Genomic DNA, 43356 nt, shown 5'->3' with positions numbered 1-43356 from the left:
CCACGCCGGCGACCACGGCCTCGGCATAGGCGGCATCGAGCGCGCTCATGTTCTGCATGTGGCTAATGGCCGAGCAGATGGCGAAGTTCGACAGGGGCGGGTTCTGCGCCGCCGCCCGCGCCGCCTCGGCCTCCGACAGACGGCCTTCAGATGGACTCTCGCGGTTGAGGGCACCGTCACCGATGAATATCGGTGCATCACGCTGACCAGGATCTGGCCAGCAAAGACAGTGCTGAAGGTTCATCCGGCCAGTTGCCGACGCGCCGACATCCGCATGACCTCTTTCCGCACCTGCGGCGACAACGACCTGCCGGCACGTTCCTCGACGCATCTGCGCGGCAGAGGCACAGACGCGCCCCGGTGTAACAGGCGATCCGCGCCTGCTCTACCTTCACCCGCCGCTCTCACCCCTCGGTCGCATACTCCCGCTCCATCAAACCGGTGGGGGTAGGCGCCCCTTGCTGCATCGTTCCAAAGCCGCCACCTTCAACAATCACGCACAGGGATGGCCGCTTCGATCAAAGCAGAACGGGGGCTCGTCGCTGCGGTCCCGGACCGCCTGTCGCCCATGGAGGGCACGAGTTCAGGACTGGCAAACCTCCTGCTTGAGAGCGCCGTGTGCGCGCGCGGTCCCGTTCATTTTCACGATGCACGGCGGCCGCCTGATCATCACAACCCGCCTGCGCATCGCGCAGACGTTAAGGGCCCCGGACAGCGGCCAGCAGGAAAACGACTGAGAGTCCTGTTTTTCTGCCCGGCGCGTTCAGGCGCGGCCGGCCGCGCCGGACAGAAGCGACGGGTCGATCCCCTGCGCCTGCAGGGCTCGCTGCCACTTGTCGGCATGCGAATGGTCGAAGATCAGACCCTCCTCGCCCTCGCCGATCAGCCAGCCGTTGGCCAGCATCTCGCCTTCGAGCTGGCCCGGGCCCCAGCCCGCGTAACCCAGTACCAGGACCGCAGGCTCGGGGCCGCGCCCGTGGGCCAGGTCTTCCAGGATGTCGCGCGTCGTCGTCATCGCCAACGCCTGGCCGATGCGCATCCGACCCTCGGGGTCCCGGCCATGCTCTGCCACCTTGTGCAGCACGAAGCCGCGACCGGGTTCGACCGGGCCGCCGAAGCGGACCTCGATGCGGCGCGAGCTGTCGTCGGCCTCGATTCCCAGTTGCTCCAGCAGGTCGTCGAAGCCTATCTCGGGCAGCGGGTGGTTCAGCACCAGGCCCATGGCGCCGTCATCGGAATGTGCGCAAACCAGGACGATCGATCTGTCGAACCGCTGATCGCTCATGCCCGGCATGGCGATCAGGATCTTGCCGGTCAGGTTCCGGGGCTGCACCTCTTGCGGGACCGGACGGCCGCCAGAGGGGGTGGAGGGGGTCTTGCTCATCTGCTCTCCTTTTCAGCCAAGATCGGGATTGGCCGGGGACGATGCAAGGCTTGCGCGGATTTGTGACTTCGGTGGACAGGTGCAAGCGGTTAAGGCATGAGGCATGACCGGATTCGCAAAGCTTGTTCCCGCCCTGATCCTGTGCCTGGCCGGCTGGCCGGCCGCTGGCCAGATGTCACCGCCCCAAACGGGCGGCCTGCCGCCGGGGCTGACGTCGGCCCGGTTGCTGCCCGGCTGGACCGACAAGACCGGCAACCGCATCGCGGCGCTGGAGCTTCGGCTGGAGCCGGGCTGGAAGACCTATTGGCGCAGCCCCGGCGACACGGGCCTGCCGCCCCACTTCGACTGGCAGAATTCCCGCAACCTTGCGGAGGTGACGCTGCATTGGCCAGCCCCGCAGGCGATCCGATCCGGCGATGCGGTCGAGATGGGGTATCACGACCGGCTGGTCCTTCCGTTCACCGCACGCCCCGCCGTCGCCCGAGAGCCGGTGGACCTGCGCGTACAGGTGGATTTGGGGCTCTGCCGGGACATCTGCGTGCCGGGCCACCTCGACCTGACGGCGGCAGGGCCGGCGGTCGAGCCGGATCCGGTGATCGTCCGCGCCATCGCATCCGAGCCGCAAAGGCTGGACCTGCGCCCGGGCTGCACCGTGACCGAGATCGGTGACGGCTTGCGCGTTGCCGTCGACCTGCCGCGCACCGGTGCGGACCTTGCCGCAGTCGAACTGGCCAACCGGCCAGAGATCTGGGTCTCGGGCGCGCAGATCCTGACCGGGGGTGAACGCCCGCAAGCCGTGGTCGAGATGGTCGGCCCCAGCGGGCAACCCTTCGACCTGAACACGGACGGGGTCCGCCTGACGCTTGTCGCGCCAGAGGGCGCGGTCGAGACGATGGGCTGCGATCCGCGGGGCTAGGCCCGCGCGCGAAGGGCGGCGGCCATTGCCCCTGCGGTGACCAGCGCCAGAAGCGCCAGGTAGGCCAGCAGTGCCGTGCCTAGCGTTTCCGCCACCGGCCACCAGCCCGGCAGCGCGACGCCAAGCGCCGGCAGGATCGTTACGGGCGCGAAGGCCGCGATCAGACCCAAGGCCGCGGCAGCGCTGGCGACCCGGACCGGCCCCCGCAGCGGGCCGCCCCAAAGGCTGCGGCGGAACGCCTGCCGCGCCCGCGCAAGGTCGGCCCCGACCGCCAGGGCCGCCGGCACGACCAGCAGCACCAGCACCATGCCGAAAGCCAGTCCATAGGCCAGCGTCACCACCGTCGGCTTCAGAAACAGCGCCTGCGACGACCGCTCGTAAAGCAGCGGGGCCAGTCCCAAGACCGTCGTGGCGGTGGTCAGCAGCACCGGGCGCAGCCGGTCGGCGACCGCATCGACGATGGCAGGGCGAAGGCCACGGTCGCGGGCATAGTCGTCGATTGTCGAGATCAGCACGATCGAATCGTTGATGATGATGCCCGACATTCCGATCAGCCCGACGATGGAAAACATGCTCAGCGGCAACTGCCACGCAGCGTGACCCCAGACGGCGCCGATCAGGCCGAAGGGGATGACCGACATCACCACCATGGGACGCGTCCAGCTGGCGAAGATCCAGGCCAGCACCATGTAGATGCCCAGCATCGCCATGCCGAAGCCCGTCAGCGCCTCGCCCAGGAACTCGCGCTCTTGCTCGGCAAGGCCGGTGACCTCGTAGCTGACCCCGAACTCGGACGCGATGGCGGGCATCAGAACGGATTGAAGGTCCTCGGTGATCTGCGCCGCCCGCGCCGGATCGTCGCCCGAGATGTCGCCGGTCACCAGGATCATCCGCTCGCCGTTCTCGCGCCGCACGACGGAAAAGCCGGCCTCGCTGCGGGTGGTGACGATGTCGCCCAGGGGCACCCATTCGCCCGCCGCGCTGCGCATCAGCATCGTATCGAGGAAATCGCCGCGGCGGTCGTCCTCGGGCAGCTCGACCCTGATGGCGCCGGTGCGGGTGCCGACGGGGAAGGTCGCGGCCTCGATGCCGCCAAGGCGCTGGCGCAGCTCGCGGGCCAGCACCTCGGTCGTGAACCCCAGCGCCTCGCCCTGCGGCGTCAGTCGCAGGGCCAGCTCCGCCTTGTCGTAGTCCATGCTGTCTTCCAGCGCGGACACCTGGGGGAAGGATGCCAGCCGCGCCTTCAGCGCCTCGGCTGCGGCCTTCAGCTGCTGCGCCTCGGCGCCGGTCATGCGGACCGAGATCGCGTCGCCCCCCGGACCCGACCGGAAGCCCCGGAAGCTGATCGTTTCAAGCTGCGGGTCCTGCGGCATCGCCTCTTGCAGGGAGCCCACGAAGTGGAAGCTGGAATAGGGCCGCAGGTCGGGGTCGATCAGCTCGATCTGGACCGCGCCCAGCAGGTCGGCGTCCTTCGTTTCGGCCCCCGGCAGCGGGCGGCCCGAATTGCCGCCGATCTGTGTCATCGCGTGGATGATTGGGTTCGTGCCATATTCGTCGGCGTAATCCTGTGCCACCTGGTCGACGCCGGCCTGCACCAGGCCCATCACCCGCAGCGTGTCGTCGCGCGTGGCGCCCGGCAGCATGGCGAAATTGCCCGACACGCTGCCCTGTTCTGGCGCGTCGAAGAACCGCCAGGGCACCTTGCCGATTATCAGCGTCGCCACCGACCATGACAGCCCCACCATGACCAGCGCAAGCACAGGATATCGCGCCAGCAGCACCAGCCGCGTCGCCGGGCGAAGAACCCGCGCCACGAAGACGTCCAGCCCCCGGTTCACCACCATTGACGGGCGGTCGTACCAGCGGGTGCGCGCGCTGTGGGCCAGCGCGTGCGCCATGTGGTTCGGCAGCACCAGGAAGCATTCCACCAGCGAGGCGACCAGCACCAGAATCACCGTCAGCGGAATGTCGGCCACCAGGTGCCCGAACTGGCCACTGATCAGCACCAGCCCCGCAAAAGCGATGATTGTCGTGAGGGTCGAGGATACAACCGGCGCCGCCATGCGCTGCGCGGCGCGTTCGGCAGCAACCTGCGGCAGCTCGCCCAGCTTGCGGGCGCGGTAATCGGCATGTTCGCCCACCACGATCGCGTCGTCCACGATGATCCCCAGCGTCAGGATCAGCGCGAACAGCGAGATCATGTTGATCGTCATTCCCGCCGCATACATCAGCGCCACCGCCGCCAGCAGCGCCGCCGGAATGCCCGCCGCGACCCAGATCGCCGTGCGGGCGTTCAGGAACAGGAACAGCAGCCCCAGCACCAGCACCAGCCCCAGGATCGCGTTGTCCAAGAGCAGCGACAGCCGGGCTGAGATCAGCTCGGCCCGCGCGCGGACCAGATCGACCGTGACGCCTTCGGGCAAGGCCGGTGCCAGTTCGGCGACGGCCTCCTCGACCTCGGCCTGCATGCCGATGGCGTCGCCCGAGGCGCTGCGCTGAACCGACAGCGTCACCGCCGGCCGGCCGTCGACGAAATAGGCGACGTTGCGGTCGATGCCTGTGTCGCTGACCCGCGCCACGTCGCCCACGGTCAGCTGCGTGCCGTCGGGCAGCGCAGTCAGCACCAGGTCCGCCACGGCGCCAGGGCTTCGCGTCTCGTCCCCGGTGCGCACGCGCGACGTTCCCGAGGCGACGTCGCCCGCGGGCGTCGGCGCAGCGGCGGCGGCGATGGTGGCGGCCACCCGCTCCATCGTCAGGTCGTGGCGCACGAGGTCGGCCATGCTCAGTTCCACCAGCGTCTCGGGTGCCGAAACGCCGGTCACGCTCAGCCGCGTCACGCCGCGCTCGTAGAGCCGGTTGGTCAGGTCATCGGCGATGCGCCCCAGCTGGTCCAGCCCGACCGGACCCGAAATTACCACGTCCGCCACCTGGTCGCGCCAGGCTCGACGTGTCACCTCGGGGTCCTCTGCCCCGTCGGGTAGATCGCCGGCGGCGGCGATGGCGGTTTCCACCTCGGTCGTGGCGCGGGACATGTCCCAGCCGGGCTCGAATTCCAGCCGGACGCGGGCCTGGCCCTGGCTGGCCTGGCTTTCGGTTCCGGACACGCCCTCGACCGCCATCAGCGCCGGTTCCAGAACGCCGACGACGGATCGGTCGACATCGTCGGCCCCTGCCCCGTCCCAGCGAACGGTGACGTCGATCTGCTGCACCACCGTATCCGGGAAAAATTGTGCGCGAAGGCGGGGCGCCGCGTAAAGCCCCGCGACGACCATGACCGCCAGCAGCAGGTTGGCCAGCGTCGCGTGGCGAACGAACAGGCCCAGGATGCCAGGACGATCAGCCACGTCCGGACCCGCCGCGCTGCACGCGCCGGTCGACGCCGCCGCCATCCGGAGCCGTCCCCGAGGCATCACGGACAAGGATGCCGGTGCCCAGTTGCGGCGCGCGCTCGGCGACGATGCGGGCGCCGACCAGGGTGTCTGGGACCGAGATGACGACGTCGTCGCCCTGCCGGCGCAGAACCTCGACCGCGACCGCCGACAGCCGGTCGTCGGCACCCGCGACCAGCACCGTTCCGTCAGCGCCCAGCGCGGCGGCCGGGACAAGCGCGGCGGGACCAATGGGGGGTTCGGCGATTTGCACGCGGACGAAGTCGCCGGGACGCAAGGCCGCGCCGCCATCGGTGATGCGCGCAAAGACGACGCGCCCGGCCGATCCTTCGGCGACCGAGGCCGCCACCCGGTCAAGCCTCGCCGCGGCCGTCATCCGGCCCGCGCTCCCGTCCAGCATGATCGTCACGGCGTGGTCGCCCAGCCTGCCCGAGGGATCCCCGAGCCGCCCGAACTGGTCAAGCGACAGCGGGATCCGCGCCTCGAGCGCATCGGGATCGATGATCGTGGCCAGCTGCTCGTTCAGGGTGACAAGGCCGCCCTCGACCACGGTGACGTCGGTCACGCGGCCGTCGAAGCCGGCGCGGATCTCGGTATCGGCCAGGTCGCGGCGGGCTTCGGTCAGGGCGATCTCGGCTCGGCGGAGCGCGTTTTCCGCGGCCGTGACCGCGCTCTCAGCATCGGCCAGCGCCGCCCGACCAGAGATGACGGCCTGCTGCGCCGTCGACGCCGCCAGCAGCGCCGTCTCGCGGTCAAGGCTGGTGCCGAGGCCGCGTTCGGCCAGCTGGTCCTGGCGCGTGACGGCAGCTTCCCGCAGTTCGGCCTGACGCTCGGCGGCGGCCAGGTCCTCGGCCGCGATGGTGACGCGCCGCCGCGTGTCCGCCAGCGTCCCCTGCGCGTCGTCGCGTTCAGCCTGCCGGCTCTCCAGCGCCGCCTGCGCGGCCGAGGGGTCGATCCGCGCCAGAAGCTGGCCCGCGGTCACGGTCCCGCCTTCCTGCAGCGCCGGGTCCAGATGCACCAGCCGCCCCGACGCACCCGCCCGCAGCTGCAGCTCTCGCCGGGACAGCACCTGCCCGAAGGCCGCCATCCGCGGCGTCAGCGTTTCGGGCGTCACCTTCAGCAGCCGGGCCGCGTAGGCCTGTTCGACGGGCGGCCTCATCGGCCCCGCGTCGCCGTTCCGCACCGCCACCGCCTGCCACAGCTGGAAGCCCGCCAGGAACAGCAGGGCAAGCGTCAGGAAGAACAGGAACAGCCCCAGAAGGCTGCGGGAAAGGAAACGCATGGGTCGATGTCCATCTGCCGAGCGTTCGCATCTAGGACATGATGCGGAAACGGAACCTAAACGGAAAAGGAATCCAGCCGTTCCGCAAGGGACATAAGGTCGCCCCACGCCTCGCGCTTGGCTGCGGGATTGCGCAGCAGGTAGGCCGGGTGCGCCATCGGCAGCGCCGGACGCCCGAAGGCCTGCACCCACTGGCCGCGCAGCCGCAGGATGCCGCGTTTTTCCAGTGCCGCCTGGCAGGGAATGTTGCCCATCAGCACGATCAGATCGGGCGCGGCCAACTCGATATGGCGGCGCAGGAACGGCAGGCTCACGGCAATTTCATCGGGGCTGGGGTCGCGATTGCCCGGCGGGCGCCATGTCAGCACGTTCACGATGTAGATCGCGCGTTCCGCATCGACGGCGTCGCGCGCCAGGCCGACAGCGGCGAACATGCGGTCCAGCAACTGTCCCGCGCGGCCGACGAAGGGGCGGCCCTGCCGGTCCTCCTCGTCGCCCGGCGCCTCGCCCAGGATCAGGACGCGGGCCTTCGGGTTGCCGTCCGAAAAGCAGAAGTTCCGCGCGCCCTTCTTCAGTTCGATCCCGTCGAAGCCTTCCTGCGCGGCCGCCAGCGCATCCAGGCTGCCTGCGGCCTGCGCCAGCGCCTCGGCCTCGGCCACGCGGGCAGACAGATCGTCGCCCCCCGACAGTTCCAGCACCGGCGCGGGCTGGGGTGGGGCGGCGGCAGGCGCGGCCCGGGCGGACAGGTCGAATCGGTCGATGGGCGCGTCCATGACCGGCACGTCCACGCCCATCTCCAGCTGCCAGTCCAGCAGCGCCAGCGCCGTCTCGGCGTCCAGTTCGAATCCCTGATAGGTCGCGTCTTCCATCACCGGCGCAAGCTAGGCCCCGGCGCTGCCCTAGTCCACCACCAGCATGTAGCCCGTGCCGCGCACCGTCTGCAGAAAGCGCGGTTCGCGCGGGTCAGGCTCGATCTTGCGGCGCAGGCGGGTGATCTGGACGTCGATGGCGCGCTCGCTGTTGTCCTCGTCGGGACTGCCGCGCCCCAGGTCGTCGATCAGGTCAGCCCGGCTGACGGGCTGGCCCCGGCTGGCGGCCAGCCGCCGCAGCAGCGCCGATTCGGTCCCGGTCAGGCGCAGGGGCGTGTCGCCTGACCACAGCTCTCCCTTGTCGGTGTCGTATCGCAGCGCACCCAGCGTCAGGTACTTGGGCTGCGCGACCTCGACCGCCGGCACGCGGCGCAGGATGGCGGCGATGCGCAGCAGCAGTTCTCGCGGCTCGAAGGGCTTGGGCAGGTAATCGTCGGCGCCACTTTCCAACCCGCTGATCCGGTCCTCGGTCTCGCCCTTGGCGGTCAGCAGCAGGATCGGCGTGTCGATCCGGCGGCGCAGGTCGCGGGTCAGGGCCAGCCCGTCTTCCCCCGGCATCATCACGTCCATGACGATCAGGTCGAATTCCAGTCCGGCCAGCAGGCGGCGGGCCTGCGCCGCGTCGCGCGCCATGCTGACCATATAGCCGTTCTTGCGCAGGAACCGGCCCAGCAGCGCGCGAATGCGTTCGTCATCATCGACGATCAGCAGGTGGCAGTCGGGTACGGTCATGGGGGCCTCAGCGGTCGTCGGAAAGATCCTTCAGGGCCTGATACTGCGCCCGCGTCTCGGGGTCCATCATCGCTTCCAGCACCTGACGAAAGCCTGCCACCGCCTGCGGCCCCGCCCGGCGATAGGCGGCGCGCATGCGCGCCCGCTGCGCCTCGGACAGCCGGCGTTCCAGCGCCGTGCCGGTGGCGGTCAGGTGCAGCTGGCGTTCGCGGCGGTCGCGACGCCCGATGCGGCTGTCGACCAGACCATCCTCTATCAGGGTGCGCAGGACGCGGTTCAGCGACTGCTTGGTCACGCCCAGAACCGCCAGCAGAGAGGTCACCGTCAGCCCCGGATCGCGGTTGATGAAATGCAGCGCCCGGTGATGGGCCCGGCCATAGTCCATGTCGGCCAGAATCGCGTCGGGATCAGCGGTGAAGGCGCGATAGGCGAAGAACATCGCCTCGATGCCGCGGCGCAGCTGGTCGTCGGTCAGAAACAGCAGATCCTCGCCCACCATCGCCTGAATCCGCGCCTTGTCCTGCATCCCGTCCCCTTTTCAGTTCGCGCCTCGATACGGCAGCCTTGTTGACTTTCTAAGCCGCGATTGCTAGCCGTCAAGCACCTTGCGTAACAAACATGCCAAATCTGCCCTGACAGACGCAAGAATCGCAAATTTGGGCGGCGGATGGAGACACACATGACGGCGGCTTACGACGATCGCGACGGCAAGATCTGGATGGACGGGGAACTGGTCGACTGGCGCGACGCACAGGTGCATATCCTGACCCACGCGCTGCACTATGCCAGTTCGGTCTTCGAGGGTGAGCGGTGCTACAACGGCAAGATCTTCAAGAGCCACGAGCATTCGCTGCGCCTGATCGAATCGGGCCGCCTTCTGGACATGCCGATCCCCTATTCCGCCGAGGAGATCGACGCCGCCAAAGAGGCCGTGCTGAAGGCCAACGGGTTCGAGAACGCCTATGTGCGCGTGGTGGCATGGCGCGGATCGGGCCCCGACATGGGCGTGTCGGCCGCACGCAACCCGGTCCGCATGGCCGTCTGCGCCTGGGAATGGGGCAGCTATTACGGCGACGCAAAATGGCAGGGGGCCAAGCTGGACGTCGCCACGTGGAAGCGCCCGTCGCCCGAAACCATCCCCACCGCCGCCAAGGCCGCCGGTCTCTACATGATCTGCACCATGTCCAAGCACGCGGCCGAGGCCAAAGGCTGCTCGGACGCGTTGTTCATGGACTGGGAGGGGTATGTGGCCGAGGCGACCGGCGCCAACATCTTCTTCGTGAAGGACGGCGAGATCCACACGCCGCTGGCCGACAGGTTCCTGAACGGGATCACCCGCCAAACGATCATCCAGATGCTGAAGGACAAGGGCTATACCGTCCACGAGCGTCGGATCACGCCGGACGAACTGGAAAGCTTCCAGGAATGCTGGCTGACCGGCACCGCCGCCGAGGTGACGCCGGTGGGCCAGATCGGCGACTGGCACTTCCAGGTCGGGCAGATCACCCGCGACGTGGCCGAAAGCTACGAGGCGCTGGTCCGCGCATGACGGCACCTACCGCCCCGGTCCAAGCCGAGGCGGAACTGGAAGGGGGTGCCGCGGCGCCCCTTTTTCATGATGTCAGGCCTGAAGCCCGCGCGCGATTCGCAGGAACTCCGCCGTCTTGCGCGGCTGTTCGGTGCGCTGCTTCGGCCGGGCTTGCAGGCTCAGCGTGGCGGGATGCGGCGTTTCGGCACGTACCTGGCGCAGGAATTCGCGCAGGCGCGCGTTGCCGCGGATCCGAGGTTGATCGGCAAGATGTCTGGTCATTTCCGGGCCTCCTCTGGTCAACGACCCCAATATAGGACCGCCCCGGACGTATTTCAAACGCCAAGTCAGGCGGCACGGATGCCTTGCGCAGCCGACAGGACAGCGTGCAACGTGACCGGATCGCCATTGGCGCGCAGCTTGGCGCGCAGTTCCTGGTCGCGCAGCGTCCGCGATACCAGCGCCAGCGCCTTCAGATGGTCCACCCCGCTCGATTCCGGGGCCAACAGCGCAAAGATCAGGTCCACCGGCTGACGGTCCACGGCGTCGAAATCCAAGGGCTTTTCCAGCCGCAGGAACAGGCCCGTCACTTTGTCCAGCCCATGCAGCCGGGCATGCGGCAAGGCCACGCCCTGGCCCACGCCCGTCGGCCCCAGGCTTTCGCGTTCCTGCAGGGCATCCAGGACCTCGGAAGCGTTCAGACCGTATTCGGCATGCGCCAGTTCGGCCAGTTCCTGGAACAGGCGCTTTTTCGACGTCACCTGCCCCAACGAACGCACTGCCCCGGGCCGGAGAATTTCACTCAATAGCATTTCCGTCGCGTCTTTCCAAAGCTGTCCGCCCCGGACAGGCCCCGGATCGGGGCCCTCGGGGGCGGCGCATCAAGCGGGGCATCAGGCGCGGGCGGGTTCAGCCGTTTCCGCGCGGATCGATCCAGCCCACATTGCCGTCATCGCGGCGGTGGACGACATTGACGCCGCCATGTTTCTCGTTGCGGAACACCAGAAGCGGCGTTCCCGAAAGCTCCATCTGCATGACCGCGTCCCCCACCGACAGGGTCGGGACCCGGCTTGCCATTTCCGCGATGATGATCGGCTGCAGGCTGTCGTCCTGCGATTCCCAAGCATCCTCGTCAGCGGCCAGCACATAGCTGCCGGCTTCGCCGAAGACAACAGGCTCGGCGCGTTCCTTGTGGTGATCCTTGAGACGGCGCTTGTAGCGCCGCAGTTGCTTGTCCATCTTCTCGCGGCAGGCCTCGAACGAGGCATAGATGTCCGTCGCAGAGCCCCGCGCCTGCACGTTCAGGCCCGTGGACAGGTGCACCACCGCGTCGCACATGAACTGATGCGCGTCCTTGGAAAAGGTCACCGTCGCATCCGTGGGGCGCTGCGAGTACTTCTCGATCGTCTCGCCCAGGTCGGTCTTCACATGCGTGCTCAGCGCATCTCCGACGTCGATGTGTTTTCCGCTGATGGTATAGCGCATCGTCTTTCCTCTCCGGTTGCCCGTCCGACCGCGCCTGCCCGTCTTAAGGCCGGTCTGGGCGGAACGGGGTTCGCGGGGCCTGTCAGCGCCCGCATTTATCAATTTGGTGACAGGCGAACGGTTCTGTCAACGGGGCGCACGTCTGCGTGATGGGCGTGTTGTCACACCATCCGGAAGCCTTCGCCCAGATAGACCTCGCGGACCTTGGGATCGGCGACGATCTGCTCGGTCGTGCCGGACATGAGGACGTGCCCGTCATGCAGGATATAGGCGCGGTCGACGATGCCCAGGGTCTCGCGCACGTTGTGGTCGGTGATCAGGACGCCGATGCCGCGCGATTTCAGCGCGTGGACCAGCGTGCGGATTTCCCCCACGGCGATGGGATCGACGCCTGCGAAGGGCTCGTCCAAGAGCAGGAAGCCGGGGTCCGATGCCAGGCAGCGCGCGATCTCGGCCCGGCGGCGTTCGCCTCCCGACAACGCCAGCGCGGGCGCGCTGCGCAGATGCGTGATCGAGAAATCGCCCAGCAGCTCCTCCAGCCGGTCGCGGCGGTGGCGCGCGTCGTCCAACGCGACCTCCAGCACGGCCATGATGTTCTGTTCGACCGTCAGGCCGCGAAAGATCGACATCTCCTGCGGCAGATAGCCGATGCCCATGCGGGCACGGCGGAACATCGGCAGGCGCGTGGCGTCCTGCCCGTCGATCAGCACCTGCCCCGCATCGGGCGTGACCAGCCCGGCGATGCAGTAGAAGCAGGTCGTCTTGCCGGACCCGTTGGGCCCCAGCAGGGCCACGACCTCGCCTCGCTGCAGGCTGACCGAGACGTCGCGGATGACCGGCCGGTTGCGATAGGACTTGCGCAGCCCGCGGACGTCCAGACCCTGGCCGGCCATCAATTGCCGCCCGGCTGCAGCACCGACCGGACCCGCCCCTGCACCTGCGCCGACCCGCTGGCCAGATCGACCGTCACCCGGTCGCCCGACAGAACGTTCTGGCCCTGCGTCAGCAGCACGTCGCCGGTCAGCACGACGCTGCCCGCATCGACGTCATAGACCGCCTGCCCGGCCTCGGCCGCGTCCTCGCCCGAAACCAGCGTCACGCTGCCGACGGCCGTCAGCGACCTGATCCGTTCCTGCCCGCCGGCGGCGTATTCCACCGTGACCTCATCGGCGGACAGCCGCATCTCTCCCTGCCCGATCACCACATTGCCGGTGAACAGCGCGCTGCCGTCGGACTGGTTGACGGACAGGTTGTCGGCCGACACCTCGACCGGGGCCGAGGTGTCGGCGCGCATGCCCCCGAAGGCTACGCCCTGGGCCAGCGCAGGCCCGGCGGCAGTCAGCAGAAGGGCGATCATCAGGGGACGCAGCATGGTCGGGCCTCGGGTTCGGAAGGATGGGTCAGGGCTGGTATATCAGACGCACGCCGTCCGAGAAATTCAAGATCGCCGAATCCTCGGCCTCGGTCTCTGCGGGTTCCAGCCGCATCCGGCCCGCCTCGATCCGCCCGAAGGGGGCTTCCGCCTGGACGCCATCGTCGGCGGTGATGACCGAACGGTCGGTCGCGGCCTCGATTTGCGCCGAGCGGAGCGTCCACCCCGACGAGGTGGTCATCTCGACACCGCCCTCCAGGCGCACGCGGTCGTCGGCAATTGCTCCCGTCGGCGCGATCAGGTCGGCGGTCAGCCCGTCAGGCCGCCGCCAGTCCAGCCGCAGGTCGCCCGCCGTCCCCCCGCCGACAGCGGGAGTCGCCCGCGCCGCGCGCAAGGACAGCGTCGCGCCGTCATCGGTGACGGCGCTGTATTCGGGGGCCACGATCCGCCCTTCGCGCGCTGCGGCCTCGGCATCGACCTGGACATAGGGGATCTGCGATTCGGTCGTGGACCGGCGAGAGAACAGGAACATCGTCGACAGCATCGCCAGCGCCACCAGCGGCAGCAGCACCCTCAGCCAGCGGACGATGCGCGTGCGCGTCATGGCTCAGACCAGGCCGGCGCGCAGGCAGTCGTGGATATGCAGGATGCCCGACGGGCGCCCGTCTTCGACCGCAAACAGGCAGGTGATCTTGCGGTCCTGCATCTGCGCCAGGGCAGCCTCGGCCAGGGCGCCGGGGGCGATGGTCCGGGGCGCGCGGGTCATGACTTCGGCGGCCTTGTGTCCCAGCAGGCCTTCCATGTGGCGCCGAAGGTCGCCGTCGGTGATGATGCCGACCAGCGCGCCCGCGGCATCCACTACGCCCGTTACGCCATAGCCCTTCTGGCTGATGATCAGCAGCGCCTCGGACATGGGCGCGTCCTGGGGCACCAGCGGCATGTCGCGGTGCATCAGGTCGCCGACCTTGGCCAGCAGCGCGCCCAGCTTGCCGCCCGGATGGAAGGTGCGGAAATGTTCGGGCGTGAACTGGCGATGCTCCATCAGGGCGATGGCGAGGGCGTCGCCAAGCGCCAGCGTCATCGTGGTCGAGGTCGTGGGCACGATCCCGTTCCCGCAGGCCTCGGGCGCGGCAGGCAGCCGAAGCCCGAGGTCCGCCTGCCGCATCAGCGTCGACTGCGGCCGCGCGGCCACCCCGATCAGCGGAATGCGGAACCTGCGCGTATGGGCGATCAGGTCCGCCAGTTCCGGCGTCTCGCCGCTGTTGGACAGGACCAGCGCCAGGTCGGCCTCGGTCACCATGCCCAGGTCGCCGTGGCTGGCCTCGGCCGGGTGCACGAACTGCGCGGGCGTCCCCGTCGATGCCAGCGTCGCCGCGATCTTGCGGCCGACATGGCCGGACTTGCCCATGCCGGACACGATCACTCGGCCCCGCACGGCCAGGATCATCTCGATCGCGCGGGAAAACTCGTCACCCAAGGCCGCCGATAATGCCTGAAGCCCGGTCACCTCGTCGGCGATCACCCGCCGCGCCGTCTTGATGTAATCCGCCACGCCCTGCTCCTGCTCTGGTCTGCGTATTTCCCCTGGGGGGGGGCCGACCGGCCCCGGCTCAGTGCCGGAAGATGTCGTTGTCGTCGCCCCAGCCCAGCAGGTCCAGATGGGCACGCGCGGGCAGAAAGTCAAAGCAGGCCTGCGCCAGGCCCAGCCGGTTCTCGCGCTTGAGGCGTTCCTCCAGGGCGTCCTTCAGCTTGTGCAGGTGCAGCACGTCGGACGCCGCGTATTCCAGCTGCGCGTCCGTCAGGTCAGGCGCGCCCCAATCGCTGGTCTGCTGCTGCTTGCTGACATCGACGCCGACAAGCTCGTTCAGCAGGTACTTCAGCCCGTGCCGGTCGGTGAAGGTCCGCACCAGCTTCGACGCGATCTTGGTGCACCAGACCGGGGACGTCACGACGCCGAACGCGTTTTCCAGCGCGGCGACGTCGAAGCGGCCGAAATGGAACAGCTTCAGCACCTTGGGGTCGGTCAGCAGGCGTGTCAGGTTCGGCGCCTCGGTCTGGCCGCGGTCGATCTGGACCAGGTGCGCCTCTCCGTCGCCGCCCGACAGCTGCACCAGGCACAGCCGGTCGCGGCGCGGGTCGAGCCCCATCGTCTCGGTGTCGATGGCGACCACGGCGCCAAGCTCCAGGTCGTCGGGAAGATCGTTGGGATACAGATGGATGCTCATCGCCTGTCCTGCCATTGGGTGCCGCGCTGTCTGGCGTCTCTCTGACCAGAAACCGGCACGCCTATCCAGTGAAAATGACGCGATGCCGGGCTGACCCGGCACGCGGACAAAGAAAAACCCCCGAGCCTTGCGGCCGGGGGTGTTTCTTGGTGCCCAGGAGAGGACTCGAACCTCCACGCCTTGCGGCACACGGACCTGAACCGTGCGCGTCTACCAATTCCGCCACCTGGGCAGGTGGTGTGAGCGGCTGATTAAAGCGAGCGTCGGGGGCCGTCAATGGGGATCGTGCAAGTTTTTTGACAGATTTTGCATCGACCGGGGACAGCGTCGTGACAGCGCACCGCTGCGACCCCGCTGCGCCTTGCCGCAGGCGGGCGGCTTGGGTAAGGATCGCCCGGTATTCTGCGCATTCAAGGAGGCGAGACGCCCATGGCGAAACTGGTCACGATCTTCGGCGGATCGGGCTTTGTCGGCCGGCAGGTGGCCCGGCTGATGGCCAAGGAAGGCTGGCGCGTGCGGATCGCGGTGCGCCGCCCCGACGAGGCGCTGTTCACCCGGACCTATGGTGTCGTTGGCCAGGTCATGCCCGTCATGTGCAACATCCGCGACGAACTGTCGGTCCGAGCCGCCCTGTCGGGTGCCGATGCCGCCGTCAACTGCGTGAACATCCTGACGCCCCGGGGCAAGAGCACCTTCAAGACCGTCTTCGAGGATGGCGCCGAGAACATCGCGCGCCTGTCGGCCGAGATGGGCGTGACGCGGCTGGTCCACATCTCGGGCCTCGGGATCGACGTCAATTCCGCCAGCGCCTATATCGCGTCGAAGTCGCGCGGAGAGGCTGCGGTCCTGCAGCATCGCCCGGATGCGGTCATCCTGCGCCCCTCGGTGATCTTCGGACCGGGCGACAACTTCTACAACCGCCTTGCCGGCATGACCCGCCTCGGCCCGATCATGCCGATCCTGGGCGCGCGCACCCGCATGCAGCCCGTCCATGTCGAGGATGTGGCCAGCGCCGCCGCGATGGGTGCCGACGGGTCGGCCGCACCGGGCATCTACGAACTTGGCGGGCCGGACGTCCTGACGATGCGCCAGATCGTCGATCAGGTGCTGCACGCGACGAACCGGCGCAAGATCGTTGTCGGGGTTCCCTTTTCCGTCGCCAGCTTCGGTTCGCGGGCGCTGGGGGTGGTGCAGACGCTGACCGGCGGGCTGTTCACCAATCCGATCAGCAGCGACCAGCTGGCGCTTCTGCGCCGCGACAACGTCGTGGCCTCAGGTGCGCGGGGCTTCGATGACCTCGGCATTCAGCCCATCGCGACAGGGGCCGTCCTTGACAGCTATCTGTGGCGCTTCCGCAAGTCGGGGCAATACGACGCCATCAAGCAGTCCGCCAAGAACCTGCGCGAACACTGATGGAGCCGAACACGATCGTCGCCGCGGTCCTCGGGATTCTCGAGGGCCTGACCGAATTCATCCCTGTTTCCTCGACCGGCCACATCCTTCTGACCGGTCACTTCCTCGGCTTCGATTCGCCCGGCCGCTCGTTCGAGGTGCTGATCCAGCTGGGCGCGCTGCTGGCGATCCTCGGCGTCTATGCCACACGGATCATCCAGATCCTGAAGGACGCACCCCATGACCCGATCGCCCGCCGCTTCATCGGCGCGGTGCTGCTGGCCTTCCTGCCCGCCGTAGTCATCGGTGTGCTGGCGCATGACTTCATCAAGACGGTGCTCTTCGAAACGCCCATTCTGATCGCGGTCATGCTGATTCTGGGCGGGATCGTGCTGCTTCTGGTCGACCGGCGCACGACAGAGCCGAGTTTCCATCGGGTCGAGGAGTTTCCGCTGTCGATGGCGCTGAAGATCGGCCTCTTCCAGTGCATCGCGATGATTCCCGGCGTGTCCCGGTCGGGGGCCACCATCGTTGGCGCGCTTCTGATGGGGGCGGACAAGCGGTCAGCTGCCGAGTTCTCGTTCTTTCTGGCGATGCCGACGATGCTGGGCGCCTTTGCCTATGACCTGTTCAAGAATCGCGATATCTTGGATGCTGCGGCGGCGACGCAGATCGCCATCGGCTTCATTGCGGCCCTGATCAGTGGTGTCGTGGTCGTACGATGGCTGCTGGGCTTCGTGTCGCAGCACGGCTACGCGCCTTTCGCCTGGTGGCGCATTGGCTTCGGGACCGTGGTTTTGCTGGCGCTATTGGCAGGTTGGTAAGTGTCGCTGACCTAATATGGCGAAATTGCGGTGGCGCCGGCGAGGTAGCGCCTGTGAAAACTGTTTATTAGGTCAGCATAGCTGACTTTTCATCGCTGCAGTCGTGCTTTATGAGAGCGCTGACCGTTCTTTTCAGAAGAGGCAGCGCAGCCATGGCCACGCAGAAGATGCTCAAGTTCGTCTCGACCCCGCGCGAGATGCCCGAGAAACGCTCGGCCCAGGAACGGTCCGAGGACTTTCACGAGATCTATCGCGAGTTCGCCGCCCAGAAGGCGGCAGAGCAGTCGGGCCGCTGCAGTCAGTGCGGCGTCCCCTATTGCCAGAGCCACTGCCCGCTGCACAACAACATCCCCGACTGGCTGCGCCTGACCGCCGAAGGGCGCCTGCACGAGGCCTGGCAGGTCAGCCAGGCGACCAGCACCCTGCCCGAGATCTGCGGCCGCATCTGCCCGCAGGACCGCCTCTGCGAAGGCAACTGCGTGATCGAGCAGTCGGGCCACGGCACCGTCACCATCGGTGCCGTCGAGAAATACATCAACGACACCGCTTGGGACGAAGGCTGGATCACGCCCATCAAGCCGGCCCAGGAACGCACGGAATCGATCGGCATCATCGGGGCGGGACCCGGCGGGTTGTCGGCGGCGGATCTGCTGCGCCGGCAGGGCTACCAGGTCACGATCTATGACCGCTATGACCGCGCCGGCGGCCTGATGACCTATGGCATCCCAGGCTTCAAGCTGGAAAAGCACGTCGTCATGCGCCGCAACCAGTGGCTGGCCGACAGCGGCGTCGAATTCGTGCTTAACTGCAACGTGGGCGAGGATATCAGCTTCGACGCGATCCGCGGCAAGCATGACGCGGTGCTGATCGCAACCGGCGTCTACAAGACCCGCGACCTGGATGTGGACAATGCCGATGCCGGCGGCGTCGTGCGCGCCATCGATTTCCTGACCGCCAGCAACAAGGTCGATTTCGGCGACGAGGTTCCCGACTTCGAGGACGGAGAGCTGAACGCCAAGGGCAAGCGCGTCATCGTCATCGGCGGCGGCGACACCGCGATGGACTGCGTCCGCACCGCCATCCGGCAGGGCGCGCAGTCGGTGAAATGCCTCTATCGCCGCGACCGCGCGAACATGCCCGGTTCGCAGCGCGAGGTGCAGAACGCCGAGGAAGAGGGCGTCGAATTCGTCTGGCTGTCCGGCCCCGGCGCCTTCGTAGGCCATGTGACGGGCGATTTCGCCGCCGCGCAGGAAGCCGATGTCGACGGCCCGGTCCGCACCGTCTCGCAGATCGCCAGCGTCAGCATCCAGAAGATGCGCCTCGGCCACCCCGACGTCACCGGACGCCAGTCCCCCGAACTGATCGCGGGTGCCGATTACGACGAACCCGCCGACCTGGTCATCAAGGCGCTCGGTTTCGAGCCCGAGGACCTGCCGAAGCTTTGGGGCGTCGACGGGTTGGAGGTCACTCGCTGGGGCACCATCAAGGCGAACTTCCAGACGCACCAGACCTCGATCCCCGGGGTCTTCGCGGTGGGCGACATCGTGCGCGGCGCCAGCCTGGTGGTCTGGGCGATCCGGGACGGCCGCGAGGCCGCCGAGTCGATCGCCAGCTTCCTGACGGGCGATGCCCGCGTCGCTGCCGAATAAGGTGCCGCGATGGGTTTCCGCATTTTCTTGGATCGCAGCCTGGGTTCGGCGGCATTGGCGCTGACCGCCCTGGGCGTTGCACCGCCCCGCGCCGAGGCCGCCAATTTCACCCCGCCCGCTGGCTGCCGGCTGGAGGCGACGGTTCAGAACCGTGGCTGCACCGTCAGCCAGTACTATCGCTGCGAGGCCGACCCCGAGGGCTTTCAGCGCAGCGCGCTGTTCGGCCGCGAGGGGCTGTTCAGCCTGTCCGTCATCGATGACGAGACGCGGTGGATCGAAAGCCAGGACCCGGTCACCGGCCTGACCGACCAGCTGGTCGAAGAGGCCGAGGACCACGCCAGCTTCAGCGAACTGCTGGAGACCGGGCGTGACGACTTCGACTTCTGGACCCGGTCGAACGACGGCACGCTGCTGCACCACCAGGGGCGCGACGTGCTGACCGGCGAAACGGTCGAGATCGACGGCCAGACGCTTGACCGCACCCGCTTCCAGCTGACCACGCGCAGCGAGGACGGCCAGATCCTGATCGAGCGCGAGGGCGGCCAGTATGTCAGCCGCACGCTCGGCCGCTTTTTCGGCGGCGTGGAAACCAGCAGCGACTGGACCGGCGCGCGGCGCGAGACGAACGACAGCCCCGTCACCTTCTCGTTCCCCGGAGAGGGCGGTTTCGGCGACACCACCCCACAATTCGACTGCGATCAGCTGATGACGCAGATCTTGCAGGAAAGGGCCGCATCATGAGCATGGATTGGCAACAGCAGGAACAGGCCCGCCGCGACTGGATGGCCGAGAACAGCCTATACCGCGAGGAGGACGAGCATTCGTCCTGCGGCGTGGGACTGGTGGTCAACATCGACGGCAAGTCCAGCCGCAAGGTGGTGCAGGCCGGCATCGACGCGTTGAAGGCGATCTGGCACCGCGGCGCGGTCGACGCGGACGGCCGCACCGGCGACGGCGCAGGCATCCACGTGCAGATCCCGGTGCCCTTCTTCTATGACCAGATCCGCCGTACCGGGCACGAGCCCGACCGCGACCGTCTAATCGCCGTGGGCCAGGTCTTCCTGCCCCGCACCAACTTCGCCGCCCAGGAAGCCTGCCGGACCATCGTGGAATCCGAGGTCCTGCGGATGGGCCACTATATCTATGGCTGGCGCCATGTCCCGGTGAACACGGGCGTTCTGGGCGAAAAGGCCAACGCCACCCGCCCCGAGATCGAGCAGATCCTGATCCGCTGCGAAAAGGACATCGACCACGTCCAGTTCGAGCGCGAACTCTACATCATTCGTCGCCGGATCGAGAAGGCGACCGTGCTGGCGCAGGTGCGCGACCTTTATTTCTGTTCACTGTCCTGCCGGTCGATCATCTACAAGGGCATGATGTTGGCCGAGCAGGTCGCGGAATTCTATCCCGACCTCAAGGACGAACGCTTCGAAAGCGCATTCGCCATCTATCACCAGCGCTATTCGACCAATACCTTCCCGCAGTGGTGGCTGGCCCAGCCCTTCCGCATGCTGGCCCATAACGGCGAGATCAACACGCTGAAGGGCAACCTGAACTGGCTGCGCAGCCACGAGATCCGCATGGCCTCGTCCGCCTTCGGCGAGATGGCCGAGGATATCAAGCCGATCGTGCCGGCCGGGTCGTCCGACAGCGCCGCGCTGGATGCCGTGTTCGAGGTTCTGGTCCGCTCGGGGCGCAGCGCGCCGATGACCAAGACCATGCTGGTCCCGGAAAGCTGGTCCAAGGCCACGACCGACATGCCCAAGGCCTGGGCCGACATGTATGCCTATTGCAATGCCGTGATGGAGCCGTGGGACGGCCCCGCCGCGCTGGCAATGACCGACGGCCGCTGGGTCTGCGGCGGCCTCGACCGCAACGGCCTGCGGCCGATGCGCTTCGTGGTCACCGACGACAACCTGCTGATCGCGGGCTCGGAAGTCGGGATGGTTCCGGTGAACGAGGCGAATGTCCGCGAAAAAGGTGCGCTTGGGCCGGGACAGATGATCGCCGTCGATATGTGGGACGGCAAGCTCTATCACGACACCGAGATCAAGGACCGCCTGTCCGGCAGCCAGCCCTTCGGCGAGTGGATCGAGAAGGTCACCGAACTGAACGACATCATGCGCGACCTGCCCGAGACGGTCGGCTTCCACAGCGACGAGTTGCGCCGCCGCCAGACCGCCGCCGGCCTGACCATGGAGGAGCTTGAGCACGTCCTGGCCCCCATGGCCGAGGATGGAAAGGAATCCATCGCGTCCATGGGCGACGACACGCCGCCAGCGGTGCTGTCGAACCAGTACCGCCCGATGAGCCACTTCTTCCGGCAGAATTTCAGCCAGGTGACGAACCCGCCGATCGACAGCTTGCGGGAAACCCGGGTGATGTCGCTGAAGACGCGTTTCGGCAACCTCAAGAACGTGCTGGACGAGTCGAGCGCCCAGACCGAGATCGTGGTCCTGGAAAGCCCCTTCATCGCCAACGGCGAATATGCCGAGATGATGAAGATGTTCGGCGACACCGTCACCCGCGTCGACTGCACCTTCGCCGAAGGCGCGGGCGCGGATGCCTTGGGCGAGGGTCTGGCCCGCATCCGCGCCGAGGCCGAGGACGCCGTGCGTTCCGGTGCCGGCCACCTGGTCCTGACGGACGAGGGCCAGGGCAAGGGCCGCGTCGCCATGCCGATGATCCTGGCCACCAGCGCCGTGCATTCCTGGCTGACCCGCAAGGGGCTGCGGACCTTCTGCAGCGTCAACGTGCGCAGCGCCGAATGCATCGACCCGCATTACTTCGCGGTGCTGATCGGCTGCGGCGCGACCACGGTCAACCCCTACCTGGCGCAGGACAGCATCAACGACCGCATCGAGCGCGGTCTGCTGACCGGCAGCCTGATCGAGAACATGCGCCGCTATCGCGATGCCATCGACGCGGGCCTTCTGAAGATCATGGCCAAGATGGGCATCTCGGTCCTGTCCTCCTATCGGGGCGGTCTGAACTTCGAGGCCGTGGGCCTGTCGCGCGCCATGGTGGCGGAATATTTCCCCGGCATGCAGTCGCGCATTTCCGGCATCGGCCTGCACGGGCTTCAGGACAAGCTGGAAACGCTGCACCGCAAGGCCTTCCACACGGCCGACGTGGACCTGCTGCCGGTCGGCGGCTTCTACAAGCTGCGGCGGTCGGGCGAAAAGCACGCCTGGGAAGCCAACACGATGAAGCTGCTGCAGGTAGCCTGCGAAAAGGCGTCCTATGACATCTGGAAGCAGTTCAGCGCGACCCTGCGGGCGAACCCGCCGATCCATATCCGCGACCTTCTGGACATCAAGCCGCTTGGCAAGCCGGTGCCGATCGAGGAGGTGGAAAGCATCACCTCGATCCGCAAGCGCTTCGTGACGCCCGGCATGTCGCTTGGCGCGCTGTCGCCCGAAGCGCACATGACGCTGAACATCGCCATGAACCGCATCGGCGCCAAATCCGACAGCGGCGAGGGCGGCGAGGACCCGGCACACAGCCACCCGCTGCCCAACGGCGACAACCCCTGCGCCAAGATCAAGCAGGTCGCCTCGGGCCGGTTCGGCGTCACCGCCGAATACCTGAACGCCTGCGAGGAGCTGGAGATCAAGGTCGCCCAGGGCGCCAAGCCCGGCGAGGGCGGCCAGCTGCCCGGCATGAAGGTCACCAAGCTGATCGCGCGGCTGCGTCATTCGACGCCGGGCGTGACGCTGATAAGCCCGCCGCCGCATCACGACATCTATTCGATCGAGGATCTGGCGCAGCTGATCTATGACCTGAAGCAGATCAACCCGCGCGCCAAGATCACCGTGAAGCTGGTGGCGTCTTCGGGCGTCGGCACCATTGCGGCGGGCGTGGCCAAGGCCAAGGCCGACGTGATCCTGATCTCGGGCCACAACGGCGGCACCGGGGCCTCGCCCGCGACCTCAATCAAGTTCGCGGGTCTTCCGTGGGAGATGGGCCTGACCGAGGCGCACCAGGTTCTCGCCATGAACCGCCTGCGGGAACGCGTGACGCTGCGCACCGATGGCGGTCTGCGCACGGGCCGCGACATTGTCATGGCGGCGATGATGGGGGCCGAGGAATATGGCATCGGCACCGCCGCGCTGATCGCGATGGGCTGCATCATGGTCCGCCAGTGCCAGTCGAACACCTGCCCGGTGGGCGTCTGCACTCAGGACGAGAAGCTGCGCGCCATGTTCACCGGATCGGCGGACAAGGTCGTGAACCTGATCACCTTCTACGCCCAGGAGGTCCGCGAGATCCTGGCCAGCATCGGGGCGCGCAGCCTTGATGAGGTGATCGGCCGCGCCGACCTGCTGACCCAGGTCAGCCGAGGTGCCGCGAACCTGGACGACCTGGACCTGAACCCGCTGCTCATCACCGTCGATGGGGCCGACAAGATCGTCTATGATCGTTCAAAGCCCCGCAACGCCGTGATGGACACGCTGGACGCCGAGATCGTCAAGGATGCCGCCCGCTTCTTCGAGGACGGCGAGAAGATGCAGCTGTCCTATGCTGTGCGGAACACGCAGCGGACGGTCGGCACGCGCACTTCCAGCATGATCGTGCAGAAGTTCGGCATGCGAAACAACCTGCAGCCCGACCACCTGACGGTCCGCCTGACCGGCAGCGCGGGCCAGTCGCTTGGCGCCTTCGCGGCACCCGGCCTCAAGATCGAGGTGTCGGGCGACGCGAACGACTATGTCGGCAAGGGCCTGTCGGGTGGCACCGTCGTGGTGCGTCCGCCGATGGGCAGCCCGCTGGTCGCCGCCGACAACACGATCATCGGCAATACCGTTCTATACGGCGCAACCGACGGTCACCTGTTCGCGGCGGGCCGCGCGGGCGAACGTTTCGCCGTCAGGAACAGCGGCGCGACAGTGGTAATCGAGGGTTGCGGGTCGAACGGCTGCGAATACATGACCGGCGGCGTGGCGGTGATCCTGGGACGGATCGGCGCGAACTTCGGCGCTGGCATGACGGGCGGGATGGCCTACCTCTATGACCCTGAAGGGGTGGCACGGGACTATATCAACGCGGAAACGCTGGTGATGTGCCCGGTGAGCCAGGACCACTGGGAAGGTCGGCTGAAGACCCTGGTCGAGCGGCACCTTGCCGAAACCGGATCGCGTCTCGCCGAGGATATTCTCTCGAACTGGGACCGCGAGAAGGTCAACTTCCTGCAGGTCTGCCCCAAGGAGATGCTGGCCCACCTGCCGCATCCCATCGCCGCGGTCGAGGCGCCAAGCGCCGTTCCGGCGGAGTGACATCAGACGCGGCCCCTCGGGGCCGCGTTTTTCGTCCCGCCGCTGGAGATCCTCATCGTGATGGGCCGCCTCTTCGGGCACCCTTCAGGCACTGAACGGTCGATCAAGGACCTGATTTCCATAAAGACCCGGTATCTCAAGGTGATCGCCGTCTCCGCACCCAACCGGCCGCTGAAACAGTCGGCTCTCGAGGCGGTTTGCAGAACATGATCCGTTGCCTGAAGAAGACGGCGGGGGTCATCATGCGCGGAGCGGACGGAAAGAGCGGGTCGCTGTTCAGCTATGCCGATCTTGCGGACCGCATTCCCGCGCGGCACCCGTTGCGGAAGATCCGGCAGGTCGTGAATGACGCGCCGGCCAGCCTGGATGCCGAGTTCGAAGGGCTTTGCACCGACTTCGGTCGCCCCTCGATCGCGCCGGAGCGGCTGATCCGGGCCGGCCTGCTCCAGATCCTGTTTCCGGTTCGCTCCGAGCGGCAGCTGATGGAGCAGATGCAGTATAACCTGCTGTTCCGCTGGTCCGTGGGGCTTCATCGATGACCCCGTCTGGGGTGAAGGGCGTCAGCCCTGAACGGGCGAGGCCCCGGGCCGAAGGCCGACCGTGTCCACCAGGAACCGCAGCCGGCTGCCGACGACCGGGATGTCGCGCAAGGTGATGGCGGCGAGCACCACCAGGTCGCGCCGTTCCTGTCGGACGATCATTTCCCGGTCGATGGCACGTTCAAGGCCTGGGCGTCGAAGGGCTTCAAGCTGAAGGCAGAGGGCACGCCGCCCGATGACGAGGGTCACGGCGGCCCGCCCCTAGGGTGATACCCCCGCTGTGAGCCCCGACACGCCAACCGCCGAGACCAGCTCCGAGACTGCTCCAACGACGAGGTCGACTTCAAGGGCGGGAAGCGCTCCAACGCAACCCGTGCCTCCACGACCCGGAGGCACGGCTTTACAGGAACCGCCTGGCGCGGGCGCAATGCCCTGTTTCATGGGGCATGCGCTGGAGAACCGCCAGGGGCTGGTTGTCCAGGGTGACCTGACCCAGGCCGACGGTCATGCCGAACGGAAGGCCGCGCTTGATATGGCGCATCGTCACTCTCCTGGCTCAACCCGGAAGCTGACAAGGCCCATGATGCCGCCGGCCTCGTGGCCGATCTGCGCCGCGGCATCCGGCAGTCGACGGACGCACCACCTGACACCAAGGCTATGCCTTGTCCATCAGGCACCGGAAGCGGAGAGGAGCCCTTCGGCCGCGCCAAGGCCATCGGCGGCATGGCCCGGACCGTTTGCCGCGGTGTCGAACGGCTGAGGTCCCGCTTCATCCTGACAGTGGCGGCCAACAACCTGGCCCGGCTGCCTCGGCTGCTGGGGGCGCAATCACCGGACCGGGCATCAGGCACCCATGAGGCAGCCATGCCCTCCAGTGCCGAAGGCCCCGACCATGATCCTCATCGATCGCCACGACGGGAAACACGTCCCGTTCGGCGACTGCTTCAGCGGCTTGGGAAGGCCGCCGCATTGTCGGCTTGCGGCTCTGGCGCACAGATTTCGCACCGGAACCCGAACTTCTTTGCCGTGACGACGGGCGGCTGACCGGCCAGTATAACGCCCGTTTCGAAAGCGACGAGGTGCAGCGTCTGTTGGCTGTCAAGCGTCAGGGCGCCGCGTTGACATCTTACGGAGAGCAGCCGGCCGCCGGTGGGCCGACCGCCTTTCCCGCGACCTGCAAGGGCGGATGGCCTCAACCGGCGGCAATATCGAAGTGCAGCGCACGGGCATCGAGGTCGCGGTCGAGACGACCAGCTATGACAGCATGGACAACATCACGAGCGGGCGAACCAGCCAAGCGCTCTGAAATAAGGCACCTTTGCGGGGCGGCGTGCGGTGCTTGACGCAGCCGCGCGCAGCATGAGACATGCGCGCATGTTGATCCGTCGTTCGTCCCGCGCCTCATCGGAAAGCGATGCGCCCCGGCCCGTCAGGCGGCTGCGTGCGCGGGCCGGATTCTGGGTGCGCTTCGTCCTGCTGCGCGCTGTTCTGGTCATGGCGGGATCGGTCGTGATCTATGCCGTGATCAATCCGCCGATGACCTGGACGATGGTCGTCGCCGCCCGCCAGCACGACCTTGTGGACCGCCAATGGGTGCCGCTGAAGGACATTGCGCCGGTCATGCGCCGGTCGGTCGTCGCCGCCGAGGACGCGAACTTCTGCCTGCACTGGGGCTTCGACATGGCAGAAATCCGCAAGGTCGTGGCGTCCGGCTCGTCACGCGGGGCCTCGACCCTGACGCAGCAGACAGCCAAGAATGCCTATCTGTGGCAGACCCGCAGCTGGGCCCGGAAGGCGGCCGAGACGGCGCTGACCCCGCTGATCGAAGCGTTTTGGTCCAAGCGCCGCATCCTGGAAGTCTATCTGAACGTCGCCGAATTCGGCCCGGGCGTCTTCGGCATTCATGCCGCCGCGCGCGAACATTTCCGCACGACCCCCGACCGCCTGACCCCGGTCCAGGCCGCCCGGCTGGCGGCGGTGCTGCCGGCCCCCAAGAGCCGCGGAACCGATCAAGCCTCGCGCCGGTCGCGGTCCATCGCCGACGGGGCCGCCACCATCGCACGCGACGGGCGCGCCGCCTGCTTCGAATGACCCCCGCGCGGTTGAAAGCGGCGGGGGCGAGGCGTATCAATGCGGCGTGTAAATAAGAAGAAGGCTCCGGGCAGTCCATGAACACGAACACGCAGACCACGCGCCTGTATCACACCGCCCTGTCCCCGTTCTGCCGCAAGGTGCGGCTGGTCCTGGCCGAGAAGAAGATCGAGGTCGAGCTGGTCGAGGAGCGTTACTGGGAAGGCCCGCCCGATCTGAAACGCCGCAACCCGGCGGGCAAGCTGCCCGTCCTGCGCTATCGCGGCAACGTCCTGGCCGAAAGCCAAGCCATCGTCGAATACCTCGACGAGGCCGTGCCGACGCCGCCGCTGATGCCGCAGACGCCGCTGGAGCGGCACGAGGTACGCAGGCTCTGCGCCTGGTTCGACGACAAGTTCCACGGCGAGGTCACCCGGCCGATCATGAACGAGCGCGTCTGGAAGAAGATCACCCGCACCGGCTATCCCGACAGCCGCGTCGTCAAGGACGGGCTGCGCCTGATCAAGGAGCACATCGACTATCTGAGCAGCCTGCTGGAGACGCGCCGCTGGCTGGCCGGAAACACGCTGAGCCTGGCCGACTTCACCGCCGCGGCGCATTTTTCCTGCCTGGATTACATCTCGGACGTGGACTGGGACCGGTCCGAGGCGCTGCGCGACTGGTATGCGACCATCAAGTCGCGGCCGGCATTCCGGGCCGTGCTGGCCGACCAGATGCCGGGGATCCACCCGGCGCCGCACTATGCCGAACTGGACTTCGGATAGGCGCGCCGCGGGCGGGTTGCGTTTCCCGACCGCCGCGGGGGTCGGGACCCCCGATGACACCTGGGCACGGACGAAGGCCGCGCTGGACGCCGAGGCGAGGGCCGTCGGCTTCGCGGCCATGGGGATCACGCGTCCCGATGCGGTCCCCCAGCAGGCCGAGCGGCTGGCCGAGTTCCTGCGGGCGGGGCGGCATGGCCAGATGGGCTGGATGGCCGAGCGGACGCATTGGCGCGGCGATCCCGCCGCCTTGTGGCCCGAGGCCCGGTCCGTGGTCATGCTGGCCGAACTCTATACGCCCGACGGCGATCCGCTGGAGGCGCTGGAGCGTCGCGATCACGCGGCTGTCAGCGTCTATGCCCAGGGCAAGGACTATCACGACCTGGTCAAGAAGCGCCTGAAGCGGCTGGGGCGCTGGCTGCTGGAGACCGCGCCAGAGCCGGGGCACCAGATCAAGGTGTTCGTCGATACCGCACCGGTGATGGAAAAGCCTCTGGCCGAGGCCGCGGGTTTGGGCTGGCAGGGCAAGCACACGAACCTTCTGTCGCGGGAGCTGGGCAGCTGGTTCTTCCTGGGCGCGATCTTCACCACCATGCCGCTACCGCAGGATGCGCCGGGCGCCGGCCATTGCGGGTCCTGCCGCGCCTGCCTCGATGCCTGCCCGACAGGGGCGTTTCCCGCGCCGTATCAGTTGGACGCGCGGCGCTGCATTTCCTACCTGACGATCGAGCACAAGGGGCCGGTCGATCCCCAGCTGCGGCCGCTGATGGGCAACCGGATCTATGGCTGCGACGACTGCCTCGCGGTCTGTCCCTGGAACAAGTTCGCCCAGGCCGGGTCCGAGATGCGCTATCGCGGAATCATCGACGCGCCCCCCCTGGCAGAGCTGGCGGCGCTTGACGACAGGGCGTTCCGCGAGCGGTTCTCGGGCAGTCCGATCAAGCGCATCGGGCGGGACCGGTTCGTGCGCAACGTGCTCTACGCGATCGGCAATTCCGGGGATGCGGGCCTTGCGGCAGCGGCCCGGCCCCTGCTTCGGGACCAGGACCCGACGGTGGCCGAAGCGGCAGGTTGGGCGTTGGCCCGGCTTGGCGGCTAGAGCAGGAAGTCGTTGCCATCCAGGCCGAGATGGCCGTCCATGCGGATCAGCATGTCGGCCTGCCGGTCGCCGTCGAGGTCCAGGAAGACATGCGTTTCGGCCCCGACATGCTGCCAGCGCACCGAACGGCCGCCCGAGAAGCCGCCGCTGCCGGTATAGTCGACATCAAGGGGGCGCAGGTCCAGCAGATCCTCGCCCCGCCGGAAATCGACAATGCGGTCCGCCGCCCCCGGGCGGCTATCGTGAACGGCCAGAAAGCGGAACACGTCGCGGCCGGCGCCGCCCTCGAGGCGGTCGGGCCCGATGCCGCCCACCAGCGTGTCGTTGCCCTCGCGCCCGAACAGCCAGTCGGCGCCTTGCTCTCCGCGCAGAAGATCCGCGCCCGGGCCGCCGAACAGCGTGTCGTTGTGCACGCCCCCGTTCAGGGTGTCGTTGCCCGGCCCGCCGAACAAGCGGTCCTTTCCCATGCCGCCGAACAGGCGGTCATTGCCGAAGCCGCCGTCCAGCGTGTCGAAGCCCTGCCCGCCCTCGAGCCGGTCGTGCCCCTGCCCGCCCCTGATGAGATCGGCATTCGCGCCGCCCGACAGGATGTCGTTGCCATTGTCCCCGAACAGCGTGTCCGCCCCGCCGCCAGCGCGCAACGTGTCATTGCCGCCGCCACCATACATCAGGTTGTTGCCGGCATAGCTGATCAGCCGGTCATCACCCAGTCCGCCGAACATGCGGTCGTTGCCCGTGCCGCCCGTCACGGTGTCACGACCCGCGCCGCCGAACAACCGGTCATCCCCCGCGCCGCCATCCAGCTGGTCATCGTTGCCGTTGCCGAACAGCGCATCATTGCCGTCGCCACCCCAAAGCCGGTCGCGGCCGCTGCCCGAAGTCAGCGTGTCGTTGCCTGCCCCGCCATAGAGCCAGTTCGCCCCTGCCAGAGCGATCATGTAGTCATTGCCGTCATCGCCATGCATCGTGTCGTTGCCGTCGGCGCCGAACAGGCGGTCGTCGCCGGCGCCGCCGAAGATCAGGTCGTCGCCGCTTTCCCCGAACAGCCGGTCGTTGCCGTCCTCGCCATAGAGGAGATCGTGGCCAAAGCCGCCGAAGAGGAAGTCGTCCCCGGTGCCGCCGTACATCGTGTCGGCGTCCTGGTTGCCGCGCAGGGTGTCGCTGCCGTCGCCCCCCGACAGAAGGTCATCGCCCTCGTTTCCGAACAGCAGGTCGTTGTCGGCGTTCCCTTCAAGCGTGTCGTTGCCGGTGCCGCCGGCCAGCTTGTCGGCGCCACCGCCGCCGCTCAACTGGTCGTCGCCGTCATCGCCCCCCAGGCTGTCGTTGCCCCCCTCGCCCCACATCGTGTCGTGGCCAAGGCCGCCCAGAAGCGTGTCGTTCCCGTCCCCGCCGCGCAGGCTGTCCCGGCCCCCGCCGCCGTCCAGCAGGTCCGCACCTGCGCCGGCGATCAAGGTGTCATCCCCCTCGCCCCCCAGCAGCCGGTTGCTGCCGAAAAGGGCTTCCAGAAGGTCGTTGCCATCCTCGCCTGACAGGGTATCGCTGCCCGCGTCGCCCGACAGGCGGTCGTTGCCGGCGCCGCCATAGAGCAGGTCGTTCCCCGCCCCGCCGTGCATCGTGTCGTCGCCGTCCCCGCCATAGACGAGATCGTCGTCATCGTTGCCACGCAGAAGGTCGGGACCCGCATCGCCGAACAGCGTGTCGCGGCCGGGACCGCCGTCCAGGTCGTCCTTGCCGTCACCGCCCCGCAGCACGTCGTTCCCGATCTCGCCCCGAAGCGTATCGTTGCCTGCGCCGCCCGAGACCGTATCGTTTCCGGCCCCCGCCATGAGAAGGTCGGGCGCGGCGCCGCCGAACAGCCGGTCGGCGCCGACGGTTCCGAAGTGCCATGTCGGTTCGGTCGAGGGTGTGTCGCCGGGGCTGATGTCGATCGGGTCGATCTCGGGCAGGTCATAGTGGGCGATGGGAAAAAGCGCGTTCGAGAAGTCGCCGATGCTGAGCGACCGCCCGTCCCGCGTGGTGATGTCGAGGATCGTCTGCCCATAGAGGATCATCACGCCGCTGCTGGTCGGCACGAAGCGCAGCTGCCAGATGCTGCGGATGTTGCCCAGCATCGACAGGTCCAGCCGGTCCTCGGCCGCGTCGAAGTCGAGGATCGAGATCCGCCCCTGCACCTGCGAGGCGACGAAGACGTCGCCGCCCGCCCCGCCGACAAGGATGACGGGCCGCGCGCCCGCCACCAGGATGTCGCCACCGCCGCCGCCCTGCAGCCGCGTGGTGGCGGACCCCGCCACCAGCAGGTCGCCGCCGGTGCCGCCCCGGACCGTTCCGGCGCCGGCCGTTCTGGTGCTGCCGACGGGACCCGGATCGAAGTCCAGCTGGGTGATCCCGGTTTCGGTCGACGAGCTGACGAAGAGCGTGATACGGCCCCCCTGCACGACCGCCTCGATATCGCTGACATCCGCCAGGGTGAACGCGTCGCTGTCGGCGATGGTAGTCAGGTGCAGCAGGCGCCCGTCTGGCAGCATCGTGAAGACCGAGATGCCGTCATCGGCCCCGCCCGCGAAGACGAAGGCGCGGCCGCCGACCACCGCCGTCTCCAGCGCCGTGGCCGACTGGAAGCGGGTCGTCCCCTCGTCGATGACATGATCGACCGTGGTCAGCCGCCCGTCCTGCGTCAGCCGGAACACCGTCAGCGAACTTGACCCCGCTGCCGCCATCAGCACGAAGCTGCGCCCGCCAAACTGCGCCACCTCGACGTCAGAGGGCAGGTCGAATCCCGTACCCCTGGCCGCCACATGGACCATGCCCGGCCCCAGCCAGCCGCTGTCGGACATCAGGTGGGTCGAGATGAAGTTGCCATTCCCCGAGATCGCGACCAGCACGCGCTGGCCGTCGACGACGACCTGCAGCATCTTGTCCAGCGATAAGTCCGTGCTGCCCTGGGGCACCGGCAGCACCGCCCGCCCCGCCTGCACAACGCTGCCGTCGGACGACAACCGGTGCGTGGCCAGCGCCAGCGATCCGTGCTGCGCCGAAAAAAGGATCTGCCCCTGCGCCGTCTGCACCTGGCCCAGCTCGGTCAGGTGGCCGCCGAGGCCGGTCTTGAAGAGCGTGCCGAACGGCGCCATCGCCCCGTTGTCGCCGCGCAAGCTGGTGCCCAGGTTCGCCGCGCCGCCCATCTGGCCCACATGGATCAGGTCGCGGTCGCCCAGGCTTAAAAGCGAAACTTCGGGCGGTCCCTGGTAGGTGAAGTCGGCAAGATAGGCGCGGCTGCGCAGCTGGACCAGCGGCTGCCCCGGGTCCGGGATGGCAAAGCTGGTGATGCCTCCACCAAGATGCGTCGCCGCGACCAGCACCCGCCGCCCCCCGACCTCGACCACGTCGAGATCGGAGATCTTGGACAGCCAGCGTTGTTGCGTGACACCAAAGGTGGTCACGTGGCGATACACGATCATGGCGAACTTGGATTTTGCAAGCCGGCGTCGGCTCGGGTGCAGGTCTTAAGATGGCCTTAAGACTTGCTCATGGCCAGTTCTGCATGATGCGCATTTTAGGCAAAAGCGGCCGTTAATCGCCCCATTTCGGCAGGGCCAGCGGACCATAGAGGATCAGCCCCGGCTGGCTTGCCGGGCCCTGGTCCTGCAGCATCCGCGCCAGGTCGGCCACGGTGCTGGGGACCAGCCGCTGGCCGGGATGGCCGACCGCTTCGGCGAACAGCGCGGGCGTCGTGCCGGGCAGGCCGTGCGCCTGAAGGCCCTGGGCCAGTTGTGGAAAGCTGCGCTGGCCCATGAAGACCACGGTGGTGACCGACGGGTCCGCCAGCGCCGCCCAGTTGATGTCCTGCGGCAGCTGCCCCGTGATATCTGCCCCGGTCACGAACTGCACCCGCCGCGCCGTCAGCCGCCGCGTCAGGGGAATGCCCATCGCCGCCGCCGCCGCGCTGGCCGAGGTGACGCCGGGCACGATCTCGAACGGGATGCGGGCCTCGGCCAGGGCGACCAACTCTTCCTCCAGTCGGCCGAAGATGCCGGCATCGCCGGATTTCAGCCGCACCACGCGGCGACCGGCCTGCGCGTGCTGGACGATCAGCTGGTTCACGACCTCTTGCCGGGCCGAAGGACGGCCGGCGCGCTTGCCAACCGCGATCAGCTCGGCTGCCGGATTCGCGTGATCCAGCACCGGGCCGGAGGCCAGGTCGTCGAACAGCACGACCTCGGCCTCGGCCAGGCAGCGGGCGGCCTTCAGGGTCAGAAGCTCGGGGTCGCCGGGACCTGCCGAGACAAGCGAGACGAAGCCGGATTGCGGTGCGGGGTCGGACACGGGGGCAGGCCTTCGGGGTGGTTGTTCCCCGCTATACCACCCGCAGCCGGTGTGACAATGCCGCGCAGCCCCTTCCCGAACCCTGCTGGGCATGAAACCATCCATCCGCCCGCGGGTGTGCATCTTTGGGCAGCAAGGAGAATGCGATGACGGTCATCTGCTGGTTCAGACGGGTCCTGCGGCTGGACGACCATCCGGCGCTGGTTGCGGCGGCGCGGGACGGCGCGGTGATCCCGCTGGTGATCCTTGATCCGGCCGAGGCGCGCGACCATCCGGCCAGCGCCATGCGGCAGGCTCTGTCCCTGCCCCTGCTGGACGACGCGCTGAGGCGACAGGGCAGCCGCCTGATCGTGCGGCGCGGATCCCCGGCGCAGGTTCTGGCACGGATCGCGTGCGAAACGGGCGCAAGGGCGATCCACACGACCGAAGGCTTTCCCTTCGCCAGCGACGAAGGGCTGTCCGGTGCCGCCGCCACGGGCGGTGCCGCGCTGCACCTGCATCCGCTGGCCGATCTTGTTCCGCGCGGATCGGTGCTGACCGGGTCCGGCGGGGTCTACAAGGTCTTTTCGCCCTTCTGGAAGGCGCTCCGCAAGACCGAGATCGCGTCCCCCCTGCCCGCACCACGGCTGACCGCCCCCGAGGCCTGGCCCGCCACCGACGGCACCGACTGGCCCAAGGCCCGCGCCGCCATGAGCCGCGGCTGGGATGTCGTCGCCCGGTATGCACGGCCGGGCGAGGATCAGGCCCATGCCCGGCTGGAGGCGTTCCTGGACGGCCGCCTGCCGGACTACAAGCAGCACCGCGACTTTCCGTGGCGGCCACAGGCGACGACCGGATTGGCAGACGCACTGGCAGTAGGAGAGATCAGCGCCCGCCGGGTGTGGGCGCGACTTCAGCCCGATTTTCAGTCCTGCGCGCCGGGGGCGGATCACTTCCTGTCGGAACTGGTCTGGCGCGAGTTCGCACGAGAGCTGATGCATGCCTTCCCGAAGCTGGGCAGCGACTGCTGGCGACCGGAATGGGCGGATTTCGCCTGGAAGCCCGACAACGACACTGCCGAAGCCTGGCGGCGCGGGCAGACCGGCATCGGAATGGTCGACGCCGGTATGAGAGAGATGTTCGTGAGCGGCCAGATGCACAACCGGGTGCGGATGATCACCGCCAGCTATCTGACCAAGCACCTGCTGACCGACTGGCGGGTGGGGCTGGACTGGTTTGCGCGCTGCCTGACGGACTGGGATGCGGCGTCGAACGCGATGAACTGGCAATGGGTCGGCGGCTGCGGGCCCGACGCCTCGCCGTTCTTCCGGGTCTTCAACCCGGACGGCCAAGGCGACAGGTTCGACGCCAAGAGGACCTATCGCGATCACTGGCTGTCCCCGGATGCGGCCGGCGCACGCGACTTTGCCGCAGCCGCGCCACGGTCCTGGGGGATCGACCTTGGCCGCCGCGCCATGCCTGCGATCTCGCTGGCCGACGGCCGGGCGCGGGCGCTGACGGCCTATCAGCAATTGAAGGAGGGCGGCTGATGCGGGCGCTGATCCTGGGCGCCTCCGGCGCCATAGGGGCGGCGCTGGCGGCGCATCTGGCGGCGCAGGGTGCAAGGGTCATGGGCCTGTCGCGCAGCCGCGACGGGCTGGACCTGACCCGGGCCGACACCGTCGCCGATCACGCCGAGCGGCTTCGGGGGCAGGACTTCGACCTGATCGTGAATGCCACCGGCGCGCTTGTCATCGACGGTCACCAACCCGAAAAGACGGTGGACGCCGTTGATCCGGGGGCCATGGCGGCGCAGTTCGCGCTGAACGCGACGGGGGTGGCGCTGGCGATCCGGCATTTCGCCCCGCTGCTGGCGAGGGACCGGCGGGCGGTCTTCGCCTCGCTGTCGGCGCGGGTCGGGTCGATCGGCGACAACGGGCTGGGCGGCTGGGTCGGCTATCGCGCGGCCAAGGCGGCGCAGAACCAGATCATCCGCACCGCCGCCATCGAGTATCGCCGCCGCAATCGCCGTGCGATCCTGGTCGCGCTGCATCCTGGCACCGTCCAGACGCCACTGACCGCGCGCTATGCCCCGCGATACCCGACCATCACCCCCGACCGCAGCGCCCAAGCCCTGCTGGAGGTGATCGGCGGCCTGACCGCCGACGACAGCGGCAGCTTTCGCGACTGGAAGGGCGAACGGGTTCCCTGGTAGCGATCATCGCCCCGCCAGATGCGCCTCGGCCAGGGCCAGGTCTGCCGGCGTGTTGATGTTGGTGAAGGGGTCGATGGGGACGTTGTCCCACCGGGCCGTGCCGGGCTGGTGGCGCCGCGCGAAGGCGCGGACCCGACGCTCGTCCCGGTCCAGCGTCGCCGCAAGCTCGTCCCGCAGCGCGACGGGCCAGAGACCGCAGGTCGGATGATCGCGAAGCCCGTGCGCCGCATCCATGCTGGCGGCAACCGCCAGCCCCAACGGCCCGCGCGCGCCCAACAGTCCGGACACGAGGTCCATCGGCAGAAAGGGCGTGTCTCCGGCGACGGTCACGACCGATGCCGCGCCACGCTCTTGCGCCCAGTCCAATGCGGCCAGGATCCCGGCCAGCGGGCCCGGATGGCCGGGCCGACTGTCGGGGCGCACCGGCAGGCCGAAGCCCGCGAAGCGGTCCGGATCGCCGTTTGCATTCAGCGCCAGCCCGTCAACCTGGGGTGCCAGCCGGTCCAGCACATGCGCCAGGATCGGGCGGCCAGCCAGCATCAGCAGGGGCTTGTCGCCGCCGCCCATGCGGGTGGCGCGTCCTCCGGCAAGGATCATCACGGGAGTGCTCATGCGCGCGACATTGAAACGCCGCGCGACCGCCCGCAAGCGATTCACGGCTGGGGCAAACTTGACATGTTTAGTCAGATTCAGTACCCGACCGAAATGATCGAATGGCACCGATGCCATGCCCCCTTGCTCGACAAGCCTCAAGGAACCTCGCCATGAATGAAATGGGAACCAAGCTGGCGGCGCTTCCGCTGTTCGGTATGATCCGCGACGGGGGCTGGACCATGTGGCTGATCGCGGGGCTGTCCGTAGTCACCATGGCCGTGGTCTTGTGGAAGCTGTGGTCGCTGTGGCGGCTGGGGGTCTGGGGCGGCAGCCATTCCCGCCGCGCCATCCAACTGTGGGCCCAAGGCCAACGTCGCGCCGCCATGGATGAGGTCCGGGGACGGCCCTCGGCCCGCGCCCGTGTGGCGCAGGCCGCCATCGGCACCTCGCTCGACCCGCGCTTCGACGATGACGCCGCGCGCGAGGAAACCGCACGCGTTGCGCGGCAGGCGCTCTATCGGTCCCGCACCGGTCTTCGGGCGCTGGAGCTGATCGCGACCATCGCGCCGCTGCTGGGCCTGCTGGGCACGGTTCTGGGCATGATTTCGGCCTTCCAGGTGCTGCAAAGCTCGGGCAATCAGGCCGATCCGGCCGACCTGGCCGGTGGCATCTGGGTGGCGCTTCTGACGACCGCTGCGGGCATGGCCGTCGCCATTCCGGCCGGCGTGGCGCTGTCCTGGTTCGAGAGCATCGCCGACCGCCTGCAATCCGACCTTGAGGACCTGGCCACCCGCATCTTCGTCGCCGGCAAGGAGCCCGCCAAGCCGCGGCTCTTCGAGGCCGCCGAATGAGCGCCGGCTTCGATCTCGGCCCGCGCCGGCATCCGCGCCGGATGTCGCTGACGCCGATGATCGACGTGGTCTTCCTGCTGCTGATCTTCTTCATGCTGGCCTCGCGTTTCGGCACGGATTCCGTCCTGCCCATCGCCGGCGGCACCGAAGGCGCCGGAAGCGAATGGCAGGGCGCGCCGCGCCTGGTGGACGTGACGCCCGATGCCACGCTGCTGAACGGCACCGCCGTTCCCGTGGCCGATCTGCCCGCCGCCGTCGGCGACCTGCTGCCCCCCGAAGGCGGCGCCGTCATCCTGCGCCCGCGCGACCAGGCGGACGTGCAGCGGCTGGTGGACGTCATGGACGTGCTGCGGTCGGGCGGCGTCACCAACCTCATCCTGATCGACTGAGGCCCCATGCGCATCGACATGCCCCCCAGGAAACCCCGCGGCGAATCGATCATCCCGATGATCAACGTGGTCTTCCTGCTGCTGATCTTCTTCCTGTTGACCGCCCAGATCTCTCAGCCGACGCCGTTCCCGCTGACGCCGCCCGAAAGCACCTCAGAGGTCCGGGCCGAGGATCGCGACGTGCTGTTCATCTCCGCCGAGGGCGAGCTGGCTTGGAACGAGGCCGCAGGAGAGGCCGTCTGGGACGCCATCGCCGCGCAAGAAAGCGATGCCCCCGTCGAGGTCCGCGCCGATGCCGCCACGCCCGCCGTGACGCTGGCCGAACACCTGGCGCGGCTGCGCGCCATCCGCACGACCGGCGCCAGCCTGGTCGTCAGCAAGGGCTGAGCCGATGATCCCCCGTCGTACGCTGGAAACCGCCGGCTTCTTCACCATCGCCGCAGCGCTGCACGTCTCGGCCGCCGCCATCCTGCTGCCCGACCAGCTGCAGCGGGGCGAGGCCGCAGACGCGCCCCCCGCCGCCCTGGCAGCCGGCGGAGAAGAGGTCCGCTCGATGGTGTCCGAGTGGGAGACACCGCCAGAGATCGAGACCGCGGCCGAACCCGTTCAGCCGCAGCAGCAGCCCGAACCGATCGAGGCGCCCGAACCGGTCTCCGCCGAGGAGCCGCCGGTCATGGCCGCGGCGGCACCCAGCCTGTCGGCCCCCGAGACGCCTCCTGTGCAGCCGAACCTGCCCGAGCCGCCCGAGCCGGCACCGATCGATCCGGCGCAGCTGGACCTGCCCGACCTGCGGCCGATGGACCCGCCCGAGATCGAGGTCGAATCGCAGCTGGCGCTTGACGCCTCGAGCCGCCCGCTCCGGCGTCCGGAACCGCAGCCCGAGCCCGAACCGCGCCGCGAGCCCGCCCCCGAGCCGCAGCGACAGCAGGCGGCTGAGCGTTCCCCCGCCCCTGCGGCCGTTCAGCCGGCGCAGCGCGCGGGCCAGGGCGGACAGTCTCAGGCCAGCAGCCAGGGCGGCAGCGGAGGAGGCGTCAGCGCGGCAACCCGCGCCAACGCCATGTCGCAATGGGGCGGCCAGATCCGCAGCTGCATCAACCGCCGCGTTCGCGCGCCCCGCGGCCTGCGCCAAGGCGGAACCGTCGTGCTGGCGATCAATGTCAGCCGCAGCGGCGCGATCCAGGGCATCGGCGTCGCCGGGTCGTCGGGACAGCCCGCGGTGGACCAGGCGGTGGCCGACGGGGCCCGCCGCGCCGGTCGCTGTCCGTCTGCGCCGGACGCGCTGACCGACAGCGTCTATTCCTTCACGCTGCCCATCCAGCTTGACCTGCGATAGGGCACGGGACTTGCGCCAAGGCAGGTGAAGTGTCCGGGGCGCGTTCTCGGCAGGGTTCACGACCGGGATCTATGTTGACAACCGGAGGCTTTGGCTGCCGGTGCCCTGACCACTTGAACGCGGCGCAATGCCTTCATTGGCGGGCGTCATGTGTGCCAAGACATACCCCCCGCTCCCGTCACGGGCCCATACATGAGCTGACGGCTCGCTGCGCAGGTGCCAGCGGCCCCGGAAGTTGCGCAGGGGCCACCGGCACGGTATCCGATGCGACCATATCCGGAAGGGTCCGTGGATCAGCAGGACGCCTGCGCGATCAGCAGTGGTGGAGCACCAGCGGCCGGCCCTGGTGCTGCCCCACGTGGATCGGCGTGTCGTAAAGGTCCGACAGCAGGCTTTCTGTCAGCACCTCGTCTGCCGGGCCTTGCGCGACGACGCGGCCGCCCTTCATGGCGATCACGTGGTCGGCCCAGGCCGCGGCGTAGTTGATCTCGTGCACGACCATGCCGACGCTGCGACCTTCGTCGACCATGAGCCGGAGGCGGCGCATCAGGCCACGCGCATGGGCCATGTCGAGGTTGTTCAGCGGCTCGTCCAGCAGCATCCATTCGGTATCCTGCGCAACCGCCATCGCGATATGGGCGCGCTGCGCCTGACCGCCCGACACCTCGTCCAGGAAGCGGTGGGCCAGCGGGGCCAGCGCGAACGCCTCCAGCGCCTGCGCCACCTTGGCGCGGTCGGCGGGACCGGGGCGGCCCTTGTGGTGCGGCCAGCGGCCGAAAGCCACAAGCTCGGCCAGGCGCAGGCGACTGGCGATGGCGGTCTGTTGGCCAAGGATCGCCATGACCGTCGCCAGACGGTCGGTGGGAGTCGTCGCGATGTCGTGGCCCGCCACGGTGATGCGGCCCTGCTGCAACGGCTCCAACCGGCCGATCAGGCGCAGCAGCGTCGACTTGCCCGCCCCGTTCGGGCCGATCAGCGCCGTCAGCCGCCCCTGCGGCAGCTGGGTCGAGATGTCGTGCAGGATCGGCGCATGGCCGATGCGATGACTGACGCCGTCGATCCGGATCATCGGATACGCCCCCTCAGCAGCAGGTACAGAAAGAAGAGGCCGCCCGCGAACTCGACGACCACCGACAGGGTCGCGGCCTGTCCCAGCAGACGTTCGAACAGCCATTGGCCACCGACCAGCAGGATTGCCGCCGACAGGCCGGCGGCGGGCAGCAGAACCGCGTGCCGCGCCGTCCGCATCAGCCCATGCGCCAACCCCGCCACGATCAGGCCGAAGAACGCCACCGGCCCCACTAGCGCAGTCGACACCGACACCAGCACCGCCACCAGCGCCAGAACTGCCAGCACCGTCGCGCGGTGCCGCAGGCCAAGGGACACCGCCGGGTCGCGTCCCAAGGCCAGCACGTCCAGCCGCGGCGACAGCCGCCACGCCAGCGCCACGGCCAGCGCCGTCACCGCGCCCGCCCATGGCAGCAGCGTCACGTCCACCCGGTTGAAGCTTGCAAAGCTGACCGACTGGACGACCGCGAACTCGTTCGGGTCCAGGATGCGCCCCAGAAACCCTGAAATCGACCGGAAGAGAACGCCCAAGATCACGCCGGTCAGGATCATTCTGGGCAGGTCCCGCGCCCCCCTCAGCAGCAGCGTCCCGAAGAGGAGGCCGGCCAGGGCGGTCATGACCGCCATCTCGGACAGGAACTTGCCGGCAGGGGGCAGGCCGGTGAAGCCGGCGCTGCCCAGGACGACCACAAGCCCCGTCTGCAGAAGGACATAGAGCGCGTCGAACCCCATGATCGATGGCGTCAGCACCCGGTTGGCGGCCACCGTCTGAAAGAGGACCGTCGACATGCCAACGGCCACCGCAACCGCGATCAGCGCCGCCAGCTTGCCGCCGCGCAGCCCCAGGATGAAGCCCCGGTTCCCCGCGCCAAGCCCCTGAAACATCCAGAGCGCCGACAGCGCCGCCAGCGCCAGCGCCATCGCCCCAAGGACCAGCGCATCCCGCGACAGCCGTGTCTGTGGCCGCGTCATCGCGCCGGCGAAACCGCTATCCATGCGCGGGCCTGCGGTGCAGCAGCCACAGGAACAAAAGCGCGCCCAGGATGCCCAGGACCAGGCCGGCCGGGATCTCGTAGGGGCGGATGACCAGACGCCCTGCCAGATCGCAGGCCAGCACCAGCGCGGCGCCGACTAGCGCGACCACCGGCAGGGATGCCCGCAGGTTGTCGCCCATGATGCGGGCCACCAGGTTCGGCACCACAAGTCCCACGAAGGGGATCATCCCAACCGTCGTCACGACCATCGCGGTCACGACCGAGACGACCGCCAGCCCAAGGCGCATGACCGTCGCCGTCGAGAGGCCCAGCCCGGTTGCCACCTGGTCGCCCAGGCCCAGGATCGCGAAGCGGTCTGCGGAAAACCATGCCAGCGCGGCCGCGATGGCCGCGACCCACAGCAGCTCGTAGCGGCCAGAGATCACGCCCGAGAACTCTCCGCTCATCAGCCAGGTGCCCACGTATTGCATGAGGTCCGTCTGCCAGCCGATGAAGGTCACGATCGACCCCAAAACGCCCGACAGGACCAGTCCCGCGATGGGGACCAGCATCACCTCGCGCACCGGCAGGCGGCGGATGACGGCCAGGAACAGCGCCGTTGTCGCCATCGCCGCCACGCTGGCCGCGATCATGCGCAGCCACAGCGGGCTGGCAGGCCAGAGGATCGTGATCGTCAGCAGGCCAAGCGCCGCGCCTTCGGCCGTGCCCGAGGTGTCCGGCCCCACGAACCGGTTGCGGACCAGCGCCTGGATCAGCACGCCCGCCACCGACAGCGCGGCCCCCGTCAGTGCCACCGCCACGGTTCGCGGAAGCCGCGACTCCAGCAGCACCAGCATCGCCTGGCTGTCGCTGAAGACCGCGCGCAGGTCGATATGGGCCGCGCCCACGGTCAGGCTGCCCAGCATCAGCGCAAGCACCGACAGGCCAAGGGCGGGCAACGGCCGCATCAGCTGGAGGAGCCGTCCAAGAAGGCCGTCGTCAGCTGGTCGATCGTCTTCGTCAGCGAGGTGAAGCCGCCGGCGGAGATATAGGTCGAGGCCGGGTCCAGCATGATCACATGGTCCTCACGCCAGGCCGTCGTGCCTTCGACCAGTTTGGATTTCAGCGTCTCGACCGCACCCTGCCCGTCCGCGCCGATCGCCGCCCCGCGGTCGAGGACCAGAAGCCAGTCGGGATCGACTTCGGCGATGAACTCGTGGCTGATCGCCTGCCCGTGCGTGGCATCATCAAGGTCGGCCACGGCCTCGGTCAGGCCCGTCGCCTCGAAGATCCAGCCGAAGCGCGAGCTTTTCCCATAGGTCGACATCTTCGGCCCGTTGGTCATCACCACCAGCGCCGTATCCTGGGGGTCGGCCGCCTGGCGCAAGGCCTCAAGGCTATTGTCCAGGGTTTCGGTCAGGCGGTCCGCCTCGGCCTGCTTGTCGAACAACACGCCATAGTCCTGGATCCGCTGCCGCGCCGAGGCGACAAGATCGGTGTCGAGCGTCATGTCAATGGTCGGCGCCACCTGGGATGCGGCCTGCAGTTGCGTGGACGAACGGCCGCCGACGATGATCAGATCGGGCGCCAGTCCGGCAAGCGCCTCCAGATCCGGTTCGAACAGCGTCCCGACGGCGGTTGCATTCGGCGCGACATCGCGAAGTTCCGGGACAAGAATGCGGTCGATGGTGCCCGTCGGCGTCACGCCGAGCGCTGCCAAGGTATCCAGCACGGCCATGTCGTAGACCGCGACCGATTGCGGCGCGACCGGAAGCGTGACCTCGCCTTGAGCGGTCTCGATGGTGACCTCCTCGGCCAGCGCGGCAGAAACCGGGAACGCTGTCATCAAGGTTGCGAAAAAGCGGGTCAGGACGATGTGGCGCATGGCGTCTCCTCTCTCGGGATTGTCCGACGTGCGGCGCATGAACGCCCACGCTGCCCCGGCCTTAGCGTGCATGCGCCCGATGGGCAAGAATTGCCATGTGTTTTTGTCAGGTAAATCCGTGCGAGATGTAGGATCGGGCGGCTGAGGAGTCATGGCCAAGCTCTACAAGCAGATGCGCTACCGAGCTGATCCCCGACCCGAAGAGCAGCCTCGCAGGAGCTGCACTGTATTCGACCGATTCGATGGAGATGAGATGCTTGACGCCGCAGCGGTCGCCGAACTGACCAACGCGGATGTCGTTCGCCTGCCTCAAATCTGCGTCGGTGTCATCGGGGAAAACCGAGCGTTTCGTGACCCGGTATCTTCGGGCTCAGCACGCAGATCTGTTCTTCGCCGACGCGGCCATTTTGGTGGAGGGACCGGCGGAACGCATGCTCGTCCCGAATTTCATCCGAGCGCACTACGACGAGCTCAACCAGTGCTACATCACCCTACTTGAGATCGGCGGAAGCCACGCGCACCGTCTCAAGCCTTTGATTGATCACCTTGGTTTGCTGACCCTGATCATCACGGACTTGGATACGCTGGATAGAACGGGCGGCGCCTCCGTCCAACCCTCAAAAGGTGCCGGTCAGAAAACCAATAATGCCACGCTGAAGACATGGGTGCCAAAGCTCGACGACGTCGATGAGTTGATGCGAGCCGATGCCGCGGCGAAGACGCTGCATGAGGACGACGACCCGCTTTTCGCTGTGCGGGCCGCGTATCAGATCCCGTTGGGCGTTACCTCGCCGGGTATCTTGGGGCCGGAGGTTGAGCTACTCCCCGAAAATCGGACAGTGACGGAAGCTACGATCTGACGTCTGCTGATCTCCGAGGACGAGGAGATCAGAAATGCGGAAACGCAGGAACCATGACGCGGGCTTCAAGGCGCG

Annotated in this window: 38 protein-coding genes, 1 tRNA gene and 2 pseudogenes; 18 read left to right on the top strand and 23 right to left on the bottom strand. The window is 68.1% G+C overall.

Features of this window, described 5'->3' with window-relative positions; translation table 11 throughout:
* Together OC159_RS20020 and OC159_RS15700 are read right to left on the bottom strand one after the other, a co-directional pair.
* A pseudogene (locus tag OC159_RS20020) lies at positions 1 to 109 on the bottom strand (enoyl-CoA hydratase); the annotation flags it as partial.
* A 654-nt stretch (positions 110 to 763) separates the two neighbouring features.
* Positions 764 to 1384, bottom strand: a complete 621-nt coding sequence (locus OC159_RS15700) for a YqgE/AlgH family protein (protein WP_265502110.1) — start codon at positions 1382 to 1384, stop codon at positions 764 to 766.
* Between the two features lie 103 nt (positions 1385 to 1487).
* On the opposite strand from OC159_RS15700, the gene OC159_RS15695 reads away from it, so the two are divergent.
* Positions 1488 to 2300, top strand: a complete 813-nt coding sequence (locus OC159_RS15695) for a protein-disulfide reductase DsbD domain-containing protein (protein WP_265502109.1) — start codon at positions 1488 to 1490, stop codon at positions 2298 to 2300.
* Here OC159_RS15695 and OC159_RS15690 read toward each other — a convergent pair.
* The 5 genes from OC159_RS15690 to OC159_RS15670 are packed head-to-tail and all read right to left on the bottom strand — an operon-like array spanning position 2297 to position 9098.
* The gene (locus tag OC159_RS15690; protein ID WP_265502108.1) at positions 2297 to 5644 is read right to left on the bottom strand and encodes an efflux RND transporter permease subunit; all 3348 of its coding nucleotides are present in this window, start codon (positions 5642 to 5644) and stop codon (positions 2297 to 2299) included. The genes OC159_RS15695 and OC159_RS15690 overlap by 4 nt on opposite strands.
* On the bottom strand, positions 5637 to 6971 hold the full coding sequence (locus tag OC159_RS15685; protein ID WP_265502107.1) for an efflux RND transporter periplasmic adaptor subunit: 1335 nt from the start codon (positions 6969 to 6971) through the stop codon (positions 5637 to 5639). The genes OC159_RS15690 and OC159_RS15685 overlap by 8 nt, the downstream gene beginning before the upstream one ends.
* Before the next feature lie 56 nt (positions 6972 to 7027).
* Positions 7028 to 7840, bottom strand: coding sequence for a uracil-DNA glycosylase (locus tag OC159_RS15680; RefSeq protein ID WP_407674142.1), 813 nt, complete (start codon positions 7838 to 7840; stop codon positions 7028 to 7030).
* Between the two features lie 30 nt (positions 7841 to 7870).
* Positions 7871 to 8572, bottom strand: a complete 702-nt coding sequence (locus OC159_RS15675) for a response regulator (protein WP_265502105.1) — start codon at positions 8570 to 8572, stop codon at positions 7871 to 7873.
* Positions 8573 to 8579: 7 nt separating this feature from the next.
* Positions 8580 to 9098 (bottom strand): MarR family winged helix-turn-helix transcriptional regulator, encoded by a 519-nt coding sequence (locus OC159_RS15670; RefSeq protein WP_265502104.1) that lies wholly within the window; start codon positions 9096 to 9098, stop codon positions 8580 to 8582.
* 153 nt (positions 9099 to 9251) lie between these two features.
* Here OC159_RS15670 and OC159_RS15665 point away from each other — a divergent pair, with 153 nt between their 5' ends.
* The gene (locus OC159_RS15665) at positions 9252 to 10121 is read left to right on the top strand and encodes a branched-chain amino acid aminotransferase (protein WP_265502103.1); all 870 of its coding nucleotides are present in this window, start codon (positions 9252 to 9254) and stop codon (positions 10119 to 10121) included.
* 72 nt (positions 10122 to 10193) lie between these two features.
* Here the strand turns inward: OC159_RS15665 and OC159_RS15660 are convergent, their stop codons facing one another.
* The 9 genes from OC159_RS15660 to OC159_RS15620 form a co-directional block, all read right to left on the bottom strand.
* Positions 10194 to 10382 carry a hypothetical protein gene (locus OC159_RS15660; protein WP_265502102.1) on the bottom strand — a complete coding sequence of 63 codons (189 nt, stop codon included), beginning with the start codon at positions 10380 to 10382 and terminating at the stop codon, positions 10194 to 10196.
* Positions 10383 to 10447: 65 nt separating this feature from the next.
* Positions 10448 to 10912, bottom strand: coding sequence for a PTS sugar transporter subunit IIA (locus OC159_RS15655; RefSeq protein WP_265502101.1), 465 nt, complete (start codon positions 10910 to 10912; stop codon positions 10448 to 10450).
* Positions 10913 to 11009: 97 nt separating this feature from the next.
* A complete protein-coding gene (hpf, locus tag OC159_RS15650; protein WP_265502100.1) occupies positions 11010 to 11585 on the bottom strand; it encodes a ribosome hibernation-promoting factor, HPF/YfiA family in 576 nt (191 codons plus the stop codon).
* Positions 11586 to 11746: 161 nt separating this feature from the next.
* Positions 11747 to 12478, bottom strand: a complete 732-nt coding sequence (gene lptB, locus OC159_RS15645; RefSeq protein WP_265502099.1) for an LPS export ABC transporter ATP-binding protein — start codon at positions 12476 to 12478, stop codon at positions 11747 to 11749.
* Positions 12478 to 12942 carry a lipopolysaccharide transport periplasmic protein LptA gene (gene lptA, locus OC159_RS15640; protein WP_265502098.1) on the bottom strand — a complete coding sequence of 155 codons (465 nt, stop codon included), beginning with the start codon at positions 12940 to 12942 and terminating at the stop codon, positions 12478 to 12480. Before lptA ends, lptB begins: the two co-directional genes overlap by 1 nt.
* A 43-nt stretch (positions 12943 to 12985) precedes the next feature.
* Positions 12986 to 13561 (bottom strand): hypothetical protein, encoded by a 576-nt coding sequence (locus OC159_RS15635; protein WP_265502097.1) that lies wholly within the window; start codon positions 13559 to 13561, stop codon positions 12986 to 12988.
* Positions 13562 to 13564: 3 nt separating this feature from the next.
* Positions 13565 to 14509 (bottom strand): KpsF/GutQ family sugar-phosphate isomerase, encoded by a 945-nt coding sequence (locus OC159_RS15630; RefSeq protein ID WP_265502096.1) that lies wholly within the window; start codon positions 14507 to 14509, stop codon positions 13565 to 13567.
* A 58-nt stretch (positions 14510 to 14567) separates the two neighbouring features.
* Positions 14568 to 15182, bottom strand: coding sequence for a ribonuclease D (locus OC159_RS15625; protein WP_265502095.1), 615 nt, complete (start codon positions 15180 to 15182; stop codon positions 14568 to 14570).
* A gap of 147 nt (positions 15183 to 15329) precedes the next feature.
* Positions 15330 to 15414 (bottom strand) — tRNA-Leu (locus OC159_RS15620).
* Positions 15415 to 15611: 197 nt separating this feature from the next.
* Between OC159_RS15620 and OC159_RS15615 the strand changes: the two genes are divergently transcribed.
* The 9 genes and pseudogenes from OC159_RS15615 (at position 15612) to queG (ending at position 28813) form a co-directional block, all read left to right on the top strand.
* Positions 15612 to 16595, top strand: a complete 984-nt coding sequence (locus OC159_RS15615; RefSeq protein WP_265502094.1) for a complex I NDUFA9 subunit family protein — start codon at positions 15612 to 15614, stop codon at positions 16593 to 16595.
* Positions 16595 to 17398 (top strand): undecaprenyl-diphosphate phosphatase, encoded by an 804-nt coding sequence (locus OC159_RS15610; protein ID WP_407674141.1) that lies wholly within the window; start codon positions 16595 to 16597, stop codon positions 17396 to 17398. The genes OC159_RS15615 and OC159_RS15610 overlap by 1 nt, the downstream gene beginning before the upstream one ends.
* Before the next feature lie 152 nt (positions 17399 to 17550).
* Positions 17551 to 19047: an NAD(P)-dependent oxidoreductase gene (locus OC159_RS15605; protein ID WP_265502093.1), complete on the top strand. Its 1497-nt coding sequence runs from the start codon at positions 17551 to 17553 to the stop codon at positions 19045 to 19047.
* A 9-nt stretch (positions 19048 to 19056) separates the two neighbouring features.
* Entirely contained in the window at positions 19057 to 19788 is a 732-nt protein-coding gene (locus OC159_RS15600) for a hypothetical protein (RefSeq protein ID WP_265502092.1), read from the top strand.
* Between the two features lie 2 nt (positions 19789 to 19790).
* Positions 19791 to 24323 (top strand): glutamate synthase large subunit, encoded by a 4533-nt coding sequence (gene gltB / locus OC159_RS15595; protein ID WP_265502115.1) that lies wholly within the window; start codon positions 19791 to 19793, stop codon positions 24321 to 24323.
* Positions 24324 to 24565: 242 nt separating this feature from the next.
* A pseudogene (locus OC159_RS15590) lies at positions 24566 to 25687 on the top strand (transposase); the annotation flags it as partial.
* Between the two features lie 549 nt (positions 25688 to 26236).
* Positions 26237 to 26953 (top strand): monofunctional biosynthetic peptidoglycan transglycosylase, encoded by a 717-nt coding sequence (mtgA, locus tag OC159_RS15585; protein ID WP_265502091.1) that lies wholly within the window; start codon positions 26237 to 26239, stop codon positions 26951 to 26953.
* Positions 26954 to 27030: 77 nt separating this feature from the next.
* Positions 27031 to 27717, top strand: a complete 687-nt coding sequence (gene fzlA / locus OC159_RS15580; RefSeq protein WP_265502090.1) for an FtsZ-binding protein FzlA — start codon at positions 27031 to 27033, stop codon at positions 27715 to 27717.
* Positions 27718 to 27799: 82 nt separating this feature from the next.
* Positions 27800 to 28813 carry a tRNA epoxyqueuosine(34) reductase QueG gene (gene queG / locus OC159_RS15575; protein WP_265502114.1) on the top strand — a complete coding sequence of 338 codons (1014 nt, stop codon included), beginning with the start codon at positions 27800 to 27802 and terminating at the stop codon, positions 28811 to 28813.
* On the opposite strand, the gene OC159_RS15570 is transcribed toward queG, so the two are convergent.
* On the bottom strand, positions 28810 to 32268 hold the full coding sequence (locus OC159_RS15570; RefSeq protein ID WP_265502089.1) for a M10 family metallopeptidase C-terminal domain-containing protein: 3459 nt from the start codon (positions 32266 to 32268) through the stop codon (positions 28810 to 28812). The two genes, queG and OC159_RS15570, sit on opposite strands and share 4 nt — an antisense overlap.
* Positions 32269 to 32380: 112 nt before the next feature.
* Complete coding sequence (gene cobA, locus OC159_RS15565) at positions 32381 to 33133, bottom strand: uroporphyrinogen-III C-methyltransferase (RefSeq protein WP_265502088.1); 753 nt, start codon at positions 33131 to 33133, stop codon at positions 32381 to 32383.
* 146 nt (positions 33134 to 33279) lie between these two features.
* Here cobA and OC159_RS15560 point away from each other — a divergent pair, with 146 nt between their 5' ends.
* Positions 33280 to 34662, top strand: coding sequence for a cryptochrome/photolyase family protein (locus OC159_RS15560; protein WP_265502087.1), 1383 nt, complete (start codon positions 33280 to 33282; stop codon positions 34660 to 34662).
* Complete coding sequence (locus tag OC159_RS15555; protein WP_322626736.1) at positions 34662 to 35327, top strand: SDR family NAD(P)-dependent oxidoreductase; 666 nt, start codon at positions 34662 to 34664, stop codon at positions 35325 to 35327. The genes OC159_RS15560 and OC159_RS15555 overlap by 1 nt, the downstream gene beginning before the upstream one ends.
* 3 nt (positions 35328 to 35330) lie before the next feature.
* On the opposite strand, the gene mobA is transcribed toward OC159_RS15555, so the two are convergent.
* Positions 35331 to 35939: a molybdenum cofactor guanylyltransferase MobA gene (mobA, locus tag OC159_RS15550; protein WP_265502086.1), complete on the bottom strand. Its 609-nt coding sequence runs from the start codon at positions 35937 to 35939 to the stop codon at positions 35331 to 35333.
* Positions 35940 to 36091: 152 nt separating this feature from the next.
* Here mobA and OC159_RS15545 point away from each other — a divergent pair, with 152 nt between their 5' ends.
* The 4 genes from OC159_RS15545 to OC159_RS15530 are packed head-to-tail and all read left to right on the top strand — an operon-like array spanning position 36092 to position 38494.
* Positions 36092 to 36772: a MotA/TolQ/ExbB proton channel family protein gene (locus OC159_RS15545; RefSeq protein ID WP_265502085.1), complete on the top strand. Its 681-nt coding sequence runs from the start codon at positions 36092 to 36094 to the stop codon at positions 36770 to 36772.
* Positions 36769 to 37161 carry an ExbD/TolR family protein gene (locus tag OC159_RS15540; protein WP_265502084.1) on the top strand — a complete coding sequence of 131 codons (393 nt, stop codon included), beginning with the start codon at positions 36769 to 36771 and terminating at the stop codon, positions 37159 to 37161. The genes OC159_RS15545 and OC159_RS15540 overlap by 4 nt, the downstream gene beginning before the upstream one ends.
* Before the next feature lie 6 nt (positions 37162 to 37167).
* Positions 37168 to 37548 (top strand): ExbD/TolR family protein, encoded by a 381-nt coding sequence (locus OC159_RS15535; protein ID WP_265502083.1) that lies wholly within the window; start codon positions 37168 to 37170, stop codon positions 37546 to 37548.
* Between the two features lie 4 nt (positions 37549 to 37552).
* On the top strand, positions 37553 to 38494 hold the full coding sequence (locus tag OC159_RS15530) for an energy transducer TonB family protein (RefSeq protein ID WP_265502082.1): 942 nt from the start codon (positions 37553 to 37555) through the stop codon (positions 38492 to 38494).
* A 313-nt stretch (positions 38495 to 38807) separates the two neighbouring features.
* Here the strand turns inward: OC159_RS15530 and OC159_RS15525 are convergent, their stop codons facing one another.
* The 4 genes from OC159_RS15525 to OC159_RS15510 all read right to left on the bottom strand — a co-directional run bounded on the left by OC159_RS15525 (position 38808) and on the right by OC159_RS15510 (position 42421).
* Positions 38808 to 39563 (bottom strand): iron ABC transporter ATP-binding protein, encoded by a 756-nt coding sequence (locus tag OC159_RS15525; protein ID WP_265502081.1) that lies wholly within the window; start codon positions 39561 to 39563, stop codon positions 38808 to 38810.
* Complete coding sequence (locus tag OC159_RS15520) at positions 39560 to 40483, bottom strand: iron chelate uptake ABC transporter family permease subunit (RefSeq protein ID WP_265502112.1); 924 nt, start codon at positions 40481 to 40483, stop codon at positions 39560 to 39562. Before OC159_RS15520 ends, OC159_RS15525 begins: the two co-directional genes overlap by 4 nt.
* 67 nt (positions 40484 to 40550) lie before the next feature.
* Complete coding sequence (locus tag OC159_RS15515) at positions 40551 to 41504, bottom strand: ABC transporter permease (RefSeq protein ID WP_265502080.1); 954 nt, start codon at positions 41502 to 41504, stop codon at positions 40551 to 40553.
* On the bottom strand, positions 41504 to 42421 hold the full coding sequence (locus tag OC159_RS15510; RefSeq protein WP_322626735.1) for a siderophore ABC transporter substrate-binding protein: 918 nt from the start codon (positions 42419 to 42421) through the stop codon (positions 41504 to 41506). Before OC159_RS15510 ends, OC159_RS15515 begins: the two co-directional genes overlap by 1 nt.
* Before the next feature lie 293 nt (positions 42422 to 42714).
* Here OC159_RS15510 and OC159_RS15505 point away from each other — a divergent pair, with 293 nt between their 5' ends.
* Entirely contained in the window at positions 42715 to 43281 is a 567-nt protein-coding gene (locus OC159_RS15505) for an ATP-dependent endonuclease (RefSeq protein WP_265502079.1), read from the top strand.
* The last annotated feature ends 75 nt before the right edge of the window (positions 43282 to 43356 follow it).

The organism is Paracoccus beibuensis, assembly GCF_026162625.1.
In the GTDB taxonomy this organism is placed as follows: Bacteria; Pseudomonadota; Alphaproteobacteria; order Rhodobacterales; family Rhodobacteraceae; genus Paracoccus; species Paracoccus beibuensis.
This window is presented reverse-complemented; position numbering and strand designations above follow the sequence as displayed.

Excerpts from the sequence above, each read along its gene's own strand:
- OC159_RS15540 (WP_265502084.1), top strand. The coding sequence starts at position 36,769 with ATGAGCGCCGGCTTCGATCTCGGCCCGCGCCGGCATCCGCGCCGGATG.
- OC159_RS15655 (WP_265502101.1), bottom strand. The coding sequence starts at position 10,912 with ATGCTATTGAGTGAAATTCTCCGGCCCGGGGCAGTGCGTTCGTTGGGG.
- OC159_RS15530 (WP_265502082.1), top strand. The coding sequence starts at position 37,553 with ATGATCCCCCGTCGTACGCTGGAAACCGCCGGCTTCTTCACCATCGCC.
- OC159_RS15615 (WP_265502094.1), top strand. The coding sequence starts at position 15,612 with ATGGCGAAACTGGTCACGATCTTCGGCGGATCGGGCTTTGTCGGCCGG.
- fzlA (WP_265502090.1), top strand. The coding sequence starts at position 27,031 with ATGAACACGAACACGCAGACCACGCGCCTGTATCACACCGCCCTGTCC.
- OC159_RS15525 (WP_265502081.1), bottom strand. The coding sequence starts at position 39,563 with ATGATCCGGATCGACGGCGTCAGTCATCGCATCGGCCATGCGCCGATC.
- OC159_RS15675 (WP_265502105.1), bottom strand. The coding sequence starts at position 8,572 with ATGACCGTACCCGACTGCCACCTGCTGATCGTCGATGATGACGAACGC.
- OC159_RS15505 (WP_265502079.1), top strand. The coding sequence starts at position 42,715 with ATGTCGTTCGCCTGCCTCAAATCTGCGTCGGTGTCATCGGGGAAAACC.
- OC159_RS15625 (WP_265502095.1), bottom strand. The coding sequence starts at position 15,182 with ATGAGCATCCATCTGTATCCCAACGATCTTCCCGACGACCTGGAGCTT.
- OC159_RS15605 (WP_265502093.1), top strand. The coding sequence starts at position 17,551 with ATGGCCACGCAGAAGATGCTCAAGTTCGTCTCGACCCCGCGCGAGATG.
- mtgA (WP_265502091.1), top strand. The coding sequence starts at position 26,237 with ATGTTGATCCGTCGTTCGTCCCGCGCCTCATCGGAAAGCGATGCGCCC.
- OC159_RS15695 (WP_265502109.1), top strand. The coding sequence starts at position 1,488 with ATGACCGGATTCGCAAAGCTTGTTCCCGCCCTGATCCTGTGCCTGGCC.
- OC159_RS15700 (WP_265502110.1), bottom strand. The coding sequence starts at position 1,384 with ATGAGCAAGACCCCCTCCACCCCCTCTGGCGGCCGTCCGGTCCCGCAA.
- OC159_RS15535 (WP_265502083.1), top strand. The coding sequence starts at position 37,168 with ATGCGCATCGACATGCCCCCCAGGAAACCCCGCGGCGAATCGATCATC.
- lptB (WP_265502099.1), bottom strand. The coding sequence starts at position 12,478 with ATGGCCGGCCAGGGTCTGGACGTCCGCGGGCTGCGCAAGTCCTATCGC.
- OC159_RS15610 (WP_407674141.1), top strand. The coding sequence starts at position 16,595 with ATGGAGCCGAACACGATCGTCGCCGCGGTCCTCGGGATTCTCGAGGGC.
- mobA (WP_265502086.1), bottom strand. The coding sequence starts at position 35,939 with ATGAGCACTCCCGTGATGATCCTTGCCGGAGGACGCGCCACCCGCATG.
- OC159_RS15635 (WP_265502097.1), bottom strand. The coding sequence starts at position 13,561 with ATGACGCGCACGCGCATCGTCCGCTGGCTGAGGGTGCTGCTGCCGCTG.
- OC159_RS15680 (WP_407674142.1), bottom strand. The coding sequence starts at position 7,840 with ATGGAAGACGCGACCTATCAGGGATTCGAACTGGACGCCGAGACGGCG.
- OC159_RS15515 (WP_265502080.1), bottom strand. The coding sequence starts at position 41,504 with ATGCGGCCGTTGCCCGCCCTTGGCCTGTCGGTGCTTGCGCTGATGCTG.
- OC159_RS15665 (WP_265502103.1), top strand. The coding sequence starts at position 9,252 with ATGACGGCGGCTTACGACGATCGCGACGGCAAGATCTGGATGGACGGG.
- OC159_RS15560 (WP_265502087.1), top strand. The coding sequence starts at position 33,280 with ATGACGGTCATCTGCTGGTTCAGACGGGTCCTGCGGCTGGACGACCAT.
- OC159_RS15510 (WP_322626735.1), bottom strand. The coding sequence starts at position 42,421 with ATGCGCCACATCGTCCTGACCCGCTTTTTCGCAACCTTGATGACAGCG.
- OC159_RS15685 (WP_265502107.1), bottom strand. The coding sequence starts at position 6,971 with ATGCGTTTCCTTTCCCGCAGCCTTCTGGGGCTGTTCCTGTTCTTCCTG.
- OC159_RS15520 (WP_265502112.1), bottom strand. The coding sequence starts at position 40,483 with ATGGCGCTGGCGCTGGCGGCGCTGTCGGCGCTCTGGATGTTTCAGGGG.
- OC159_RS15555 (WP_322626736.1), top strand. The coding sequence starts at position 34,662 with ATGCGGGCGCTGATCCTGGGCGCCTCCGGCGCCATAGGGGCGGCGCTG.
- hpf (WP_265502100.1), bottom strand. The coding sequence starts at position 11,585 with ATGCGCTATACCATCAGCGGAAAACACATCGACGTCGGAGATGCGCTG.
- lptA (WP_265502098.1), bottom strand. The coding sequence starts at position 12,942 with ATGATCGCCCTTCTGCTGACTGCCGCCGGGCCTGCGCTGGCCCAGGGC.
- OC159_RS15660 (WP_265502102.1), bottom strand. The coding sequence starts at position 10,382 with ATGACCAGACATCTTGCCGATCAACCTCGGATCCGCGGCAACGCGCGC.
- OC159_RS15670 (WP_265502104.1), bottom strand. The coding sequence starts at position 9,098 with ATGCAGGACAAGGCGCGGATTCAGGCGATGGTGGGCGAGGATCTGCTG.
- OC159_RS15545 (WP_265502085.1), top strand. The coding sequence starts at position 36,092 with ATGAATGAAATGGGAACCAAGCTGGCGGCGCTTCCGCTGTTCGGTATG.
- OC159_RS15600 (WP_265502092.1), top strand. The coding sequence starts at position 19,057 with ATGGGTTTCCGCATTTTCTTGGATCGCAGCCTGGGTTCGGCGGCATTG.
- gltB (WP_265502115.1), top strand. The coding sequence starts at position 19,791 with ATGGATTGGCAACAGCAGGAACAGGCCCGCCGCGACTGGATGGCCGAG.
- OC159_RS15570 (WP_265502089.1), bottom strand. The coding sequence starts at position 32,268 with ATGATCGTGTATCGCCACGTGACCACCTTTGGTGTCACGCAACAACGC.